We start from the raw sequence: 57,671 nt of genomic DNA on the forward strand, positions 1-57,671 counted from the left end.
GGTCGCTACGTGCCGACTGAACAGGAAATAGCGGTACTGAAACAGTTGCGCGCGGCTCTGTCACAAAGAAATGCCCAGTGACTTAAAAAGAAACGCGCAGTAACTATTAATCTGACATCAACCGGAAAGGGCTGGCAGCTTCCAATTCCAATGCCAGTTGCAAAAGACGCCTGTCCTGCCCATAGGGTGCCGCAAACTGCACGCCTATGGGCAAGCCATTGGCGGCCACTCCCAGCGGCAGGGATATGGCCGGTGCGCCGGACACATTCTGGCCGGGTGTAAAAGCCGCAAACTGACTGACTCTGGCAAAGCTTTCTTCAAACTCGACTTCTGGGCCAATGTGCCCCAACTGCGGGGCAACCGTTCCAGTTGTGGGGCTGAGCAGCAAATCGTACCCCTCAAACACCCGGGCGTAATCGTGCCGAAACTTGCGCAAGCGGCGAAACGCGAAGGGAGCGCGGTGAATATTTTTGCCAAAATGGCGCGCCAGACCCTTGGTCCACTCATCGGTTTTATGCCACTGGAAATCCCTGCTTAGTACCCGGCGACCAAAATGCCTGAACCCGAACGCCATCATCGACCACAGCAACAGAAAATCGTACATAAACTGCTCGGGAAAAGGGCTGCCAATTTCTTCCACCTGATGCCCTAACTGCTCGCACAGTCTGGCCGCGGCAAGCGTAGCGTCGCGGCATTCTGGGTCGCAAACGGTGCCGTCCACGCGATGGGTAAAAACACCAACCTTCAAACGCTTTTGGCCAGGTTCGGTGACATGCCCTAACTCTGGCAATCTGGGGTTGCGGTAAAACGTCTCAGCGGCCGCATAGAACGCGGCGGTATCACGCACACTTCGGCTCACCACGCCCTGTGCCACAATATTGACCGGCAACTTGGAAGATGCCGGTACCCCAACCAGACGGTCACGGGTTGGTTTTAAGCCCACCAGTCCGCTGCATGAAGCCGGAATTCGAATCGAGCCACCACCATCATTGGCGTGAGCAATCGGTACCACACCGGCGGCAACCATGGTGGCAGAGCCTCCCGAAGAACCGCCGCAAGAATAATCCGTGTGCCAGGCGTTGTGAGTCGTGCCGCCAGATAAGGGTTCCGTGGTGGCCGTCAGGCCGAATTCCGGCAAATTGGTTTTGGCAATTGCCACCAAACCCTGAGCATTGAACTGTTCGATAAAGTCCGACGTCTGCCGTGCTGGTAATCTGGAGGTGGCGTGTGAGCCCATCAAGGTGGGGAGCCCCTGAACATCATCGGTGTCTTTAATCAGGGTCGGTACCCCGGCAAAAGCGCCTTGCGATAATGCGTTGGATTGCTTTCGAGCCCGATCGTAACAAGGCGTGATAATGGCATTAAGTTGCGGGTTAGCGCGTTCTGCCCGCTGAATCGCAGCCTCTACCGCTTCACCGGCAGAGATTTCACCCATCTTGATTCGCTTCGCAATGGCTACGGCATCGTCAATCCCCAGTGCATCGTCTGCAAAGGTGCTGACACGCTTTTCTGATCCGGCCACCCGCTGTTCTGCTTCACTCATCGCGCTTCCTTTTTATTATCCAGCCACTGCTGATTATTGTGAGCAACATTGAAAAATTAACAACGCAGTAACCATGCCCGAAATTCCCTGTCATTAGCAATACAACGGCAAAAACAAAAAAGGGCAGACCTTTGGCCTGCCCTTCGGGGGTACATCAACGAGGGATTATTCAGGAAGATTGTGCGAGCTTTTCCTGCTTCATCATGTCCGCCACTTTCTCTGCAATCATAATGGTCGGCGCATTGGTATTGGCACCAATCAGCAACGGCATGATGGAGGCATCCACCACGCGGATACCTTCGAGACCATGAACCTTGAGGCTCTGGTCAACAACCGCCATATCGTCACTGCCCATTTTACAGGTGCCCACCGGGTGGTAGACGTGCGCCCCTTCACGGCGCAGAAAACCCTCAACATCTTCATCACTGGTGAAGGGCTTCGGCGGCTGAACCGAGTCGCCCCGGATATCATCCATGGCAGAGTGATTGGCAATTTCCATCACCCGCTTCACCGCATCACGCATCTGCTTCATATCGTCCGGATGCTGCAACAGGTTCAACTGAATATCCGGTTGCGCCATTGGGTCTTTGCTGGCCAGAGTCACCTCACCCCGGCTTTTCGGGCGTGACAGGTTGACCAGATAACTGAAGCCCCATGAAGCCATCAACTTCCAGTCTCTGGCGTGATCGCGGTATGCCAATGGCACAAAGTGGATCTGGAAGTTGGGCAGCGGCTGATCATCATCGGATTTGAGAAAACCACCCATTGAGGTAGGAGGGTTGGCGATCCAGCCCTTACCGGTAATCAGGTAGCGAATATAGGCGCCGACCGCTTTGATCATTCCCAGAGGGGTCATGGAAATCCCAGACTTGGTCTTGCTCTTGAAGACCAGCATTACATCGGGGTGTTCCTGCAGGTTTTTGCCCACACCGGGCAGATCATGAACGACGTCAATGCCCTTCTCTTGCAGCTCTTGTGCAGGGCCGACGCCGGACAACAGCAACAACTGGGGAGACCCAAAAGCGCCACTACTGAGGATAACCTCTTTGCGAGCGCGGACGATTTTGGTTTTGCCATTAACAATATATTCCACCCCTACAGCACGTTTGCCTTCAAACAGAATGCGTGAGGCCTGAGCGCCGGTTTCAATCAGCAGATTGGGACGGCTCATCGCCGGGGCAATATAACTGGCACGAACACCAGCGCGTTTACCGTCTTTAACGGTAAACTGAAAGACCCCAACACCTTCCTGATTCTCACCGTTAAAATCGGGATTGTAGCGGTAACCCAGCTCGAGACTGCTGCGCAGAAAGTTGTTATACATCTCGAAATCAACGCCACCGTCGGTCACATTCAGTGGACCGCCCACACCGTGAAATTCATTTTCACCGCGCTCGTTATTCTCGGCCTTTTTAAAATACGGCAACACGTCTTTATAGCCCCAGCCCGGATTACCCTCGGCCTCCCAGGCATCGTAGTCAGCGGCGTCACCACGGGTATATACCATGGCGTTGATGTTACTGGACCCACCCAGGCCCTTACCTCTTGGTTGATATTGGCTACGACCGTTCATGGAGGCGTCTGGCTTGGTATTAAAGCGCCAGTTGTAGATATTGCATTTCAGATCCTGCACCAAGGCCGAAAACATCGCCGGTGTCGAAATGAATGGAGAATTGGCTTTGGAACCCGCTTCCAGCAAAAACACGGTATCGGTTCCGGATTCACTCAGGCGATTGGCCATTACACCACCACCGGAACCACCACCCACAATAATATAATCGTACATAGAACGCCTCTCGTTAACGTGCCAGCCCAGAGGTATCCCCTGTTGCCGCGGTTTTTATTAGGGTGGCCATCTTAGTGAGGGCCCGAAAAGGGATCTATTCGATTTGTGCCAACTTCACGTCATTTATCCACATGTTCTTGAAAAATGACCTACATTCAGTCAAAAATCGAGATAATCAACCGGGTATCTTGCGTCCGATCAGCCCCATAAGCCCATAAACAGCTCCCAGAACCATCCACTGCTCAGAGCCCAAAACCAAAAAGCGGCAGCCAGGTAAACTTCCGGGCCACCGCTTATCATTGCGACATTGAGAGCGCCAAACCAGCTGACATCGGCGTTGTTTGGTAACGCCGCTGCAACGGCTCAGGTAGGAATGATGTAGTTCATAAAGGCGTCCATTCGAATCATTACCCGACGGATCACATGAGTCGCTTTACCCGCTTCCGTGTAGACCGCCACACTGCCGATGGCTCCGGCAGGCAAACTCTGAAGCAAAGATTCGTCATTGAGCTTTAAGACAACAGCGTAAGGTACGGCAGGAGTCTCACGGGGTGCAACCATATTGCCACTGGTACTGAGTTGTCCCGTCGCCGACGCCATAACCACATAGTCTACCGTCGCACTGTGGACCTTGCCGGGGAACATTTTGAAAGTCACTTCCACCTGTTGCCCGGCCTTAACGTGACGTAAATAGGCCTGAGGGATTTGCGCGGCGATCAGGCGATCATCCTCCACCAGAGTCATAAATCGTGATACCGCCAGCCGACCGACACGCGCGCCTTTGCGCAGCGCCAGATTGGTAATGTAGCCATCGGTCGGGGCTTTGACTTTGGTTTCTCTGAGATTGTACTCCGCCAGTTTCAGGCCCGCCTCCAATTGCTTGACCTGAGCTTCATACTGATCGAGTTCGTAACCACTGACGGCATCCTGCTCGACCAACTGTTGGGTTTGCTCCAAGCGTACTTTGGCCAGATTCAACTGCGCCTGAACCTGATCGCGCTGGGCGGTGAAGGTCTCGGGATCAATCTCAAACAGGATATCGCCTTCGCGTACCTGTTGATTCTGAGTGACATTAACTCTGGCAACCTGACCCGCCACATTGGGCGTGATTGGAGTGGAATACTGCACCACCAGCAACGGCCCGGATGGCGCAAAGAACTGCATCGGAATAAACAGAATAATCAGCAGTAACGCCATCCAGATTACCGGCGACAACTTCCACCAGAGGGTCAGCTGAATGGTTTTGGTTTTCACCAGAATCAGCAGAATGACACACCAGAGTACGGTTAAAAAAACGATCATGATGCCTGCTCCTCTTGATCCGATATCGCCGTACCAGCCGACTCGCCATTGCTGGCATCAGGATATTTGACGTAGGCCCAAATCAAAATCAGCGGCCAGAGCACACCACCGGCAATCAGGCCGACCCAACTGCCAATGGTAATGGCCTCGGCCTGCGGATGATTATTGGCATGAGCCACCTTACCCGGCCATTGCCCAAGAAAGACAAAAACACCTATGGCAACAGCGAAGATGGTAATCAGAACAATCAAGGCAAATATGTCGATACCGGACATCAGTTGGTCCCCCTGTTTTCATTAGAAGTTGGTCCTGAGGCAGGCTGCGAGTCAAAACTGCCCCCCAGAGCCAGATGCAGACTCACTCGTTGAGACAGGCGATCGTTGGTGATTGCAGCCAAATCAGATTTGGCTCCAATCAGGCTGGCCTGAGTTTGCAGCACAGTCAGTAAATCCAGACGCCCAACCTGATATTGGGCTTTGGTAATGCGAAAGGCCTCCTGACTTTTGTTGACCACTTCACGCTGATAGATCTGGCGCTCTGCGTAGAGCTGTTCATTTGCCAGAGCCGTTTCCACTTCACGAAATGCCTGAAGCGCAGCCTGGGCATAGAGCGCCATGGCTCCCCGTTTTTGGGCGTCCGCAATGTCGACGCCGGCTTCCAGAGCACCACCGGTATAGAGAGGCGCAAACAAACTGGCCCCCAGTTGCCCAATCGGATTACCAATATTGAGTAAATCGAGTAACCCGTTGTCTGCGGCCCCACCAATTGCAGTCAAACTGATTCGTGGCAAACGTGCCGCTTCCGCCTGTTGCACCCCATAGAAAGCCGCCGATACTCTCTGCTCAGCCGCTCTCAAGTCAGGCCTGCGCTCGAGTATTTGTGAAGGCAGCCCTGCGGGCACCGGTGGCGGAAAGGCAGCGAAATCCGAAACCGTCTTCAGCTCCGCGGAAGGGTAACGCCCCAGAAGAACCTCAATACTGCGCAGGATTTCCTGATAACTGCTATTCACCAACCTCAGATTGGCCTCTGCACCGGCCAATCGTGCCTTGGCCAGAGGTAGATCCTGCGGCTGGGCTTTGCCAACCTGTTCCTTCGCCGTAACCAGTTTTACCAGATCCGTGTAAATCTCTACCGCCTCTTCTGCCAGTTCTTTTTGCACGTGTATCTGGGTTGCCAAAAACCAGGCCTTGGCCGTGGTTGCAGCCAATGACTGGCGAGCGGATTGATAATCGGCCTCGCTAGCCTGCAGGGCCGACTCGGCAGCGGCAACTCCGGCTCTGACCCTTCCCCAGATATCCAGCTCCCAGGAAACGTTAAGAAACGCATTACTGGAATCGAGCGTACCGGCAATACCACTACCATCGGCACTGCTGGCACCGGCCCCCAGACCGATGGTGGGTTTCAATTGCGAGCCCGCCTGTCGCGCCAAACCTGCGGCCACCTCAACCTGGGCTGATGCCGCCTGCAGATTGGGGTTATTGGCAATGACTTCATCCACCATTGCCGTGAGATGAGGATCATTGAAGGTTTGCAGCCAGTTGTTGGTTACAGCACCGACATCGTCAGCAGCTTGCCATTGCCCGGCTATCTGGGTCTGTTCCGGCAGGGCCTGAGTCAGAGCATCCTGGGCCTCCGGCGGCTCGTTCAGAGCGCAACCGGTCAACCCCGATGCCACAAGCAAGGAAATCCAAAAGCCGTTATCGGGCCTTGTCGTCATAATGATTACCCATTGAAATATTTAAACTGAAAACAAAGAGCACAATCTGGTCAATTAAAATGCAAAACAAATAGAGTTTAAGAACGATGTGGCTTTTTTGCCAACCCATGATGGCAAATAAATAGGTCCAACGATGGATCGGACTGAGCAGCCCGCCAACATGTTGATATACTGAGATAAAGTTCGACAAACAGGACAACTGATGCCGGCAACACAATTCACTTTCTGGTTAATATTACTGAGCCTGTTGTCCGTGCTCTGCACAGCGCAACCGCAATTGCAGACATCCACGGATCCTGTTCGGGTAGCCACATCCATCATAAAACCCTGGGGTATGGTGATTGATGGAGAGCAGCAAGGTCTTCTGATCGAAACCGCAAAGGTTCTGCATACTGAAACGGGAATACCCTACCGCCATATATTTCGCCCTTACACCCGCGTATTTCACGAATTACTGTCGGGCTATTCCGATCTGGCGCTGGTATTTCAATCCCCGCGAGTGGACCAAGACGCCATTCTGGTGGGCACCATCACCCAGACCCGGGTGATTCTGGTAGGTCTGCCGGACAACCAGCCGATTGACTCTCTGGCCCAGCTAAACGGACAGTCTGTGGGCCACATGCGTGGCTCCAAGTATGGCGCTGCCTTTGACTTGGCAACCAACTTCAAGCGCCAACCCATCAATACCATTGAACAGGGCTTGGCCATGTTAAAAAGGCAGCGCATTGATTATATGGCGGCCGTGGACCATACGGTCTACTGGGGGATGAAACAACTGGGACTGTCGGCCACTGAAATTGCTGAAATGACCAGCCTGCAGGGCCCCATCCTGGCGCTTTATATGTCGAAAAAGTCGCCCCACCTGAATTTACTGCCGGTCTATCAGCAGGCCGTTGCCAGACTCAACCACAACGGCACCTTCAAAGCCATTTACGGCAACCCGCAGCGCTGGCTCGATGAAATTCAACAACAGCCAGTTTTTAGCGCAGCAGAATAAACACCTTCATCGGGTCTTGCGGGCTTTCCCGGTAATAATCAACAACCCAAAACAGACAATCATCAAGACTGCTCCCAGCTTTACCGAAGCTGGAAAGCTGGTCATCACATTCTGGCGAACAGTCAGTGCGGCCGATTCAATACTGGCCTTACGCTTTTTGATCTCGACCGTCCAGAGATAGGTGTCGGGCCTGCTCACCTCCCAGCTGTCGAGGACATGATTGATTCTTTTGATCATTCGCCTCTGATTCAGGCTCGGTGTTTCTTTGCGCGATTCAAAATGGGAATTCGCCTCTTCCAGCAATACCACGCCATTTTGATCGGTCACAGTAACCCGATAGTCGTAATGGGTCACGTGCATGCTGGTACTGTTGTTTATGAAACCGGTACTTACCAGCGCCCGCAGGGGGTTCATCTGCGGATCCAACAAGATGGTTCCACGATTAACGACACCGGGTTTGAGATCAATGCGGCTAACCTCCAGCCCGGAACTGCTGTACTGATAGAACCCCAGGATTGCCATAAACAATCCCACAAACATACCCCCTGTTAATCCCCACTTAACCACGCCCAACTCTCCCTGTTTGTATTTAACTGGCGATTTTGTACACCAGTCGGGCATGAGCTGCAAACAATTCCCCATTGCCAAACCCAGATGGTTTAAAATGGAAATCGTTTACCCTGCTGAATGACACAACCCCATGAACCCGAGCTGTACTTCACCCGACCGTCGCTTTAGCGTGGCCCCCATGATGGACTGGTCTGATCGCCATTGCCGTCATCTGTGGCGCATCATCTCACGTCACTCCGTGCTCTACTCGGAGATGGTTACCACTGGCGCCCTGATTCATGGCGACAGTGAACGGTTTCTCAAATATCACCCGGCTGAGCATCCTTTGGCACTGCAACTTGGCGGCAGCAATCCGAACGACCTTGCCACCTGCAGCAAAATGGCGGAAGACTGGGGCTACGACGAGGTCAATCTCAACTGTGGCTGCCCCAGTGATCGAGTTCAGAACGGTATGATCGGAGCCATTCTGATGGGTCACCCTCAACTGGTCGCCGATTGCATCAAGGCGATGCAGGATGCGGTGAGCATCGATGTCACCGTCAAGCACCGAATTGGCATTGACGATATGGAAGACTATGCCGGTCTCTGTGACTTTGTCGAAACCGTCGCCAAAACCGGTTGCAAAACCTTTATCGTTCATGCCCGTAAAGCCTGGTTGCAAGGCCTCAGCCCCAAGGAAAATCGTGAAATACCGCCATTGAAATACGCCATGGTTCACGATCTCAAGCGCGACTATCCAGAGCTGGAAATTATCATCAACGGTGGCCTGACCACACTGGATCAGTGTCAACTCCATTTGAGCCAATCGGAGCAATACCCCGTATCTCTCGATGGGGTTATGGTTGGCCGGGAGGCCTATACCAACCCTTACCTTCTGGCAGAAGTGGACAAGTGCCTTTATGGTGATGACCACGCCATTCCCAGTCGTACCGAAGTCGCGCTGGAGTTCATTGAATATTGCCGGGAGGAAATGGCACAGGGAACCCAGCTCAAACATATGTCCCGCCACATACTGGGCTTGTTTCAGGGGGTTAAAGGCGCCAAACAATTCCGCCGCCACATCAGCGAAAATGCCTATAAAGCCGATGCCAGTATCAGTGTGCTTGAAGATGCTCTGGCCAAGGTTGATGAGAACAAACGTTATGCTTAACCACTTTAAATCCCTGCTGGATAACTGCTTTCCGGAAGAGCCGGCAGGTGACAACGACAATCTGAGCCACAGAGCTGCAGCCGCATTGATGGTGGAGATCGCCACCATCGATGAGCACTTTGATGACAGGGAACTGAACACCCTTGCTGTCGAGCTGCAAAGGCAGTTTGAATTACCGCAGGAAGGTATTGAGCGACTGATCGAGCGGGCTCGTGAGCACAGTGAAAATTCGACTTCGCTGTATGACTTCACCCGCCATATTAACGACAGTTTTACGGTGCCAGAAAAATTCGAGCTGCTGGTGGGTATGTGGCGAATTGCTTACGCCGATGGCAGTCTGGATAAATACGAAGAATATATGATTCGCAAAGTTTCGGAATTGATTCACCTTGCCCATGGGGATTTCATTCGGGCCAAACAACAAGCCAGAGGCTAAGAACTTTCCAGAGCGTTCATTAGATCGCGAAACGTACTGGCATTTTTTTCATTGAGGCTCATTAGAATTTTGTGAGCCTCTATTACTTTCTGTCGAGCCTTGGCTTCATCCATTGCGCCTTCGGTGAGACAATCGTCTGGCTCAAAGTCGGCTTCAATGTGCTCAACAATTTCAAAAATTTGATCAAACCCCATGCACCCAAGCAACCGCTGAATGCCCGGTGATGTGGAAATAATGGTCGGCTTGGATTTACCGCGATCCTTGGCAATCAGTGATATTTTCGCCATCAAGCCCAAGGTGGTACTATCCACCGCTTCTGCTTCCGACAAATCAAAAACCACCGTGTGAAAATCATCTTTGGTAAACATGTCTTCGATATAGGCATCAAAAGACAAACAAAGGGTGAGTCGCACATCACCACTCATTTTGATGACGTTGACACCGTCGCGATCTGCGACACAAATACTGCCCGGTTTCATTATCAGAATCTCCGCCAGAACAACTGCTGACTACTGTTCAAACGTTTGCGTAAACTTGTCAATCAGGAATAAATTGCACAGTTAATCCAAGGCTCTTGAAATGCTCAACACAGCAATATCGTCTGGAGAATTTTCCAGACGATCGAGCATCAACGCCCCGCACACCGAACTCAAACTGCCATCGCAGTTAATCAGGTACTGTAACAATAAACCCTCTTTTTCCAGCAGATCCTTTGCGGGCATGATTTCCAAAATTCCATCAGAAAAGCCCACCAGCGAAGCTCCTCTTGGGAAATCAATCTCATAATACTCCCAGCTTTGCCCCGGGAAAATACCCAGAGGCCTGCCACTTCCCTGAAGATAACGAGGAAAGCCGTCAATCAACATGACCGGCAGTGGCAAATGCCCCGCTATCGAGTAATACATTTTGTTCTTCAGGGTATCAATTACCCCACAGAAACAGGTCATATGGTGATCCAGATCGGAATCGATCAATGCCTGATTCACCTGCTCAAGAAACTGATTATCGAGATCGCCCTCAGCACCAAGAAACGAAAGGTGCTCACCCTCCAGTTCCTGAGCTACGTACTTGAGCCAGACAGTCGCAAATGCCGATGAAGCACCATGCCCGGAAACATCCGTCAGGTAGAAAGCCAGATAGCGATCACCGATGGTACTGACATCAACAAAATCACCACTCAGAAACAGCGATGGGATAATCTGGTGTTCAATCACATACTGGTCTTTGATAAAGGGGGATTCGGGCAACAACTGTTGCTGAACCTGACGTCCCGCCTGCTGATCCTTTTGCAAGGTCAATAAATGCTCGCGCAACTGCAGATTGGTTTCTTCCAGCTCCACGCGATACAACTCATTCTCAGCCAGTAAATCTCTGCGTTCCAGACTCTTGTTGACAGCGTGCACCAGCACTTCCATATCAACCAGAGGCTTGATCATATAATCTGCCGCCCCAAGTCGTAGCGCTTCAACCACATCCCCCATAACACCCACACCGGAAATCACGATAACCGGCACTTCATTGGATTCACGGTGAATTTCCGCCAAAAGATCCAAACCGTTCATTTCCGGCATTTTCAGGTCTGTCAGTACCAAATCGGGAGAATGACTGTTGAACATTTCAAGGCCCTGACGGCCCTGCTCGGCTTCTAGAATGTCAAAGCCGGAATCTTCGAGATAGGCAACCACGCTCTGCCGCACAATGGTGTCGTCATCGACAACAAGTAGTGTCCGGTTTGCTGCTGACATTAAGCAATGGTCCCGAGCTAAAAAAAGGAATCACCCCACAATTGAGGGGGGCAGTATAATCAACATTACTCCTATATATATGAATGCACAAGCTGTTCAAAATACTTTTTTTAGGCTAAATTCTGAACAAAGTTCGTACAGTTTTTCGGGCTTGGAAAAGGCTGCCACTTAGGGATTCGGACATGCCCCGAATTTCAGGCAGACCCCAACAGATGTCGCTTTTGGCCATTAAAGCAGACCACACACTCTAACCCAGACCTCAAAACAAAACTTCTAAGTACCATCCTGACAAAAAATAACGAGCTGAATCATTATGGGGGACGACAACATGAATCTTGCAAGCAGAGACTACAGCGAAAAACGCAATTTCTTGCGCATGCAAATAGGCTCACCGGTAACCATCACCCTGCCCGACAGCGATGAAGAGATCACTGGCAAGTGTATCGATTTGAGCGGCGGCGGTATGTCGGTTGAAATAAGCCGGGTATTTCCAGTCGGCGCCAAATTAACCATTTGCATCATGCCGCCAGTGGGTTGCACACCTATGCTCAATGCTCACACTCAGGTAACCCGAGTTGAGAGCGGCCCGGATGATGGCTGCATTCTTGGATTGGAAATAACCGAAGTACTGCCAACCAGCTAAACCAACTCGCTGCTGGCAAACCGCACCGTGGTCGGTTCATAAAGCCGACCTGTGTGGCTCTCTTCTGCTAAAATCGTCCCTTCGTTGACGAGGGCACTCTCTCCCTCTCTCTAAAACACCTCAATCTAGAAAATCCTATGCGAATTTTGTTGCTCTCGGCCTACGACGCTGTTTCTCACCGTTACTGGCACAAGGGGCTGACTCAACAGTTTCCCGAGCACCACTGGCAGGTACTCACCTTACCCGACAGACATTTCAGCTGGCGCTTGAGGGGCAACAGCCTGACCTGGGGCTTTGGGGAATACCGCGGGATTCTGGAACAGCCCTGGGATCAGGTTATCGCCACTTCCATGGTTGATCTGTCATCACTGCGCGGCATGGTTCCCGCTCTGGGCCAATGCAAACAAACCACCGTGTATTTCCATGAAAACCAGTTTGCCTACCCCAGATCCGAGCAGCAGCGTTTCAGTCCTGTGGAGCCCCAACTACAGAGCATTTACTCGGCACTGTGCGCCCAGCAGCTGGTATTCAATACGGAATATAACCGGGAAACGTTCTTTAGTGGCGCAGCAAGGCTGCTTAAGAAATTGCCGGATCATGTGCCTGCCGGCGTGATGGATAACCTGCAAGCCATCAGCCGGGTTATCCCGGTGCCGCTCGCCAGTGATGTTCCCACACATTCCATTGCAACCCCAAGTGACAAGCCTGTTATCACCTGGGCCGCACGTTGGGAATACGATAAGGGCCCGCAAAGATTACTGGCCATATTGCAACGACTCGAGCAATATGGCTGTGACTATCAGCTGTGCTTACTGGGTCAGTCTTTCCGCAAACGCCCCACAGAGTTCGAGACCATCGAGAAAACCTACCAGCATCGACTGATTCAATTCGGACACGCCGATTCAAGAGATGAGTATCTGCAGTGGTTGCAAAAAAGTGATGTAATCCTATCTACATCACAACACGAATTTCAGGGCATTTCGGTGCTGGAGGCTGTGGCCTGTGGAGCCAGTCCGGTGTTACCCAATGACCAATCCTACCCCTACCTGTTTGACCAAAAATATCTCTACGACACGGAAGAACAGGCCGCGGCAATGATTGTCAAAGCCATCCATGCCAAACAAGCAGCCAAGCTAACACCCGTGGATGTCTCAGCTTACCGCTGGTGCACACTCAGAGATGAGTACGAGGCGCTGTTGTCGAACCATTAAAACTCGTCTTCGAAGCCAAACTCTTCATCATCCACGCCAAAATCGTCTTCAATCGCACCGTCGCTGATCAGGTAGTCTCGGCGTTGCAGATAGGCATCGCGCAAAAACAGATAAGCATCACCTTTGGACATGATCTCGGCCTTGAGGTAACTGGCGCGACTATCGATCAACTCGACACTCCACTGGGTATTACGAGTAGGCACATGGGTGACATAAGTCAGGGGATGAATCAAACCGTCCACCGGAAAACTGGCCGCTGAGGTTACCGTTCTGGGGCCGAGGAATGGCAGCATCACATAGGGACCTTGTGGAACGCCCCAGACAACCAGAGTCTGACCAAAATCCTCGCCATCGGACTTGGGCAATCCCATTTTTTCCGCCACATCGAACATGCCCACCAAGCCGATGGTGGAATTGATCAGAAAGCGACCGGTATCGTTGGCTGCCTGACCGGGTTTGGCCTGCAAAATATCGTTGAAGACATTTCGCACTTCCAGCAGATTGAAAAAGATATTTGAAATGCGATCCTGAATAAAATCTGGGGTTATGGTGTCGTAACCGGTTGCCACAGGACGCATCATGTAGCGGTCCATCACATCGTTAAAACTGTAGATCGCCCGGTTATAACCTTCCCATGGGTCGCGCTCAGAGAAATCCTTAGCGTGTAACGCCGCAGGCATGGCCAGCACAGATAGCAAACAAACGATTTTAAATAAAGATGAACCAATCCCTGAATACATGCCCGTTCTCCTGTTTTTTATGGCACGGATTTTATGCCACTCTTTTTGCAAAAGCCAATGGTATGCGTTGACCAAAGCCATAATCGCTACTGACTTAAAAGCCAGGCCTCCACCAACGCAATAGCGAAACAGATGGCACTGATCATTTTCCAGAACGCCACAGGGTTCCGCTCCAGCAAAGGCGCAGACTTGTGAGCGTTGATCATCTGCTGATTGGCCTTACTGAGGTCTGATTCAAATTCAGACAAGACATGGTAGCGCTTCAGTGGCGACACCTGACAAGCCTTTTCCAGGGTTAAATCGAGCCATTGGGGAATTTCCTTGCGCCGGGTTCTGGCCGAAATGTATCGCCATTTCTGATAGCGCTGGGGCGCCTGTTGCTGGGCAGCAGACACCTCATAGGGCAATCCCCCGGTCAGCATCTCATAGACAATCACGCCCAGAGAAAAAATATCGGAATAATGCTGGCCTTTTTCCCCATGGAGATACTCAGGAGCAATATAGTCAACCGACCCCACCGGAACGTCCTCATCCAGAGGCGAGGTAATTTCCCCCAGACTCTCAACCTGAACCGTGCCAAAGTCTATGACTACGACCTGCCCTCGGGAGTTGATCATAATATTTTCAGGTTTCAGATCTCTGTGGACCATGCCCATACGCTGAAACGCCCGGATCGAGCGAACAATGCCGGCGGTAATTTCCCGAACCCGCTCAAATTCAGGCTTGGGATTGTCGTGCATCCACTGGCGTAACGTAATGCCCTCAATGTATTCACACAGATGATACAGAAAGGGAGAGGAGGAAGGCCTCGGGTATATTTTCATCACCCCGGGATTATTCAGGCGTTGTCCGACCCACTGCTCACGGATAAAGCCCTCAAGATAAACCGGGTCTTCGGCAAAATTCTGTGAAGGTGCTTTCAATAAATAGCGCTGACCACAGGCCTTCTTCTCCACCAGATAGAGGTGACTGCGGGTGCCACTGTAAATGGTTTTCAATACTTCGAAATCATCGATTCTGTTGCCAACATCCAGCACCGGAGGAATCGTCAACTCGGTGAGCTGCCGACTGACTTCATCAAGATCTGCCGCTGGCAGAGATTCTACCCGAACCAACAGACAACTGACATTATCGTCGCTGCCATTGGCCAGCGCCTTGTTGACCAAAGTCTTCGCGACAGCTTCAAGGTTATCACCGGTAGAGCTCAATGTCGCAATCAGATCCATCTCCGACAACCAGTCATGCACCCCGTCGGTAGAGAAAAAGTACACATCCCCCTCTTCCAGATCATGCTGCAGATAGTCCACCTCCAAGTGGCTGTCCATACCCAAAGCTCTGGATAGAAAACTTTTTGATCCCAAATGCTTATGACAGTGATCGCGACTCAACTGCTCCAGATTGCCACGTCGTAAACAGTAAATACGGCTGTCACCGACATGGAATATATGTGCGGTAGTGGATTTGAACACAGCAGAACTGAAGGTAGTAACCCAGCCATCGTGATGCGCCGCATCGGCCTGATGGCTGTGGTGATACAACCAGCTATTGAGGGAAATCAGAACACGGGCAGCGGACTGTTTCACACTCCAGGAATCGGGCGTGCTGTAGTAGTCGTTAATAAACTGGGTGACGCTGGTTTGGCTGGCATTCTGAGCGTTCTTGCTGCAACTGACACCGTCAGCGAGGCAGGCTGCCACCCCTTTATAAGTTAACTCAGACACGCTCTGGGAATTGTGGACAGCAAAGGCATCCTGATTTTCCGGCTTGATCCCCTTACTGCTGAACCCACCAATCGACACTTCGAGCGACTTGTTTGACACGTTTTATTCTCAGTTAAATCTGTAATTATTAACACACAAAGAGTACCAAAACCCCTCATATAAAAAAGGCCCGCCAGATAGCATCCGGCAGGCCTGTTATCAGGTACAGCGTTTGTTATTACGCTTTGGCAACATCAATCATTACCACACTGCCGTCTTCGGCAACCTCGGCAATCTGGCCTTTAGGCTCTGAGTAAAACAGCAGAGTGATAAAGCCCAGCACCGCGGTACCGGCAATCACCATAAAGAAAGTGCTGTAATCCACCAGAGACAGAACGGTCAGATATACCACCGCACCAACGTTACCGTAAGCACCGGTCATACCAGCAATCTGGCCTGTCATACGACGCTTGATCAGTGGCACTGCAGCAAATACCGCACCTTCACCAGACTGAACAAAGAAAGAGCACGCCATGGCAGCTACTACCGCCAGCCATACAGGCCAGGTGCTGTCGACTTGCGCCATCAGGTAGTAACCCATGGCCAGACCGGCAGTCAGAATCAACAGGGTTGGCTTGCGACCGAACTTATCGGAAATCCAGCCACCGCCCGGGCGGGACATCAGGTTCATAAAGGCATAGGCCGAGGCCACCATACCGGCAACCACCGGAGTCAACTCAAAGGTTTCAGAGAAGAACAATGGCAGCATGGACACCACCGCCAGCTCGGAACCAAAGGTAGCGAAGTAGAGTACATTCAGCACAGCAACCTGCTTGAAGCTGTAGCGATGCAATTCAGGCACAGGTTCTTTGAAGACGGTTTTGTTTACCTTCCAAACTTGAGACACATCGTAAAAATACAGCAGGATCAAACCCATGTAGATCATATTGGCCGAGTTTTCACTCAACAGGCTGACGCCGGCAGGTGACAGTTTCCAGGCCAACAGCGCCAGTGCCGCATACATAGGAATCTTCATCAGTAACAGGAAGAAAAAATCACCTTTGGAGGTTACTTCCATCGCACCCAGAGTTTTAGGCTTGAAGTAAGTAGAACCCTTTGGTGTGTCGGTGACACTGTTGTAGTAGATAAAACCGAAAATCAGGCTAAACACACCGGTCAGGCCAATGGCATAGCGCCAGCCATCTTCACCACCGAACCAGATGGCAACAGTCGGCAGAGTAAACGCCGCTGCGGCAGAACCAAAGTTACCCCAGCCACCATAGATGCCTTCGGCGGTACCCAGCTCATTGTGCGGAAACCATTCGGACACCATGCGGATGCCGATTACAAAACCGGCACCGATCAGCCCCAGTGCAAAACGGGCAATGGCTGCCTGCACAAAATTGTCTGCCACAGCAAACATAAAGCAGGGAATGGAACAGATAATCAGCAGAGACGAATAAATCAGACGCGGGCCATATTTATCCGTCAGCATACCAATCAACACCCGCGCCGGAATGGCGATGGATACGTTCAGCAACAACAGGGTTTTGATTTCCTGAGTGGTCAGCCCCAGAGACTCTTTCACCATGCCCAGCAGCGGAGCAAAGTTAAACCACACCAGAAACGTGATAAAAAATGCCATCCAGCTCAAGTGCAGGATTTTCATCTTCCCGGTAAAGGAGAAAAGGTTAAATTTTTGTGTATCGGTACTCATCTTACATAACTCTAAAACTACAAATTTCTATGGTTCAAGCAGACAACTGCAATTGCACTTCGCCATCTACAGCGCGAACGCTGTAGGTTTTCAGACTCAGTGCTTCGTTATCCAGACATGCACCGGTTTCCAGGTTGTAACGCTCTTTGTACAGCGGCGAGGCGACATAAACCTGCTCACCGGAAGAACCAATCAGACCGCGGGACATGACATTGGCCTCACCCACGGGGTCAAAATTGGATACCGCATACAGCTGATCATTTTGCGCGCCCATAAAGATGGCCACCTGCTCCCCTTCATGGAGAGCACAAACACCGGTTCCGGGATTGAGGTCGGACAGCTTACAGATAGTGTTCCAGTTACTCATGATATAACTCCTAAATATAATCTTGAATCAATCAGCCAGCTCAACAGCCTGGATGCGCTCTTCTTTGGTCGCCGGACGAAGCTGATCACGCTCGGACACAAAGGCCAGATTGCTGTCTTTCTCGTCGGAATTAATAAAGTGAGAGAAGCGCTTGAGACGTTCTGGATTCTCAATGGTGGTTTTCCACTCACACTGGTAGTTGCCCACATTGGCATTCATGTCCGCTTCCAACTCATCACAGATGCCCAGCTTGTCTTCGATGATGACTTCTTTCAGGTAATCCAATCCACCTTCCAGATTTTCCATCCATACCGAAGTACGCTGCAGACGATCAGCGGTGCGCACATAGAACATCAGAATACGGTCGACGTACTTGATCAGGGTTTCGTCGTCCAGATCGGTGGCGAACAGATCACCGTGACGAGGACGCATACCACCGTTACCACAAACGTAGAGGTTCCAGCCATTTTCAGTGGCGATCACACCGATATCCTTACACTGGGCTTCGGCACATTCGCGAGTACAACCGGATACGGCGAATTTGATTTTGTGCGGCGCACGAAGACCTTTGTAGCGATTCTCCAGATCAATGGCAAAGCCAACACTGTCGTTAACACCGTAGCGACACCAGGTGCTGCCCACACAGGATTTAACGGTACGCAAAGCTTTACCGTAGGCGTGACCTGTTTCAAAACCGGCATCAACCAGCTTTTTCCAGATCAGCGGCAGGTCATTCATTTGGGCACCAAACAAGTCGACACGCTGACCACCGGTAATCTTGGTATAAAGACCGAACTCTTTGGCCACTTCGCCAAGAACAATCAGTTTGTCCGGAGTAATTTCACCGCCGGGAACACGGGGCACAACCGAATAGGTACCGTCTTTCTGCATGTTACCCAGGAAGATGTCGTTGGTATCCTGCAAACTGATGTGCTTGTCATCCAGCACGTAGTCATTCCAGAAGGACGCCAGAATGGAGCCAACCGCTGGTTTACATATCTCACAGCCATGACCCTTACCGTGACTCTCCAGCAGCTCCTCGAAAGTTTTGATTTTCTTAACGCGAACAATGTCTGCCAGCTCCGCACGGGAGTAGGCAAAGTGCTCACAGATATCGGTTTTGACTTCGTAACCGAGACTGGCCAGCTCGGCATCCAGTACCTGCTTGGTCAGTGCCGCACAACCGCCACAACCGGTGGAAGCCTGGGTTTCACCCTTGATACCCGCCATATCGGTGCAACCATTGGCAACAGCGGCTTTGATGTCCGCTTTGGTCACATCGTAACAGGAACAGATCTGCGCAGTATCCGGCAGAGCGTCAGCACCGATGGCCGCACCACCGCCTTCCACGTTAGGCAGAATCAGAGAGGCCGGATTCTCGGGCAGCTCCATATCATTCAGCATCATCTGCAACAGGCTGCCGTAAGCGTCTACATCGCCCACGAGCACAGCACCAATGACTTTCTTGCCATCGGCAGACACGATCAGGCGCTTGTAGACCTGCTCGATTTCGTCGTTGTAGGTATAGGATTGCGCGCCTTCGGTCTGGCCGTGGGCATCACCGATACTGGCTACATCCACACCCAGCAATTTCAGCTTGGTACTCATATCAGCACCCAGGAAGGCTTCGCTGTCATCGCCGGCAATGTGCTTGGCAACCACCTTGGCCATGGTATAACCCGGTGCCACCAGACCAAAGATGCGACCTTCCCACAGAGCACATTCACCAATGGCGTAGATATCTTCAGCCGAAGTGCGGCAGTAGTTATCAACCACGATACCACCGCGCTCACCGATATCGAGATCGAACTGACGCGCCAGCTCATCCTGAGGACGAATACCGGCCGAGAACAGAATCATGTCGGTTTCCAGGAAGGAACCGTCGGCAAAGTTCATGCGGTAGCGGCACTCTTCACCTTTAACAATTTCAGAAGTGGCTTTTTCGGTGTGAACATTAACGCCCAGATCTTCAATTTTGCGACGCAGCAGCTTACCGCCGCCCTCATCCAATTGAACCGCCATCAGGCGCGGTGCAAATTCAACCACGTGAGTTTCAAGACCCGCTGCTTTCAACGCATTGGCTGCTTCCAGACCCAACAGACCACCACCTACAACTACGCCCACTTTACTTTCGGCCGCTGAAGTATTGATCGCTTCCAGATCATCAATGGTGCGGTATACCAGGCAGTGCTCCTGATCGTTACCGGGGATAGGAGGCACAAACGGGAAAGAACCGGTCGCCAGAACCAACTTGTCATAGGCCAGTTTTTCACCGCTGGCAGTCACAACAAATTTTTCTGCTTTGTTGATCTCCACCACCTTGTCACTCAGACGATAGGCAACGTTTTTCTCTTGGTATTCAGCTTCGGTGGTCAACGCCAGATCCTCAGCCGTAGCACCTGAAAAATAGCTGCTCAATTGAACCCGGTCATAAGCCAGTCTGGACTCTTCGGAACAGGTGACGATTTCGTAGTCCTTGCCCTCACCAAGCTCTACCAGGTTGTCGATGAACTTATGGCCCACCATTCCGTTTCCGACGACAACAATGCGTTGCTTGCTCATAATTTATCCTCTCGATAGAAAGCGTTAAAAGTTGATAGTTGTAGTTATTTCATTGCAGCCTGCGGCATTACGCCGAAAGCTGTTGCAGTTCCGATTCACTCATAGAGGAGAACCACTGCAGTTGTTCAGATAATTTGACCGTCTCGCCGACCACAATCAGCGCCGGGGACTGGATATTCTCGGATTCCACCAGAGCTTCCATCTGCTCAACGGTGCCGATAATGTTGCGCTGCTGGGAACAGCAACCGTTTTCAATAAACGCCATCGGGGTATCAGCACTCAGGCCATTGGCCATCAGCTGTTCACTGATCATGCCGGCCTTGCTCAGCCCCATGTAAAACACCAGAGTGTGATTCAGGCCAGCCAGTGCAGACCAACTGATATTGAGGTCTTTCTCGGCGTGTGCCGTAACAAAGGTGCAACCCTGTGACAGACCGCGGTGGGTCAAAGGGATACCTGCGTAAGTAGTACAACCGGAAGCCGCGGTAATCCCTGGAACCAGTTCTACTTCGATACCGGCTGCTTTCAAGCGCAACATCTCTTCGCTGCCACGGCCAAAGATCAGAGAGTCGCCACCTTTCAAACGGCAGACGTTCAAACCCTGACGCGCCTTGCTGACCAACAACTCATTCAACTGATCCTGTGGAATGCTATGGCGATCCTTCACCTTGCCCACATAAATAGCCGGCGTAGAAGCCGGGAACAGCGCACGGATGTCTTCACTCACCAGGCGATCAAACAGAATAAGGTCCGCTTGCTGAATACTGCGAAGCGCCTTGACCGTCAGCAAATCCGCATCACCCGGACCGGCACCAACCAGACTGACCGTCCCTGGTCTACTGGCTATCGGAGAGGAACCGGTATTGAAGTGAAGCACTTCAGAAAAAGGCTTGTTGCTGGACTTGTCTGTAGACATAAGGCTCACCGCACTCAAAAATTCAATCTACAAGCCTTACAGCAAAGACAGTGCCAGCAACAAAAAAACCAACAAAATAAATTTATAAACCCTTATATTTCAAACAGTTAAAGAGAAAGCAAAACAATACATCAAGAATAAAAAAAGCCTGACCTGGACAAATGCACCAAATCAAAGCACCACAACGGTGCACAAAATCAAATTAATCACCAAAATAACACAATAGATTTAAATACCTATACGCACCAATCTGGTGCTATAAGTGGCATCAGAACCAAATAAAATTAATTTATTGTTAAAATTCAGTAAGTTATAGGCGTAAAACGAACACAAACCAGCCTCTTAACATTCATTGGCGCACTAATTGCTCTATCCAGCCCTAATCAGATACAAACGCACCGACCTCTACCTTCTCTATAAGAGAAACAACATCAGGTGCAAACAGATGGAGTTAGTAACGTGCCAACAGAAAGTTCTTCAGCCTGGACCAAAACCACCTGCGCCTACTGCGGGGTAGGCTGTGGTGTGGAAGCCAAGCCAAACAGTAAAGGCCAGCTGGATATCAGGGGCGACAAGGATCACCCTGCCAATTATGGTCGCCTCTGTTCCAAGGGCTTGGCTTTGGGAGAGACTGTGACCCACGAAGGGCGTCTGCTTTACCCACGCATTGGCGGCGTACGCACCGACTGGAACTCCGCACTGGACCATGTGGCCAAGAGCTTTGCCGACACCATCGCCGAGCATGGCCCCGACTCAGTCGCCTTTTATGTGTCTGGTCAAATCCTTACCGAGGACTACTACGTTGCCAATAAACTGATGAAAGGCTTTATCGGCAGCGGCAACATCGACACCAACTCGCGCCTGTGCATGTCGTCTACCGTAGCAGGGCATCAACGGGCCTTTGGTACCGATACCGTACCCGGCTGCTACACCGATCTGGAGCAGGCGGACATGGTGGTCATTACCGGTTCCAATATGGCCTGGTGTCACCCGGTTCTGTATCAGCGACTCAAAGCCGCCAAATTGCAGCGCCCCAATCTGTTCGTCGTCTCCATTGACCCTCGGGTAACCGATACCTGCGAAATTGCCGATCTGCATCTGCCCATCAATCCCGGCAGTGACGTGGTGCTGTTCAATGGTCTGCTGAACTATCTGGCCAGTAACGGCAACCTCAATCAGGCATTCATCGACAACCACACAGAACACTTTGACCAGACTCTGGCGCAGGCTCGTCAGGATCTGGAAAATGTGGGTGACCTGCACAAGGTTCTGGGGATTCAAGAGTCTGACCTGCATCGCTTTTATCAGCGCTTTGCCCAGACCGAGAAAGTGGTCACGCTGTTTTCCCAGGGGGTTAACCAATCAACCTGCGGCTCGGACAAGGTCAACAGCATCCTCAACTGCCATCTGGCTACCGGTCGCATTGGCAACCCAGGCTCTGGCCCATTTTCTTTGACCGGCCAACCCAATGCCATGGGCGGTCGCGAGGTGGGAGGACTGGCCAGTACTCTGGCGGTGCACATCCCCTTTGGCAACGACCGTGGTCATCAGCTGGTCAGCGAATTCTGGGAAACCGATCAACTGGCCGCCAAGCCGGGCCTCAAAGCCGTAGATCTGTTCGACGCCATTGACGAAGGCAAAGTAAAAGCCATCTGGATTATGGCCACCAACCCGGTGGTCAGCCTGCCCGATGCCGACAAAATCAAGCGCGCTTTGAAAAAGTGCCCCATGGTTGTGGTTTCCGACTGCATTGCCGACACCGACACCACCCGCTGTGCCGATGTTCTGCTACCGGCTCAGGGCTGGAGCGAAAAGTCCGGTACAGTAACCAATTCCGAGCGCAGGATTTCTCGCCAGCGACGTTTACTGCCATCCCCCGGAGAAGCCAGGCCCGACTGGTGGATCATCAGTGAAGTGGGCAAACGCATGGGTTTTGCAAAAGCCTTTGACTACCTTCACGAAGGTGAAGTATTCCGTGAATACGCACTGATGACCCAATTGGGCAACCTCGATGGCTCTAGCCGTGATCTGGATCTCAGTGGTTTAACCACCATCAGCGACAGCGAATACGCCAACCTGCAGCCTCAGCAATGGCCACTGCGCCAACCCGATGAAAAAATTGAGCATAAGCGTCTGTTCAGCGACGGCCGCTTCTTTACGCCTTCGGGCAAAGCGCAGTTTATCGGCGTCAGCTATCAGGCACCGGCGACCCAAACCTCAACCGATCTGCCTCTGAGTCTTAACAGCGGCCGAATTCGCGACCAGTGGCACACCATGACCCGAACAGGTCTGTCTGCCAGACTTGGCGCTCACCTGCCCGAGCCCTACGTCTCAGTTCACCCGGACGATGCCGAGAAGTATCAACTTCAGGATGGCCGGATTGCCCGCATGTATAACCAGTGGGGCAGCGCCCAGATCCGGGTTAACATCACCCCGCGTATGACACCGGGGCAATTATTTATGCCCATCCACTGGACCGGTGTTGTCTCCAGCGCCGGCCGCGTCTGTACTTTGGTCAGCCCGGATACCGACAAGGTATCGGGGCAACCGGAATTCAAGTTCACCCCCGCTGCAATTGAAGCCTGGCAATACAGCAGCGAAGCCCTGTTTATCTCGCCAACACCGATCGACACCAGCAATCTGGACTATTGGGTACGCCAGAAGATCACCGGCGGCTACCTCTACCGCATCGCCAGCCAACTGACGCCGGCCAAACTGTCGCACAGTCTGGGCCAGATAGTGGCGGCACAAAATATGACCGGTCAGGAGATACAGTTCAGCAGTCCCGAACAGGGCCAGTACCGCTACGCCCTAATGCAAAAGGATCACATTGAGGTCTCCTACATCGTGGCCAGCGATCTGCAAAACAGCGACTTTGACTGGGTCCAAAGCCTGTTGGATGGCGCCGTAGACACCACCGTACAGAGCTCGATTCTCAGCGGTATTGCCGAAGGCCGCCTGGCTTCAGGCCGGACTGTTTGCGCCTGCAAACAGGTGGGCAAGAACACCATTTGCCAGAGCATTCGCGACCATGACCTGAGCACCGTAGAAGGCATCAGCGAACATACCAGTGCCGGCACAGGCTGCGGCAGCTGTGTTCCCGAATTACAGAGTATTCTGGACGAAGAGTTGATTAACCTGGGCACCGCGCTATAACCTTACGCGCTGAATCAATCCGCTGTAAGGAATTACCATGAGCACCGACACCCAAACCGAACTGGAAGCCGCTGCGTTTCGCCGCCTCGTGGCCCATCTGGACAAACGCAAAGACGTGCAGAACATCGACCTGATGATTCTCGCGGGCTTTTGCCGCAACTGCCTGTCCAAGTGGTATCTGGCCGAAGCCGAAGAGCGTGGTGTCGACATGGATTATGACCGTGCCCGCGAAGTGGTCTATGGCATGCCCTACGATGAGTGGAAAGATAAGTACCAGCTGCCTGCCACGCCAGAGCAAATGGCGGCCTTTGAAGCCACCCAGAAGAAGTAGATGATTTGATCAACCTGAGACAGCTTTGGGTTTACCCGGTCAAATCCCTGCGCGGCATTGAGTTAGACCAGAGCCTGATTGGCTCCCAGGGTTTGGCTTATGATCGCCAGTGGATGCTGGTCATGCCCAATGGCCGCTTTGTCACGCAACGCCAGTTGCCACAGATGGCCCTGATCAATACCGCGTTGGACGATCACAACCTGACCCTGAGTTGTGACGGCCATGGATCGGTTGATATCCCACTGCATCACCCAGCCGGTTGCGACATTACCGCCACAGTCTGGCGCGATACGGTCGCGGTACAGGAGGCCAGTGAAGAGGCCTCGCGCTGGCTAACCCGAACACTGAATGCCCCACAACCACTGCGGCTGGTGCGCATGGCACCGGCTCACCAGCGCCAGCACATCAACCCCGAGCGTTTTGGGCCAGATCACCACACCCTGTTCGCCGATGCCGCCCCCTTCCTGATTGCCAATCTGGCGTCACTGCAGGAACTCAATCGACACTTGCAAGCCAAAGGTCAGGCGGCAGTTGATATCCGCCGCTTCCGTCCCAACCTTGTGATTGACGGCTTGCCGGCTTTTGCCGAGCACAGCATGAAACAATTAACTCTGGGTGAGTTTCAATTCACAATGGTGGATCACTGCGAGCGCTGCATTATCACCACCATCGACCCGGATACCGCAACAAAAGATCCTGCAATGGCAACCTACAAACACCTCGCCGAGATCAACCCCATGCCGGATAATCCCAAGGCACCGGCTTTTGGCGTCAATGCCACTCTGGGTTCATCAGCCAAAACCCTGATCCAAACCGTTAACGGTTAGCGATGGCCTCGGCGATGGCCAGCGTTCTCTCGGCCTCGTCTACGTGCAGGTTCTCCACCAGCTTACCGTCCAGTACAGCAACCCCTTTGCCCTCGGCCAAAGCTTCCTGCCACACTTGAAGAATACGACGGGATTTGTCGACATCGGCTGCACTCGGGCCAAATACCCGATTGGCATCGACCAGTTGCGCCGGATGAATCAGTGACTTGCCATCAAACCCCAGATCCCGCCCCTGCTGACAAATGCGGGCAAAGCCATCACTGTCTTTGATATCCAGATAAACGCCATCAATGATATCCACATGGTGGCAGCGGGCAGCCAGCACACACTGACTCAGCGCACCAATAAAACCAATGCGATCAGGAGTGTGGGGAATACGCATCTCCTTCGACAGATCCGATGTTCCCATCACGATGGCCGTCAAATTCGGGTGCGCTGCCGCAATGGCCTGAGCATTGGCCACGCCCAGTGGCGTTTCAATCATGGGCCACAGCGCCAGGGCCTGATTGCCCTGCTGGGCGATCAGTTCGGCCACGGCCAGAACCTGCTCGGCGGTCTCAACCTTGGGCAGACACACACCATCAAACGCCACACCGGCCTGTAACAACGCCAGCAAATCGTCTTTACCCCAGGGGGTTTGCAAACTGTTGATGCGAACGATCAATTCGCGGTTGCCGTAGCCGCCCTGCTTCAGGGTCGCAATGACCTGTTCACGGGCAGCGGCTTTCATATCCGGGGCAACGGCGTCTTCCAGATCAAAGATCACCGCGTCCGCATCAAGCCCCCGCGCCTTATCCATGGCCCGGGCGTTGGCCCCCGGCATGTACAACACAGAGCGACGTGGGCGAAGGGTGGAATTACTGGCGGGGGTTGAAGTCATTTTGTCGCTCCGTAAATTTTACGGGCGACAAAATACCACAACAAATTCAAAGAGAATAATGTCATATCGAGCGCGAAGCGGAGAGATCCCCCGCTCCGCGTCGGGATGACAGGATTAACCGTAGAGCGGCTTGCTTAATTCAGCCCAATCGATATCACCATCATCGGGCATGTCCTCGTACTCCAGAATTCCCAGGGCTTCAAACTTCGGGCGAATGCGCTCGGTCAGCAAACCAATCCTGCGCAAGTTGGGAATCACTCGTTGAAACAGCAGTTTGCGAAAATGCTCCAGCGCACCGCCATCGAGAAACACCTGCCGCGCCTCCTCAATATCCCAGCCAAAGTTTCTGAATACGTCGGTGGGCACCAGACGCTCACGACTGACCAGACAGGCCTGATAGGCGAATTCTGCGCGGGCTTCCTTTTCCTCATCAGAGAGCATTTTCACGTACTCCGATAGGTAGTGGATACCAAACGCCACATGGCGAGCTTCATCACGAATAATCAGCTCCAGCATATCCTTTTTAAAACCACCTTCCTGAGCGTATTCCTTACTGGTGGTAAAGGCCGCCAACGCCAGCCCCTCAATCACCACCTGCATACCGATAAACTTCAGATCCCAGCGCTCGTCACTGAGAATCTTATCGATGATGTCTTTCAACGCACCGTCAATCGGATAAATAATCCCCGCCTTCTTCTGCAGGTAGCGATTGAAAGTTTCTACATGACGCGCCTCATCGAATGTCTGCGATGCCGCATAGAGTTTGGCATTGTAGGTTGGCGCACAGGAAACCAATTGCGAAGCCACCAGCAGCGCCCCCTGCTCACCGTGCAAAAACTGTGAATCGGTCCAGGCATCCATGTGCGCCAGAAAACGGTCCTGCTCTTCGGTGCTCATTGAAAGGAAGGGCTGATACTCGGAAAAGCCACTGATAAATATACGAACGTCCCGATCTGCCAGACCGATGGGTTTATCCCAGTCCAGATCCGTATCCGCATTCCAGTTCAACTCTTTACCCAGTTTATACAGCTGCAGGATTCGATCTTCCTGCAATTGATAATCCCAGTTGAAGCTGCCTGTTAAGGGGGGTGTGAAAGATCTCAGCCACCTCATTGACCGCCGTTTCCGTCAGATCAATATCCATGTGGTCTACCACAATGTTCTCGGCTTCCTGAAAAAAACGAACGTCCCTTGGGGATTGGGCCACGAATTGCGCAGTCATAAAACTCTCCTTATTGATTTAGTTATGAAAGAGTCAGGTTTCACGACTACAAGTTTTGCTTGCCAACATCCTCTTCACAAGGTTATCTTTATCCAAATAAAAGTCATATATGGCCAGCTTGCTCAGGCACATAACGAAATACAATAAATATTAAAAGAGACATGACTCATCGCGATTTTCCTATCAGCCATGCCGCCATTCTGATCGATGTCGCCACCGAAAACGGCGCCAACCGAGAACAGCTTATGCGTCTGGCCAAACTCGATAACGGCCTGCTGGAGAACCCGCATGCCCGGGTCACTTCCACACCGTTTCGGGTATTGCACAGCGCAGCCAAAGAAATGACCGGCCTGCCTGAATTTCCCCTGCACTTTGGATCGCGCCTGCCCCTGACCTCACATGGTCCTCTGGGCTACGCCATCATCAGCTGCCGCAGCGTGCGTCAGGCACTGGAAATACTGACCAAGTACTACCGTCTGATTAATGACAAAGCCCTCAATATTTACGAGGAAAACCAGCAACTCCACATTGAATACGCCCACGGCGAAGACTATCTGGTGGACCCGATTACCGACACCGAAGCCTTCTTTTCTGCGCTGATTTCCGCCACTCGCCACCTGTTGCATCAGGAGTCCCTTGAAGCAGAGTTGCACATCAACTACCCGGCCCCCGAACACGCCGAGCACTATGAAAAAATACTCAAGTGCAAAGTGAAATTTGATATGCCCACCAGCCAGATCATTTTCCCGGTATCACTGCTTGAAGCCCAACCGGAGTATGCCAACCCGGTGATGTTGAAACTGTTCGAACAACAGTGCACGGAAATGCTCGAGCGCATGGACAGCGGTGAAGGCTTCCGCCACAAAGTCAGAAAATACCTGCTGACCACCAAACCCAATTTCCCGTCACTGGATCAATGCGCCGACCACTTTCACATGAGTCCGCGCACCTTCAGAAGACGGCTATCAGACGAAGACATTACCTACCAGCAAGTGCTTGACGAAATCCGCCGGGAACTGGCCGAAAGCTATTTGCGCAACCCGGCCATCAACATCAATCACTGTGCGGATCTGGTGGGTTTTAAAGATATTTCAAATTTCAGACGGGCTTTTATTCGCTGGACCGGAATGTCACCGGCGGCTTACAAGAAAAAGCATCAATAAGTTTTACCAAGAATTAACCACTGACTTTAAGAGCAGTATCTGGATTCGCCATTCAGGACCGTCACAGACAGGGATGTCTGTGACGAGCCTACAGGGATCGTATTCACGGCGTGTCCTGAATGGCGGAGCCAGATACGCCACACATCTCAATTTAAAAACTGCTACTTACTCAAAAGAACCATGCCGCCCCGCTCCGGAAGCAAAACGCGCCGCCCCGGGAATGGCTTCCTTCTCCAGCACCTCTAACGCACTTCGACCTTCATTAACCAATGCCTCAGGTAAATCCAGATCCCACTGCTGATAAGCACTCATGCGGTCCGCCTTCATACAGGCCTGAGGGAATTGACTGATTTCCAGTGCCAGGGCCTCAGCCGCCGCGCGCGCCTGTCCCACCGCAACCACTCGATTCACCAGCCCCATCGCCAGTGCCTCATCGGACTTTACTGGTCGTCCGGTTAAAATCAGATCCATCGCATGCCCCTGACCAATCAAACGCGGCAAACGCACCGTACCCCCATCAATCAAAGGCACTCCCCAGCGACGGCAAAACACCCCCAGAACCGCACCCTCTGTCACGACTCGCATATCACACCACAGGGCCAACTCCAGGCCACCAGCAACAGCAAAGCCTTCAATCGCAGCGATGACTGGCTTGCTCAGCAACATGCGCGACGGTCCCATGGGTCCCGGTCCTTCCGGCTCGACCCGATTGCGTTCTTCAGGGTTAGCCAGTGCTTTTAAATCCGCCCCGGCACAAAAAATACCCGAGTCACCATAAAACACGGCGACACTGGCTTCAGCATCATCCTCAAACGCCTGAAACGCGCGCTCCAGCTCCAGAGCCGTCGGCCCATTGACCGCATTTTTCACCGCGGGACGGTTCAGAATAATGGTGGTTACCGGTCCATTTTTTTCCACCGTCACAGCGCTTGGCTCAATAGGCATAATGGCATCTCTCCAGAATTATTGGTTTATTTTCACAGAGGATAACCGAGAAACACGCCCCTGCCATCGAGCCCACATCACATATCAAACAACTTGAGTGCAAAAGCCTTTCTGCAGGGACATTAAGTCCGCGCTGACGTATGATAGAGACCTATTTTTTGCAGCTTTAAAACCCTATGCAGCGCGATATTCTTACCGTCACCCAGCTAAACCGCAAAGCCCGGCAACTGCTTGAAACCCACATGGCACTGTTGTGGATTGAAGGTGAACTGTCCAGTTTTGCCAGGCCCTCTTCCGGTCACTGGTACTTTACCCTCAAAGATGCTGGCGCTCAGGTTCGCTGCGCCATGTTTCGCAATCGCAACCAACTGGTGAAGCAGCCGCCCCAGCAAGGGCAGCAAGTGCTGGTGCGCGCCAGAGTCAGTCTGTATGAGGGGCGTGGCGACTATCAACTGATTGTCGAACACATGGAAGATGCCGGTCAGGGCGCCATGCATCGTGCCTTCGACCAAATGAAAATGAAGCTGCTGCACGAAGGCCTGTTTAACGAAGAGCGCAAGCAGTCGCTGCCAAAACTTCCCAACCACATTGGCGTTATTACCTCGCCCACAGGTGCCGCAATCCGCGATATTTTGCACGTACTGGAACGCCGCTTTGCCAGTATCCCGGTTTCCATTTTTCCGGTAGCCGTGCAGGGTAACGACGCGGCACCACAAATTGTCAAAGCACTGGATACTGCCAATCGCCTCAGCGATTGTGATGTTTTGATCGTCGGCCGTGGCGGTGGCTCGCTCGAAGACTTGTGGCCCTTTAACGAGGAAACCGTGGCCCGGGCTATTGCAGCCAGCCGCATTCCCATTGTCAGCGCTGTGGGCCACGAAACCGACTTTACCATCGCCGACTTTGTCGCTGATTACCGCGCCCCCACCCCATCGGCAGCGGCCGAAATCCTCAGCCCTGATGGCGAAGCGCTGTTGCAGCAGTTTTACAATATGGAAGCATTACTTGAAGAGGTGATGCAGAGAAAGCTGCAATACCAGCAGGAAAAATTGATTCACCTTCAGGCCCGGCTGCAGCACCCAGGGCAGAAGTTACAGGCGCAATCGCAGACATTGGATTTTCTTGAAAATCGCCTGCATCAGGCCATGGCGCAAAAGCTGCAAAGCAGCGCGATCCAACTGCAGCAGACCCAGAGCCGTCTCCACGCGACGGATCCCGCCCCCTATATCCTGCACCTCAAGGAAAAAGTGGAACAGCTCAACGACAAGCTCAACACCAGCATGCAACATCTGCTGCACAACCGGCAGCAACAGTTTGCCCAACAGGTGGCACTGCTCAACAGCTTGAACCCGCTCAATACCCTGCAGCGTGGTTACTCTGTTACCCGCGACACTCAGGGCAAGGTCATTCACTCAGCCAAGCAACTGCAAACCGGCGACACCCTTGAAACCACCCTGGCCGATGGCCGCGTGGTCTCTGAGGTAACCGACCTTAATAATTAGTGTTAACAGGCCCTAGGCCATACCACACTTCTGGTTGGCCGGTACCGCCACATCCATCTGCGCCGGGTTAGGCAAATTCAGGTTCGCCATCAAAGTTTGATACTCTTCTGACGATTGAACCTGCAGTCTGGGATTGAAGGCCCTTTCTTCGTCAATGGTTGACTGGGTCCAGCCTTTGTAATCATGTCCCGGGTAGACCCGTGTATCCCCCGGCAATTTCAACAACTTTTCAAACAGACTGTGGTATTGCTGCACGGCATCGCCATTTTGAAAATCGGTCCTGCCAGTGCCGCGGATCAGCAGGGTATCCCCGGTAAAAACGGCGTTTAAATCCGGGACATAGAAGCAATAGGAATCATCGGTATGTCCCGGTGTGTAAAGCATCCGCAAGGTCATATTGCCGATGCGCAGCAATTGCTCATCGGAAAATTTTTCCGACACACAATGGGCCACACTCTGCTCCCCCATCATGGTGATGCAACCGGTCAACTCACGCAGTTCTCCCAGCGCCGTTATATGATCCGCATGTACGTGGGTATCCAGTGCATAGCGCAGGGTAAGACCCAGATTATCCAACAGCGTCATATACTGCGGCAGGTTGTCGATCACCGGATCGATTAACACCGCCTCCCGACTGGCAGCATCGGCCAACAGGTAAGTGTATGTAGAACTTTTTAAATCAAACAATTGACGAAATATCATACAACCTCTCCAACATGGGTTACCCATAACACCAGCAACATCACCACCAAGGTAATGGCAAAGCTTCTCTGCAAAACCGGGCCGGTGATGCGATCGCCCAGACGTACCCCCAGCGCCATCCCGAGAATACCGCCCAGCGCCACCTGCAACAGCAGCTCTGTATCCACCGGCGCCACCAGCCAGTAATGACTGGCAAAACCGACGGCACTGATACCGGTAATAATAAACAGCGATGTAGCCACAGCCTGAGACATGCTCAGCCCCGCCACCAGAGTCAACAGTGGCACCACCACAAAGCCGCCGCCAACCCCCAGCAGGCCAGACAAAAAACCCGCTGTGGCACCACCCAGTGTTGCCACAAGCAGACAACGGGAGCTCAGAGTCCAGCGTCCCTGTTGTTGCCGGCAATAGGGTTCAACAATTTCCTCTGATTGCTGCCAGCGTTTGGCTCTGACAATTCTGGTGTCATCGGGTGCAAGCCGTGCCTGCCGCCACATTTTCACTGCCACCCAGACCATTAGAATTGAAAACAGTCCCAGCAACAGCGAGTCATCAATATGGCCAGCTAACCAACGCCCAAGGGGGGCAAAAAAGGCGCCCGTGATCAGAATGATCAATGCCGGCAGCCAGGCAATTTCACTGCGATCGCGTTGCAGCACACCAAATAGGGCGCTGATGGCCACAGCCCCAAGCGCTATGCCGGTTGAATCCACCAGTGGCAGTAACAGCACCATGGATAACAGCGGTACGGCAAACAGTGAACCTCCAGCGCCCGTCAACCCCAGCACCAGACCTATCAACAGGCCTACAACGATCGCCATGATTTTTCAGTTACGCCATATCACTCAAGACCGAGCCTGATTCCAGGGCATTCTGGCTACCAGAGACGCCATCAGGCAGTTGTCAGTTACCCCTGCGAAAATCAGCCCCGCCCCGGCAAACGCCGATAGCGCATAACCCATTGGGTCAACCAAAGCCCCAATGACTGTTCCCAGCAAAACCACAGAACCAATCGCAATACGCACCTGTCGATCCAGCGGCAGGACGCCGGACTCACCCTGAATCATGACATCGTGCGGTAATGCACTGACACCACCTTCAACCACGACCACCGGATGCTTGAGCTGCCCGGCCAGTTTCTGGGCGGCCACGGTTGCGCGCTTGCCTCCCAGGCACATCAGATAAACGGGCATTTCCTCTGCCACATCCTTGTCGGAAATAAAGTCATTAACACTCTCCAGAGTGAAACCATGCAAGGGCAGATTCAGGCTGCCATCGCAAAAGCTGCCGTTAAACTCACCCTCGGTTCTAACATCAATGCACAAGCTGACTTTGTCCTGACGGTGCAGTCCGGCAAATTCTTGCGCGGATATGGTGGTGTAACTCATGGATAATTCCTCCAGATTTCAATGCTGTCCCTGAGACCGATAAGCATAGAATATTAGATAATACTAAATTAGGCAATACTAATATTAAAATAGAACCATCATTCACCCCTGCGGTGGATGTGCTGGACTGAATTAATGGGTAAAATTCTGCCCCGATTTACTCTTTGACTTTCGATATGCTCACCGACGATCTCAAACAAACCATTCAGGGTGCCTACAGCGAATTTTTAAACTCCAAAGAGCTTAAAGCCCGCTACGGCCAGAAACTGATGATTGCCGAGATCGCCAAGACGCTGGGCAACATTCACCTCGACGAAGAAAATGTGCGCGACAGCGAGGGCCATGTCTGTGTGGTAGAAGCCGGCACGGGCACCGGTAAAACCGTAGCCTATCTGCTCGCCGCCCTGCCCATCGCCAAGGCGCTGGGCAAGAAACTGGTGGTCTCCACCGCCACAGTGGCGCTACAGGAACAGGTGATTTACAAGGACATCCCCGAGGTTTTGCGCCACAGCGGACTGCACTTCACGGTATCACTGGCCAAGGGACGTGGCCGTTACCTGTGCCTTTCCAAACTCGACAAGCTGTTGACCGAGGTTGAAGACAGTCGCGATCCCAACCAGGCACTTTATGAAGATGAACTGCCTCAGGTGGGCGAAGAGACCGTCAAAATCTACGACTCCATGGTTCAGGCGCTGGCATCTAACCAATGGGACGGTGACAGGGACGCCTGGGAAGACACCATTGATGATGAGGACTGGCAGCGCATCACCACCGACCATCGCCAGTGCACCGGGCGCCGCTGTGCCAATGTTTCGGCCTGCAGTTTTCTCAAGGCCCGGGATAACCTCAGCAACACCGACTGCATTGTCACCAACCACGATTTGGTACTGGCGGATCTGGCTTTGGGCGGCGGCGCCATTCTGCCCGCTCCCGAAGACAGTATTTATGTTTTTGACGAAGGCCATCACCTGCCTGACAAGGCACTCAATCATTTTGCGCACCACAGCCGTTTGATCAGTACCATCAAATGGCTGGAACAGAGCCACAAGCAGTTGAGCAATCTGATGGGCATCATCAGCGGCGCCGGCAATATCGATCGCTTTGCCGAGCAATTGCCCGCAGCAACACTCGATGCCAAGCAGGAGCTGGACAAGGTGATCGCGCCATTTCAGGCACTCGCCGATGGCATTGACCCAACCGACCACACGCCCCGTCACCGTTTCGAACACGGTATAGTCTCGCCGGAAATTCAGGAAGCCAGCCTCCACATTAAACGCGCCTTTGATCGCCTGGCCGAATTGCTTGGCAAAATTGTCAGCGAAATCAATGAGGCGATGGAAGATGCCCACTGCCCGGTCCCCAAGGTGGATCTGGAAAACGCCTACCCGGTATTCGGAACCTGGCAAGCCAGAGCCGAGGGCAACCGCGACCTGTGGTCCAGCTATGCCCTGCCCGACGCCGAAGGTCACATCCCCAAGGCCCGCTGGTTCACCTTGGTGGAACAGGGAGGCAACCTCGATTTTGAAATCTGCTCCAGTCCGATCATGGCCTCGCACACCCTGAAGTACAGCCTCTGGGATCAATGCTGTGGCGCGGTCGTTACCTCCGCCACGCTCACTGCTCTGGGCAACTTTGGCCGCTTTCAAATGCGCTCAGGCACGCCCTCGGACAGCCACTATCAGGTGGTGCCCAGCCCCTTTGATTTTGCCCAGGCCGGAACCATTCAGGTGCCAGCTCAGGCTACCGATGCCGGCAATGCCAGCGAGCACACCTATATGGTTACTGACACACTGCCAGAACTGCTGGATGAGGCCGCCGGCAGCCTGGTGCTGTTTTCTTCCAAGCGACAAATGTGGGATGTCTATGACGCCCTGCCCGGTGACTGGCAAGAACTGGTGTTAATGCAGGGGGATAAATCCAAGCAGGCTTTGCTCGACGCCCATAAGCAGCGCATCGACAAAGGTCAGGGCAGTGTTATTTTTGGTTTGGCCAGCTTCGCCGAGGGGGTGGACCTGCCCGGAGACTACTGCACCCATGTGGTGATCGCCAAGATTCCCTTTGCCGTACCGGATGACCCGGTCGAAGCCTCGCTCTCGGAGTGGATCGAAACCCGGGGCGGCAACCCGTTTATGGAAATCACCGTACCCGATGCCGCCATTCGTCTGGTACAAGCCTGTGGCCGCTTGCTGCGCACGGAATCCGATACCGGTACCATCAGTCTGCTGGATCGACGCATCGTTACCCGTCGCTATGGCAAGGCCATCCTCAATTCACTGCCACCGTTTACCCAGAAGATCAGCTGATGACAATCCATTCAGACATTTCAGTGGCACTGGCAAAACTGGAGCAGGAACTTCGACAGCTGCAACTGTGGCAGCAACAGCGCCCCAGCGACACCGCACTGGCCAGCACCCAGCCCTTCTGCGTAGACACACTGACCCTGCCTCAGTGGCTGCAATTTATTTTCCTCGAACGCATGCAAATGCTGGTAAAAAATCAGCAGCCTCTGCCCAACCAATGTGGCATTGCCCCTATCGCCGAAGAGTACTTAAAAGGTGCCGGAATAAATGGTGCAGCTTTAATTAAAACTCTGGAGGATATTGATCAAATTCTTTCTCGACAGAGTCATTAAAGGCTGGCTAGAATCCTTGTTCTACCTATAAGAAAGCACGTTATTTTATGCCCTCTTTTCTCGGCAACTCTCTGGTTGAAAATGGACTGATATCCGCCGATCAACTGGATAAAGCCCTTTCCCTGCAGCAACAAACCAACCCATTGCTTGGCGAGCTCGCCATTGAAAAAGGCTGGCTGGACGCCCAACAGGTGGAAGATATCAATATCGTCCAGCGTATCGTCAACCAGCGCTTTGGCGATATTGCTCAGGAGGAAATGCTGCTCACCGCCGATCAGGTTGAACAACTGGTGCAGATTCAACAGCAACGCCGCCAACGTCTCGGTGACATTCTTATCCGCGAGGGATTTATCGAGCGCAAGGCTCTGGCCTCCTCGCTGAAAAAACTGGCCCGACAAGCCGAACAAAATCAAACCTGGCAGCAGCTCAGCAGTCTGCAGACCTGTGCCTTGCGCAGTATTGAGTCACTGTTTAACCGGGTATTCAAATCCCAGTGTAAACACACGGTCATGGTCGATCCCGATCAGTGCCTGCAACAGTATGAGCGGGTGATGACTCTGTCGATTGTAAAAGATGAAGAGCCCGAAGAATTGTTTATGCAACTCTCCATTGCCAGCGACCTGTCTACGGCCATGGAACTAACAGCCAGCTTTCTTGGCATGCCGGTGAAAGAATGCAGCGAGGAACTCGCCAGAGATTCGATCGGAGAACTATTGAATATGGCAGCCGGCTATATCATCAGCGATCCCGATAACTCACAACTGAATCTCAAGCCGGTTCCCGCCCGGAAAGTACACAACAAGCAAGAAGTGTTACCTAAACAGGCTAACAGGCTGACCGCCGTGACATTTGAGTCCAACTGGGGAACCAGTGCCACCCTGATTGCGCTGCCCTAAACAGCAAGATATCAGGCAATGATCAGGGTCAGACGACCGGATTCATAACCAATCACACCCACCTCGACATCAATGCGATGAGCACCCTGCTTATTCAATAACTTTTTGATCACCGGCTTGGTTTCAGTAATGGTGTGCACGCGACTGCAAGAAAGTCGCTCACCAGAAACCGTATCGTGTAGAGCGACACTGATTACCGACAACAAGCGCTCACAGCCCTGCATAATCTTGCGGCTGATGGCCCGCTCGGCAATCGCCACATGGACATCGTCTTCGTTGAGGTTATTAACCGCCCCCCCCAAAAGACAGGCACCTTTAACATCCAGTATGGCCACAGCCCGAACCACGTTATCCGGTACCGACTCAAACAGCGCGACCACACAGGGATAGCTGGATTCAGTCAGCTCCATGGGTGGTAATTCTTCGATCAACACTTCTTTGGCGGCAAACTTGTTGATTACCAAACTCAGCACATCCAGTCCCGGCAACGACACCCGATCCGGCTCGAAAGTTTCCGGCTGATACTGGGACAAGGCTTCTTCACCTTCATCCTGGCCCTGAATGATGGGGAGCACGGCTTTATGCAACGTAGCAAAGTCGAAGGGTTTGTTAACAATAAATTTGGCCCCGGCATCGTAGGCCTCCTGGATCATCTGTTCGCGCTCTTCGGTCGTGACAAAGCCCATCTTGATGCCCAGCATCTCGCGATTCAAAGCGTGCAATAAATCCAGGCCACTCATTCCCCCCGGCATATGCCAGTCACACAGCACCAGTTGTGGCTCCCAGGTACGGCACACATCCAGTGCTTCGTTGCCATCTGAGGCCAGTTTGGTTTCTATCTCACTGTAACCCATCGCCTGAATACCGCGGTTAACGATGGTCTGCATGGCCTTACTGTCGTCAACAATTAATATTTTGGTGATCGCCAAGCTCATTGTTTTCACTCAAGTTTCGTTATTATTTTAATTAGAGGTTTTTTTCTATGGTGCCCAAATACAATCGGCCGCTTTGGGTACCGACCAGAATTTCTGCCGATGTTTTCATATAAAACATCAACTGATCCAGCTCCTCGCGCTGAATATGTTTGGGAGCGGAAAGCTTGCGACTGTCCCCCAGATTATTCGCCACAAAACCCGCAACAATGTTGGTCATTTCACCGACACTGTCCACCACCTCGTCTTCCTGAAGATTGGCTTCCTCTTTATCGAATAATACCGCAGTCACCCGCTCTGACAAATCACGGTCGAGTCCCAGAATAATACCCAGATCTTCATCACCGATCCAAACGTAGGTCCACAGGGAGAGCCTGGAGGGTTTGTTGGGTACGGCGGTTGAAATAATGGCAACCTCTTCATTGGCATCAATGAATTTTTCCCAGAACTCGGAAATAGAAGAAAATAACGGACTGTCGTAAGCGTCGGTATTTTTCAGTTTATTCGGGGATTTCTCGATCACCTCGATGTTCTGTTGCTTGGGTGAGCCAACACGCTGCCCGACAAACTCCACATTATCTTGCTTGATAGCCTGTTCCAGCGCCTCAAAGTCCAGCTCTCCCGAGTCACCCACCGCCTTATCCGCTCCAGCAGTTGATGACGCTGAGGTTTCACGCTGTTCCTGATCCATCAGAAAGTGCATTTCCAGTGTTTCATGCTCTTTCTTGAGTCGCTGCAATTCTTCCTCACGTTGATCGAGCTTGCTGGCCGCCTTGTCCATGCTGATCATGTGAGTTTCCACCATGGTTTTTTCTTTCAGCGTTCGCTCAAGCTCGTTGCGCACTTCATCGAGTTCGGCTTCGAGCTCTTCGACCCGAGCCTGCAATTCGCTGTCGGTTACCGGCTCATTCTGCTCTTGCGGGGTGTAGGCGCTCTCCAGCTGCTGCTCGAGCATTTCTATCTGCTTGCGCTGATAACTCTCTTTATTCGACAGTTCGTTGTACATGGCCGACAGGCTGTCACGCTCCGCTGTCAGATGAACCGCCTTGCTGGATAATTCATCAACCCTGTCACCCAGCCTCTGATTATCTTCCTGCAATCGCTCGGATCGTTTCGATAAATGCAAAACTTCAGACAGGCGGCTGCGTGCCTCATCCAGTTTTTGCCGCAGAGTATTGGCAATGGAGCGATGACGTCCCTCTTCTTTGCTGAGCTGGGATACCCTGGAACGCAAAATACTGGTGTCAGCCACGTCTCGTTCGAGAGATTCTACATGGGCCCGACTGCTGTCGAGTTCCTGCCTGAGATCGTCAACGATGGCGCCGAGTAATTGTTTATCGTCATCGCCGGGGGCTCGGCTACTGTATTCTTCCAACAGTTTGATTTTTTGATCACGCATCTGCAATTGCTGACGCAGGGAGTTGAGGGCGTGGTTCATCCCCGCCTCCCGACTGACATCGTGTTTTTGCTCGGGTTCAGATGCAGTAGAAGCAGAATTGGTCAGGCGACCTTCCAGCTCACGATTTCTCTGCAGGGCTTCGTCGAGCCGATCTTTGAGGTCGTGCACCAGTTTTTTCAGACGATTGCGATATTTCAGTTCCTGACGATAGGTGCCAATACCAATAATAATCGCAGCCACCAGAAAAATGCCGAGATTGATCGCAATGATCGCTTCAGTGTTCATAGGCGGGTTATCTCAGAAAAAAGTTCTGAAACTCTTGATTTTATTAATTATTATTGTTCCAAGAGTAACCCAACTGGCGCGTTTTTCTATTTTTTGAGCTATTTGCCTGACTTTTGCAAAGCATTCTCTACCGCCGCCATCCCCAGGGGCACGTTCAGTTTCAAGCCGAGATCATTGAAGGTGGAACCAAAGGCATGCAGGGTTCGGAACAGATTGTGGGCGCGACACTGTTCGCCCATCTGGCCAATGCGCACAATGGGCGGCCCAAACGAGCCGGCAATTTCTACCCGATAATGCTTTGAGATATGGCCACAGACAGTTTTGGCATCCAGCCCCTCCGGCAGTTTGATACCCACCACAGAATTCAGGCGGTTTTCCGTCGGCACATACAACTCCAATCCCAGAGTTTCCACCCCGGCCTGTAACGCCTTTGAACAAACCTGATGCCTTGCAAAACGGCTTTCCAGAGTTTCCCGGCACACCAGGCGCATGGCTTCATGCAATGCCAACAGCCCCGATACCGGCGCCGTATAGTGGTATGACGCCTTGTGCCAGAAGTTGGTGGCCAGTTTGGCATCCAGAGTCCACTGGGGTAGCTGACTGGGGCGATTATCGATGCGCTGCCAGGCTTTTTCCGAGAAGGCCACCAGCGACACGCCGGGAATGGAGCTCAGACCTTTCTGCCCGCCGGTGATGACGGCATCTATGTGCCACTCGTCCATATTCAAAGGCATGGTACTGAGGGTGCAAACCGCATCCACCACCAGATAACACCCAAATTCTTTTGCCAGAGCACCGATTTGTGGCAACTGATGATTATGAGTGGTATTGGAAGTTTCCCCCTGCACAATGGTGATGACTTCCGGACAATCACGCTCTAATTCTGCACGAATTTTTTCAATGCAAGCACTGTCGCCATCGGCCACCATCAATCGATTCACCTGGCCTCCGGCGCGCTCTGCCATCTCGGACAGGCGCCCGGAGAAGAAACCGTTGCAGACGCTCAACACCTTGGTGTCTTTCCACACCAAATTGGCTACGGCCATCTCCATCGCAGCCGACCCCGGACCGGCAACGCCAACAATCCATGGGGTTTGGGTCTGGAAAATATACCCTGCCATGGCCTTAACCTGACCAATAATTTGCGCCATGGTATCGCCCAGATGATTGATCACAATGCCATTGGCCCTGGCCACCGCCTCGGGAATCGGCACCGGTCCGGCACCCATCATCAGCAGAGGTTCTTCTGGCAGGATTCTATCGAGGGTTTTAATATCGGGGGCGTCAATGGTCATGAAATCGGTGCTTCCGCAAACTGTCGTTGGATGTAAAGTTGCCAAACGCAACATCATAGCACGATCAATAATTCATACAGAGTCTTGCTCCCGCCATCGGCTAAACAACAAAAAGCGCAATAAAATGGCGTAAATACCCGGCGGACATCAGAGCAATCACTATACTGGCAGTATGAACCGGACTGTCTCCAGTAAAGTGTTTCAACCACCGTTGCGACTACGAGTTGCTCTGGTGCTGGTTTGCCTGTTTATCTCACCGTTGCTGCCTGCAACTCAGTCCATCCACCTGTGCACCGAGAGCACCTCCTTTCCGCCCTACACCTACAGCGAAATCGAGTTCCTCGACAAACCCGGTGTATTGCCCGAACTGATCAATCTTGCCGCTGACAAACTGGGCATGGACATTGAGTATTCATTTGCCCCCTGGAAACGCTGCATCAACAGACTCAAAAGTGGCGAAGTGGATGGCATATTCCCGATCATAAGAACAAAGGAGAGAATCAAATGGGGGAAATTTCCAGAACAGCCCGAGCAACGCCTGTGGCCGGCGCGATACACCGTTTTTGTTGCCCGTGACTCACCACTGCAATGGGACGGCGAGTCATTTAGAAATATCAGACACGGTGTTTCTGCGCCTCTGGGCTATCTCACTTCCAAGAAATTGACCGCGATGCGGGTCTCACCCAATATGACCATCAACTTGGATATGGGGATGCGAATGGTGTCACGGCATCGACTCGACGGCTTTGTCTTTGAAGAGCGCGCTGGCTGGTATCACGCGGGCAAAATTGGTCTTGAATCCCAACTGCGAACCCTGCCTCAAGCGTTTATGAGCGAGAACCTTAACGTCGTATTCAACCAGAAATATTATCAGGAGCATAAAAACAGCCTTGACGCATTCTGGTATGAACTGGACCGTTTCAGCCGCAACCTGCCGCCAGACCTTATCGACCGATACAATCTAAAACCTTGAGCCAGTTACCAGCCTCCTACCCGGTTGTACCGCTTACGCATCCCCCTATAATAGAGCCCAGTGTTTTAAGTTAACCCTGTCGGTCAGAACGTTTCTGGGCCCACCAAGACAGGCCTTAATAGGAATCCATTTACTGTGATTATCCGAGTCATTCTTCTTGCAGCAGCCATTTTTCTACTGCTGCACTTTCTGGGCTATCTGAAAAAGCTGCCTCCACAGCATCGCCGTCAGGCTCTGATCAAATACGGTGGTTATGGAATTTTACTGGTGGTTATCTTACTGGCCGCCACAGGACGCCTCCACTGGATTGGCGCGGTTATCGCTGCCATTATTCCCTTTGCCAAACAGATCGGTCATTTTGCGGTACGCGCACTGCCCTTCTTACGCTGGCTGCAGCAGCAGAAGCTCAAGCCTTCCATACTTGCCACTCCCTTTCTGAAAGTCGTTATCGACAGTAAAACCGGGCAATGGCAAGGCCAGATCATTCAGGGCAACCACAGCGGTAAAAATCTCAATGAGCTGACCCAGGAACAACTGATTGAACTGAGCCATCAATATCTGCAGCAGGACCCGGCTTCAGCCCGTCTGCTCAATGCCTATATGCGTTATCGATTCCAGCAGGGCTCCGATCAGGGCTCATCCCAGAATCAGACTGCCGACAACGGCAATATGAATCGTAAAGAAGCATTGGAAGTACTGGGGCTTGATGAAGAGGCCTCTGAGAAAGACATTGTTGCAGCCCATCGCAGCCTGATGCAGAAAGTACACCCTGATCGCGGTGGCAGTGATTATCTGGCAGCCAAGATCAATCAGGCCAAAGACACCCTGTTAAAAGCCTAGGCCTGTTTCCCTTTCTGAGCCTGCTGCCAGGCTCGCGGGGACAACCCCGTCCACTGTTTAAAGTGGCGACTGAACACCGCCACTTCGGCATAACCAAGATTCAAAGCCAAATCGGTGATACTGATATTGGTTTGCCGTAAATAGTGCTCCGCAAGATTTTGCCGACTCTGTTGCAACAGCTGACGAAAGCTGGAATCACTTTTCGCCAATTGCCGCTGCAACCCTCGTGGGTGAAAATTCAAAGCCGCACTCACCCGCTCCAGAGTACATTCGCCACTGGTGAGTAAATCACTGATGACATGGCGCACCTGTGCCTGGAGATTATCCGGGTACAAATTTTCCAGAACCTGCATACGCCGCTGAATATAACCCAGCATTTCGGATTCGTTATAGGCAGTCTGGCGCTCCAGCCAGACAGTGGGAAACTGCACCCCATCAAAATGACTGTTGAAAACAATTTGACCGTGGTAGTGATCCGGTACCGCGGTATGTGTAGGCGGTTGCTGCAGATGCAGCGTCAAACCCGGTTGATAGCCCCCCAGTGCGGCGCAGAGAATATTCCACATATGACCCGCACTGAGCTGGATTAACTGGCGCAGCCGATAGGCATTGGTGAATTCAAAACCGAGCACAAACGCCGTCAGATTTTCCTCACTGACCGTATCCACGTTAACGCCCATAGCGTGCAAATGTACGTACCTCTGACTGGCCTCCAGTACCGATCGAATGGATGTCTGCTGGGTCGTAAACAACGCCAGATCACCAAAAATCATGGTGGACTGGGAAGCCGATAGCGCCAAACCGAATGCGTCATCGCACCCCACACTGGTGATATCCAGCAAATCGGCGACCCGGGCATAGGACAGCAGTGCATCGGGTTCTCGAAGCTGGGCGGCGGATAACCCGACTTCCGCCAGCAGCGCACTGGGGTTTTGCTGATACTGACCAACCAATGAGGCAAAGCCCTCAATGGCCCCACTTCGAACCAGATACATAACTCAAACACCCCGAACAACCAGCCGCCAATTGTCGTAAATAATCAACTTAATGTCGTAAATAATCAAGAGCTCCCCATCGATATTTTCTACACTGATTTCGTACTTCAAAGAAAGCCTGCTGGTCTGGCCCGATGACCAGCAACATCAATCCAGAGTAAGGAGCCCAAAATGACTGACACCAACACCCCCGCCATGCAGATGCTGATGTCCCTGATGGATGGCCCTGTCGTATCCAAAGAACACACCAAAGAAGCCATTTTGCTGCAGGACGAAGATCTGCCTCACGTAGAATTGCCCGACGGATCCACCCTGCAATTGCTGCACGTTGATCTCAATCAGAACCTCTGGGTTGTTCGCAACCGTTTCAAGCCGGGCTTCGGTATCGATACCCACTACCATACAGGTCCGGTATTTGCGGTGACCCAGTCTGGTGAATGGTTCTACAAAGAATACCCGGACAAGGTGAACAAAGCCGGTGCCTATTTGTTTGAGCCGGCCCACTCCCACCACACCCTGACGGTGGCCGACGACGCTCAGGAAGACGCCGTGGTTTGGTTTGCCATCTTTGGCAGTAACGTCAATGTCGACGCAGAGGGCAATGTCACCAGTATCATTGATGCCCAAACGATTCTCAAAATATATCGCGCTCTGTGTGAAGCTCAGGGGCTTGATTGCAGTAAAGTCATTGTTGTGGGTGAATAATCCGCAGGCTTAATCCGACACTATGAGATGAATGTTTCTATCCCCACTTCTTTTATAACAATAAAGGGAACCCCAAAATGTCTGAATCCAATACCGTCCTGGTTACCGGTGCTGGCGGCTTTATTGGCCGGCATCTCGTTCGAGAGCTCCTCTTACAAGAAGCTTCCGTCATTGCCCTCATGCTACCTGCGGAAGCAGTGCCCGAGGAGTGGGGAGAACAGGTCAAAATCGTCACAGGTGATATTCGTGAGCTCAGCACCCTAGCTGAGGCCATAGGTCCGATCGATACGATCTTTCATCTGGCGGCCATTGTCAGCGACTGGGGAGCCATGCAGGAGCATGTGGACATAACCGTCTCTGGTACCGAGCAGGCCATAGCAGTGGCATTGAAAAACGACGCCACCTTTATCGTCACCACCAGCGTCTGCGCCTATGCTTCGGCCCTTGCCCAAGGGGTCATCAGCGAAACAACACCTGTAGGCAAAGCTCATTCGCCTTATGAATTCTGCAAGCAGGAGCAAGAGCGCGTCACACTGGAAGCTGTCCGAGAAAGCGGCCTGAAAGCCACCATCGTTCGCCCCGGTAATGTCTATGGTGTGGGCAGCGGCCCCTGGGTTCAGATGATGGCCGACATGATGCGCCAGAACAAACCCTGCCTGCTCGGCAGCGGTGAATGGGACGCCGGACTGTGCCACGTCAACAATCTGGTGGCCCTGATGCTGGCAGCAGCTCAAACGCCCAATCAGACCGGTGAAATCTACAATGCCGCAGACGGTTTTGGCGTCACCTGGAAAACCTACCTGCAACGACTGGCACAGGTGGCGGCCACCCCTGCCCCGAAATCGATACCCAACAGCCTTGCCAAAGCCATGGCGCCGATTCTGGAATCCGTGGCCCGGTGGCGTCAGCAACAAGAGCGCCCCGCCATTACCCGGCAATCTTATCGATTGATGGGCGGTCCCAATCAATTTTCGATTGAAAAAGCCACCACAGAACTGGGCTATCAACCCGTCACTTCCTTTGAACAGGCGATGCAAGAACTGGCCGCTCACTATAAAACACCTTCGAGCACCATCGAGCAGGACTGGGTATGGATAACCGGTAGTGCCAGTGGTCTGGGTCGCTACCTGACCGGTCAATTGCTGCAAAAAGGCCAACGGGTACTGGCCTGTGATTTATCACCAGAGGCACTGCAAGACGCCGCCCGAATCGATGGCTGGGACCTGCAGAAGGTCAGTCTGGAGGCATTCAACATCACCGATCTGGGAGAATGGCAGCGCGTCTATAAAACCTACAGCGATCAGGGAACCCGGTTTTCCCATCTGCTTAATGTCGCCGGTATTATTCGCCCCGGCTACAGCTATGAAAACCCGGCCAAAGAAGTGGGGTTGCAACTGGATGTCAACGTCATGGGCAGCATCAATGGCTGCGACACCCTGCTGCCTCACTTTCAAGAACGGAATCAGGGGCACATCATCAATATCGCCTCCTACGCCGGCTTTGGACCGGTACCCGGAGTGGTCGGTTACACCACATCCAAAGCAGCGATTCGCAGTTTTTCCAACGGCCTGGCCATGGATTTACGCAGCTCGGGACAGGCCATCAAGGTGACCTGTGTATGCCCCGATTTGATTGCCACGCCGATGATGGATCATCAGGTAGGTTTTGGCGATCACTCAAGAATGGTATTCAGCGGCAATCGCCCACTAACCACGGAAGAAGTGGCCAGCGTGATACTGGGTGAGGTGTGGGATAAGCAGCCAATGGAAGTGGCGATACCCAAACTAAAAGGGGCGCTGGTACGCCTGCTGGGGTTAAATCCCGAGCTGGGCTTCAAGGCATTCGGGCTTATGGCCAGGCGCGGGGTTAAAAACCTGGAAAAAATTCGCAGCACCCGCCAGCAAGACTGACAATAGTACGAGAGCCATCAGCGTAACAGCTGAGTATTGAAAGCCATCAGCGCAACGACTGAGTATTATAAGCCGTTCGCCCACAACTCTATTGAAGCAAAAACGAAAGAGTTCAATACGGTGAGGCACACTTAGGTTCAGGGTGTCTCACCGGCAATTACTTACCGATCGAACTATTAGGACAATGATCTGAAAAAAACAGATCAGGTCATAACCCCAAACAGGTTGCGATTATCGTTTGGCTGACGGTTGCCGTAGTTGTTGCCGCGGTTACCGCCCTGACCACGATTTTTCGGCATCAACTTAACTTTTTTGGCAACCAAACCCTTGTCATCAGCATGGCATTCAAATTCCACTGTGACACCGGGCTTGAGGTATTGGCAATTCTCCAAATTGGCCTTGCGAACCATAATATCCGGACCATTGCCATTCGATAGAAAACCGTAGTTTTTATCTTTGAACCATTTTTTAACCGTAGTTTGCAAATCAATTCCTCACTGCAGAAGAAACATACACATTCAAACAAACCGCATGAATGCACTAACTATCAACACTGTTCCAAACAAAAAAATTCCAAAAGAACCTGTAAATAGATATTGAAATAACCGAATGAAAGACCGCATAAAACGGGCTTAATCAAGGGTGGTAAAACAAAAACACAGTATTAATTAAAAAATATACGATTACTCAAAAAATACCAGTGAATAAGATCCATCTTTTTTCATGTCATGTCAGAAGCCGATAAATTTATTCTTGGGCTCAATCGGATAAACCACTCTGAGCATAAAAATGCTTGATTCATAAGCAAGTCGGCAACCAAAGGGGTTTGCCAGTAAAGCATCCGGACACATTTAAAGCAGAAGATAGTAAAATGCTAACAGGCTTTTTATAAAACTCCAAGGTAAAAACCAGTCATAAAGTGCCGCTTCTTTAATCAAAACACTTCCATTACGACATCGAAAACCACATCAATACCTAATGGTATTGATACGCAATACAGCGTATAACGGTTTTATTCCATTGCAGCCAATCAAGTGCTGCCCGGACAACTTTTTACAGCAACATTACTGCAACCACCACCAGCTAAATACAATCATTATGGACTTTTGTAACACCGGCACCATGATGCCCTTCGAGGAGGCCAGAGCCCATCTGGCCAACGCCATCACTCCGATTAAAGACACTGTCGAGGTACCCATTGGCAGCGCTCTGGATCGCATTCTGGCACAAGACATTCTCAGCCCGATACAGGTGCCCGGCTACGATAACTCGGCCATGGACGGTTACGCCGTTCGTGCGAAAGATCTGCAAAACCACGATACCCTGACACTGATCGGTAAATCCTTTGCAGGCACCCCCTACGAAGGTCGCATAAATCCAGGCCAGTGCGTTCGCATCATGACCGGAGCCAAATTGCCGGACGATGCCGACACGGTCATCATGCAGGAGAACACCAACGCTCAGGGTGATACCGAAATTGGCGACCAGATTATTTTCAGCGGCGATATCCGTCCCGGCAGTAACATCCGTCGCGCCGGCGAAGACATCGACACCGGCCATCGAATTCTTGCCAAAGGTAAGCGTTTGTCACCGGCCGATATTGGCCTGTTGGCTTCCGTAGGCATAGCCCAAGTCACCGTATTTCGCGCTGTCAAAGTCGGCATTTTTTCTACCGGAGATGAATTGCGTAGACCAGGCCAGCCACTCGATCCGGGCTGCATCTATGAAAGCAATCGGTTTGTTGTCATGGCCATACTGCAAAGATTGGGTGCTGACATTGTCGACTTCGGCATTATTGAAGACAATCCCCAAGCGCTTGAAAAAGCCTTTATCGATGCCGCCCAACAGTGCGACGCGGTAGTGTCTTCCGGTGGGGTATCCGTCGGTGAGGCCGATTACACCAAAGACATTCTCGACAAGCTGGGCTCGGTAGGTTTCTGGAAAGTTGCCATCAAACCGGGCAAACCCTTTGCTTTCGGCACCATCGGCAATATTGCCACCGATGGCAGTTACTTTTTTGGTCTGCCGGGCAACCCGGTCTCTGCCACTGTCACCTTTCACCAATTGGCGCTGCCTGTCTTGCAAAAGCTTGCCGGCGAAAGGGTTAGCGAGCCTCTGAGTATTCAGGCAATCGCCAGCGCCGACATTCGCAAATCACCCGGCAGGCTGGATTTCCAACGCGGCAATCTGACGCCCAACGAAGAAGGACAGCTGCACGTGGCAACAACAGGCCAGCAAGGTTCCGGGATCCTGTCTTCGATCAGTAAAGCCGATTGCTATCTGATACTGGAAAGGGAACAAGGCAATCACCGCCAGGGCGACACGATTAACGTTCAACCCTTTGACCGCTGGCTGGTGTAACCCCGCACCAGCCAATCCCAAAAGTCGTTATTTTAAAACTTTAAACTGCGCCACCAGCTCGGTCAGTGACTCCACCTCATCATTAATGCTGGATGTAGCCGCAACCACCTTGGCAGCATCATCCCGGGTTTCACTGGAGACACTGGATATATTGACCACTCGCTGATCGATATCCACAGCCACCTGGCTTTGCTCCTCTGCAGCGGTGGCAATCAGTATGTTCATTTGCGAGATGGTATCCACCGCTGACAGAATGTTGGCCAATGCAGTCTTGGCCTCTCCGGCCAACGCCACGCTTTGTTCGGCCTCCTGCGAAGTGTTTTCCATTGCCGTAACCGCTTCCAGAGCCTGGGACTGCAGGCGCTCAATGATATTGGAAATTTCCTGAGTTGAATCCTGGGTACGCTGGGCCAGGGTTCTTACCTCATCGGCAACCACCGCAAAACCGCGACCATGCTCGCCGGCTCTGGCAGCCTCAATAGCGGCATTGAGTGCCAGCAGATTGGTTTGCTCGGCAACACCGGTAATGACTTCCAACACACTGCCGACCTGACTGGTTTCCTGCTGCAAACTGGTCAATACATCGGAGGTTCGATGCAAATTGCCCGACATGGCGTTAATTTGCGACACCGCCCGACTCACCGTTTCATCGCTGGCCTTGGCCAGCGTATCTGCCGCTTTAGCTGCTTCCGCCGCCTCCGCCGAATTCGACGCCACTTCATTTACGGTGGCCGCCATCTCGGTCATGGCAGAAGCAACCTGATCAATCTCGGTATACTGGCGATTCACCCCGGCATCGGTTTCCTCAGTGGCCTCCACCACCGATCTGACATGTTGCTTGGTGCTGTTGACTGAAGACAGCACACTGCCAGCCAACTGGCTGATGTGATCCGACATATCATTGAATGACGAATACATCTTACCGACCTCATTATCGGTATGAGTGATGTTGAATCGATGGGTAAAATCGCCATCACCCACTTCAGCCAAGCGGCGCTGCAACCGGCCAATATTTTCCATCAGCATGGCCATACCAAAAGCCCTGCCCATCAGCACCAGAAACAGAATGCCAAGAATACAGATAAACGCCCCGGTCAATAATTTGCTGGTGGTTTCACTGGATGCCCGTGTCAGCATGCCTACGGCTTTGTTCATTTCCTTGAGAATAACCGGGGAGGTACGCTTAAGCTCCTGGGTATTGGCTGCGCTCTGATCCTTCAGGTAACTCTCCAACAGGCGCTTGTAATCTACCCACAGGCGCCCAACAACATCCATCTGCTTCAGAATGGCCTGATCTGTTATCGGATTCATACCCTGCTGCGGATCACCCAAAATGATTTTGTCGTGAGAGGTTTCAAACAGTGCCATGGTCTTGCGCAACACCGCTTCCTGCTCAACACCGGCACCCACCAGCATCACTTCTTTGGCCATTTTCTGGCTTAGCATCCGCTGCCGCCCTGCCACATTGATGGTCTGAGGGTCGATGGCCATACTCATATAAAGCATCACCGCCGAAGCCGCCGCCAACACAAAAATCAAAGCATAGGAAAGTAGAAACTGACTGTTGAGGGTTTTACAACCAACGGCTCTTAAGACCGTATCCGCCAGTTTGGCAAAAAACATTTGCATTGAGTGGACCTCCTGAAACTAAACATTCTCCCTGCCGTAGATGTCGGCCATTGGCTTTACTTCTTGAAGCCGACGGAAGAAAAACAACGACTGAGCAATATCAAACCTGCTAGAGCAATAAACACCCCTCACAGGCTGAGCAGCTGTATAAAATCTGATCCACATCAACAATTAATTTTACCCAATCCGGAACAATAGACCTCGTTTCCATATGGGTATAATTATGACTACAGAAAAGGACGAGAAACCTCTTGTCTATGCCTGTTCCGGCTGTTCCAACGTGGCACAGACTGCCAACGATATGGCGCTGAGCATGAATACTTCCGGTGCCGCGGAGATGTCCTGTGTTGCCGGGGTTGGCGGTAACGTTAAACACATGATAGACAAGGCCAGATCAGGGCGCGACATTATTGCCATCGACGGCTGTTCCCACCACTGCATCAAACGCTGCTTAGAAGACAAAGGGATTGAGCCCAGTTTTCACTTCGAATTGACCGCCATGGGGATTACCGATGATGACAGCAAACCCGTCAGTCTGATCGAGAGCTCCAAAGCACTGAAAACCATCCACATGGCTTGCGGTCTGGCTTCGGCTTATCACTAGAAGATTGTTCAGGCGCCACACACCTGACATTCCGGCCGCTTGCGCACGCCTATCTGCTTAAAATCCATTCTCAGAATATCCACCAGACATAATTTGTTGTGGCAGGGTTCACCAATACCTGCAAGCAACTTCAGGGCTTCTGCCGCCTGCAATGCTCCCACCACGCCGACGACTGGGCTGAACACACCTGCTTGTGAGCAGCTGAGTTGATCGCCACCGATCATATGACTGAAGCACTGGTAACAGGCACTGCCGTCTTGCATATCCAGCGTTATCAACTGTCCCTCAAAACGAATGGCCGCACCGGACACCAGCGGCGTAGAGCTTTGATAACAGAGACGATTTAACAGATTGCGGGTATCCAGATTGTCGCTGCAATCGAGCACCACATCGGCACGCTTAATCAACTCAACATGGGATTCACTGAAAAACTCCGGCACCAAATCGAGATTCAGCTCCGGGTTCAAAGGCTTCAAACGCTGCGCTGCCGAAGCCACCTTTTCCTGCCCCAGACTGGTATCGGTGTGCAGCACCTGACGATGCAAGTTACTCAACTCGACCTGATCACCATCCACCAGAGTGATCTGGCCCACCCCGGCAGCCGCCAGATAAGGGGCTGCCCCGCATCCCAGACCGCCGGCCCCCACAACCAGTACCGAGGCGTGATGGATGCGAAGTTGCGCTGCTTCATCCATGTTCGGCAGCAACAGATGACGACTGAAACGCTGTAATTGATCGTCCGTTAAATGAGTCATAGAAGTTACCCGGTGCAAATTTACCAACTCATTATTACGAATCAGCCAAAATTATCTGTACGAATTAATCCAATAATATTAACGATAAAGCGATAGCGGGAAAACCGGGCTTGGTACATAATAAAAAGCACTATTAACGCCGAAGCCTTTAAATCTAAGTTCCTGCCAACAGGGAATAGGATTTACTGGCCGTGATTGATGCTCAGGCAGCTAAAGCTCTCAGAGCAAACAGATCGCCAGGGTTGATCCGGGAAACCGGGCGGCCTCCCGCATTTGGAAAGGCAAATACAATGTTGATCGAAAGCTATACGCTGGAGGACCGCCCAGAGCAGTCTGACAGTCATAATGGCCTTGAGCTGTTTGATACTACTGAGTCCACCACTCTGACGGACAGTTACAAACGACGTTTTACCTATTTACGTCTATCCATCACCGATGTCTGCAACTTCCGCTGTAACTACTGTCTGCCCGATGGCTATTGCCATGAGGGCGACAAGGCGCACCTGAGTCTGGATGAAATCCGTACCGTCGCAGCCGCCTTTGCCAAGGCCGGTACCCGCAAGATTCGTATTACCGGGGGCGAGCCCACCCTGCGCAAGGATCTGCCCGAGATCATTCGCATCTGTAAACAGACGCCGGGTATTGAAAAGGTGGCGTTGACCACCAACGGTTACAAACTCACCAAACAAATTGACGAACTGCTCGACTGTGGCCTCGATGCCCTCAACATCAGCATGGACAGCCTGCGCCCGGAAACCTTCCAGCTGATCACCGGTCACGACAAACTCGATGAAATCAAACAGGCCATGGCCATGGCGTTTGAACGCGGGTTTACCAACATCAAGATCAATGCGGTTCTGATGAAAGAGTACAACCTGGGCGAACTTCAGGCGTTTCTGGATTTCGTCAGAGACACCCCCATCAGCCTGCGCTTTATTGAAGTCATGCAGACCGGCGACAACCAGCAATTTTTCAATGCCCAGCACGTCAGTGGCGAAGTGATTCAGGAGCAACTCATTGCACAGGGGTGGCAGCCCGTGATGCGAGACGCCGACGCCGGCCCCGCCAAAGAATTTACTCACCCGGATCATCAGGGGCGCATTGGTCTGATCATGCCCTACAGCAAAAACTTCTGTGCCAGCTGTAATCGCTTAAGAGTCGCCTCCAACGGCAAACTGCACCTGTGCCTGTTTGGCGACAGCAATATTGATCTGCGGCCATTACTGGGCCAACGGGACAGCGACCAGCTGGCGGCGTACCTGCACCAAGCGGTGGCTGGAAAAAAGGAAAGCCACCTGCTGCACGATCAGGAAACCGGTTTGACGCGCAATCTGGCGATGCTTGGGGGCTGAACTTGAGCCAGCTGAATACCCTTGGCGTCGTTCTTGCGGGCGGCCAGTCATCGCGCATGGGCACAGACAAAGCCCTGCTGTGCGTCAATGGCAGGAACCAGATGGATCGCAGCCGGGAATGGCTGCTGCAAGCCGGTTGTGATGCCGTGGTGATCAGCCGCAACACCCCGGATATCTCACACACCATCGCCGACCAGTACACCAATCAGGGCCCTCTTGGCGGGATTCACGCCGTCGTCAAAGCACACCCCCAAGCCAAGGCCTTTCTGATTCTGCCGGTGGACATGCCCCAGCTGGGTGTTCCCCTGTTACAGCAATTAATGCAGCAGCCCCATTCCTGCTTTTATCAAGACAGTCTGTTTCCCTGCCTGATCCACAACTCAGCAGAACTGGTCACGCAATTGGAACAGCGGCTCGACAGCGATCAACTGCGAGTCAAACCCTTCCTGAAGGCTATTGGCGCCAACGCCATAACCAGCAGTCAGATGGAACAGTTGCAAAACACCAACACCCCGGCCGAATGGCAGGCCGCGGTCAATCCTTCTCACACCCCTTCAACGACTGAATAAACAACGAGGTTTTCCATGGGCGGCCACGTAGCCAAACAATTGATTCCCCTACAGGTTGCGGTACTGACCGTTTCCGACACCCGCGATGAATCCACCGACACCTCAGGGCAAACTCTGGTCAGACTGCTGACCGATGCCGGCCACACCATCAACGACAAGGTGATCATCAAAGACGACATCTATCAGATCCGTGCTCACATCTCCCGCTGGATTGCCAGCGACACCACGCAGGTAGTGTTGGTTACCGGCGGCACAGGATTCACCGGGCGCGACAGTACCCCGGAAGCCGTCACCCCGCTGCTGGATAAAATCGTCGAAGGCTTTGGTGAAGTGTTCCGTGCAGAATCCATGAAAAAAATTGGCACCTCCACCATTCAGTCGCGGGCGCTGGCGGGTCTCAGCAACGGCACTTTGATCTTTTGTATGCCCGGCAGCACCGGCGCCTGTAAAGACGCCTGGGAAATCATCGAGAGCCAGATTGATGCTCGACACGCGCCGTGCAACTTTGTCCCACAACTCAAAAACATCGACGTCGAACTGTGCTTCGGACGCGACTGAACAAGAGAGCCCTGCCATGTCACTGACTCATATTGATCAACACGGTGCCGCCAGCATGGTGGATGTTTCTGATAAAGACGAAACCGCTCGCGAAGCACGTGCCTTTGCCCGCATTCGTATGCAGCCATCCACACTGGAGCTGGTGAAAAATAACGGCCTGAAAAAAGGCGACGTACTGGCTACGGCTCGCATCGCCGGAATTCAGGCCGCCAAACAATGCTCCAATCTGATTCCCCTGTGCCATCCACTGATGCTGAGCAAGGTCGCTGTTGATTTTGAGCTGAACGAAAGTTTGAGCAGTATCGACATTACGTCTTACTGTAAGCTCAAAGGGCAAACCGGTGTTGAAATGGAAGCGCTGACCGCAGCGTCCGTTGCTGCGCTGACCATCTACGACATGTGCAAGGCCGCCGAACTGACCATGGAAATCGGTGAAGTCCATCTGCTGGAGAAATCCGGCGGCAGGCGCGGACACTATCAACGCGACGAGGAACAAGCATGACCCAAATACTGTTTTTCGCCCAACTCCGCGAAGATCTTGGCTGCGACAGCATCGAACTGGATCTGCAACGCCCCTGCTCGGTCACGGAACTGCGCGACCGCATCGTCGCCGAAAATCCTCAATGGCAGGCCATTTTCAAGCACAGCCTGCTACTGTGTTCGGTCAACCAGACACTGGCCGATTTTAAGGATCTGGTAACGCCCGGAGATGAAGTGGCCTTCTTTCCACCTGTGACCGGAGGTTAGATTGTTGCTCCCACTGGTCGCTATTTCCATGGACGGAATGTATGCAGGTTTTGCAGGAGCAAAAACCTGTCAGAATGACAAACTCTAACAATGTCATCCTGACACGCAGTGAAGGATCTCGAAGTAAAATCATGAATAACACACACATAGCCGTACAAACCGAAGACTTTGATCTCGGAACCGAGTACCAAGCATTAGTGGAAGACAACACTCAGGACGGCGGCGTTGCCCTGTTCGTCGGTCGCGTGCGCGAGTTCAATCAGGAGCAGCAGGTCACCACTCTGGAACTGGAACACTACCCGGCCATGACCGAGAAGGCCCTCAGGGACATTGCCGATCAGGCCCGGCAGCGCTGGCAAATCAACAATCTTTGTATTATTCACCGCGTCGGCAAGCTGGAGCTGAGTGATCAGATCGTTCTGGTGGGCGTCACCAGCCCGCACCGCGAAGCCGCTTTTGAATCGGCCCAATTTTTAATGGATTATCTGAAAACCCGGGCTCCTTTCTGGAAAAAAGAAACCACAACCGCAGGAACGCAACGATGGGTCGAAGCCCAGGAAAAAGATCAGCAAGCCGCCAAGCGCTGGTAATTCTTGCCGCATTGTGGGGCCTGTTACTGAGCGTCACTGGCCATTCGGCTCAGGAGGATCACAACTCAAAGATGCCCCCCATCTATATTGCCTGTGCGGCCAATTTTTTTGTGCCCCTCAAGCAATTGGTTGCTGACTATAAGGCGCGTCACGCCCCCGAGGCCAACATTTTGATTTCCTCCGGCTCCTCCGGCAGCCTTTACCGTCAGATCAAATTTGGCTCGCCTCATCAACTGTTTCTCTCAGCCGACCGCTTTTTTCCACAACAACTGGAACGCGAACAGTTGGTCCTGACCGACTCGCGGCAAACCTACGCCATCGGCCAGCTGGTATTCTGGCAACCGGGCCTGAAGCTTGAGTCTCTCGACGAACTGACCAGCCTGCAATCGCCACTGGCCATAGCCAATCCTAAAACGGCACCTTATGGCCAGGCCGCTCGAGAGGTACTTAACCGGCTGGCACCGAACAAATCCTGGCAATTGATCACCGGCACCAGCATTGCTCAAACCCATCAATTTATCAGCAGTGGCAATGTGCCGGCCGGCTTTACCAGCCGCAGTCTGATTCCGGCCAGCACAAGCGCCGTGTTAGAAGTGCCCTCCGAGTGGCATCAACCCCTAATCCAGCAGATGGTGTTGACCCGCAAAGCCAAAGACCAGCCACAGGCAACCCAGTTGTTTGCTTATCTCAGCAGCCCGGATGCCCGAACCATCATCAAAGCTCACGGTTATCTGTTGCCCGAAAAGCCCGCGCTCAAGGAGGCTCAACAGCCATTATGAGTGAAACCGACCTGCTCGCTCTGGGCCTGACCCTGAAACTGGCCACCGGTGTTACCCTGGTGCTGATTGCACTCAGCCTGCCGCTCAGCTTTTTTCTGGCTCACTGGCAATCGCGCTGGAAGCTGTTAGCCGAGGCACTCACCACCTTACCACTGGTATTGCCTCCGACGGTGCTTGGCTATTATCTGTTGGTGGCGTTTGCCCCGGATCAGTTTCTGGGCCAGAGTTTTCACTTTCTGTTCGACCAGCAACTGGCCTTCAGTTTTGCCGGCATCTTTATCGCGTCTTTAATTTACAGCTTGCCGTTTGCCCTGCGGCCATTGCAGGCGGCCTTTGAACAACAGGGCCGCGGTTTGATGGAAACCTCGGCCTTATTGGGCATGAACCCGACACAAACGTTCTTCCGGGTACTGCTACCCAACATCAGCCCCGCACTGCTCAGCGCGGCCTCCCTGACCTTTGCTCATACCATGGGCGAATTCGGCGTCATCCTGATGATTGGCGGCAATATTCCCGGAGAAACCCAGGTGCTGTCGGTGGCCCTGTTCGAACATGTGGAAACCCTGCAGTATCAGCAAGCCAATCAGTTGGCGTTGACCATGCTCGGCCTATCCCTGCTGGTCGTGATATTTTCCCAATGGTTGGGCAAGCGCCATGCTTGAAATTGATATCGACATCAGCACACCCTGCCGGCTCAGGGCCAGAGCCCAGACCGACTGCCTGATCACTGGTTTGCTGGGCCCTTCCGGCAGTGGCAAAACCACTCTGCTGAGAAGCCTGTGTGGATTGAATCATCACACTGGCACCATTGAGCTCAACGGCATAGAGCAGCACAACACGGCCACCCATAAACGACCCGTGACGCTGGTGCAGCAGCACACCCAACTGATTCCCCACTGGACGGTTCAGCAGCACATCAGCAATACCCACCATCGCGCCTGTCCTATTGATCAAACAACATTAATTGACGCCATGGGTGTCACCGATCTGCTCAGGCACAAGCCTCATCAGCTCAGCGGTGGCCAGAAACAACGAGTCGCCCTGTTGCTGGGGCTGTTGCGCTCGCCCCAGCTGCTGCTGTTGGACGAGCCCTTTACCGCGCTGGATAATCGCAGCAAGCGACAACTGTTTCCTGTTATAGCCAGTGCCTTACAGCAGATGTCCGCGCAGGCCCTGTTGGTGTCACATCAGGTTCGCGACATTGCCAGCCTGTCCGACCGAATCTGGGAATTGAAGTCCGACGGCTCTCTTGGCCAGCATTCGGTTCAGCAAGGTCTGCGACAATATCAGGGCAATCGCTGCCACGACGTGCTGCTTAGCGCGGAATTTCTCGGCTATGAACCACAGTATCAACTCAGTCGATTCCGGATGGGTACGCAGCAGCTGCTGGTCTCCGGTCAGCACAACTATGCCATCGGCAGCCTTGTGCGCCTGGCCATATCCGCCGATGACGTGGGGCTGAGCCTGGATGCTCAACAGGGCAGCAGTTTTGCCAACGACCTGTCGGCCACCATCTGCCACATCGACAAAGACGATTATGGCGCCCGGGTTCACTGCCAGATTGACGATCAGATCATCGAAGCACACATCACCGATTTTTCCCTGCAGCGCCTGTCTCTGGAATCAGGCAAACCGGTTCGCCTGATT

General features: G+C 52.5%; 57 protein-coding genes and 1 riboswitch (2 of these 58 only partly in view). Of the genes, 29 read left to right on the forward strand and 28 right to left on the reverse strand.

Annotation, left to right across the window (positions count from 1 at the left end):
* Positions 1–81: the final stretch of a hypothetical protein gene (locus tag ACPXV9_RS05755; protein ID WP_423895391.1), read on the forward strand. Its footprint begins 519 nt before the window's first position; the window shows 81 of its 600 coding nt (coding positions 520–600); the start codon falls outside the window, past its left edge; the stop codon is at positions 79–81.
* Between the two features lie 25 nt (positions 82–106).
* On the opposite strand, the gene ACPXV9_RS05760 is transcribed toward ACPXV9_RS05755, so the two are convergent.
* The 5 genes from ACPXV9_RS05760 to ACPXV9_RS05780 all read right to left on the reverse strand — a co-directional run bounded on the left by ACPXV9_RS05760 (position 107) and on the right by ACPXV9_RS05780 (position 6,348).
* On the reverse strand, positions 107–1,543 hold the full coding sequence (locus ACPXV9_RS05760; protein WP_423895393.1) for an amidase: 1,437 nt from the start codon (positions 1,541–1,543) through the stop codon (positions 107–109).
* 169 nt (positions 1,544–1,712) lie between these two features.
* Entirely contained in the window at positions 1,713–3,329 is a 1,617-nt protein-coding gene (locus ACPXV9_RS05765) for a GMC family oxidoreductase (protein ID WP_423895395.1), read from the reverse strand.
* A gap of 363 nt (positions 3,330–3,692) precedes the next feature.
* The gene (locus ACPXV9_RS05770) at positions 3,693–4,631 is read right to left on the reverse strand and encodes an HlyD family secretion protein (RefSeq protein WP_423895397.1); all 939 of its coding nucleotides are present in this window, start codon (positions 4,629–4,631) and stop codon (positions 3,693–3,695) included.
* Positions 4,628–4,906 carry a DUF3302 domain-containing protein gene (locus ACPXV9_RS05775; RefSeq protein ID WP_423895398.1) on the reverse strand — a complete coding sequence of 93 codons (279 nt, stop codon included), beginning with the start codon at positions 4,904–4,906 and terminating at the stop codon, positions 4,628–4,630. Before ACPXV9_RS05775 ends, ACPXV9_RS05770 begins: the two co-directional genes overlap by 4 nt.
* Positions 4,906–6,348, reverse strand: a complete 1,443-nt coding sequence (locus ACPXV9_RS05780; protein ID WP_423895399.1) for an efflux transporter outer membrane subunit — start codon at positions 6,346–6,348, stop codon at positions 4,906–4,908. Before ACPXV9_RS05780 ends, ACPXV9_RS05775 begins: the two co-directional genes overlap by 1 nt.
* A 202-nt stretch (positions 6,349–6,550) precedes the next feature.
* Here ACPXV9_RS05780 and ACPXV9_RS05785 point away from each other — a divergent pair, with 202 nt between their 5' ends.
* Positions 6,551–7,345 carry a substrate-binding periplasmic protein gene (locus tag ACPXV9_RS05785; protein ID WP_423895401.1) on the forward strand — a complete coding sequence of 265 codons (795 nt, stop codon included), beginning with the start codon at positions 6,551–6,553 and terminating at the stop codon, positions 7,343–7,345.
* Positions 7,346–7,351: 6 nt separating this feature from the next.
* Here the strand turns inward: ACPXV9_RS05785 and ACPXV9_RS05790 are convergent, their stop codons facing one another.
* A complete protein-coding gene (locus ACPXV9_RS05790) occupies positions 7,352–7,867 on the reverse strand; it encodes a hypothetical protein (RefSeq protein ID WP_423895403.1) in 516 nt (171 codons plus the stop codon).
* Positions 7,868–8,045: 178 nt separating this feature from the next.
* Between ACPXV9_RS05790 and dusA the strand changes: the two genes are divergently transcribed.
* Together dusA and ACPXV9_RS05800 are read left to right on the forward strand one after the other, a co-directional pair.
* Positions 8,046–9,065, forward strand: coding sequence for a tRNA dihydrouridine(20/20a) synthase DusA (gene dusA / locus ACPXV9_RS05795; RefSeq protein WP_423895404.1), 1,020 nt, complete (start codon positions 8,046–8,048; stop codon positions 9,063–9,065).
* Positions 9,058–9,501 (forward strand): TerB family tellurite resistance protein, encoded by a 444-nt coding sequence (locus tag ACPXV9_RS05800; protein ID WP_423895406.1) that lies wholly within the window; start codon positions 9,058–9,060, stop codon positions 9,499–9,501. The genes dusA and ACPXV9_RS05800 overlap by 8 nt, the downstream gene beginning before the upstream one ends.
* Here the strand turns inward: ACPXV9_RS05800 and ACPXV9_RS05805 are convergent.
* Both ACPXV9_RS05805 and ACPXV9_RS05810 read right to left on the reverse strand, forming a co-directional pair.
* Positions 9,498–9,980 carry an STAS domain-containing protein gene (locus ACPXV9_RS05805; RefSeq protein ID WP_423895407.1) on the reverse strand — a complete coding sequence of 161 codons (483 nt, stop codon included), beginning with the start codon at positions 9,978–9,980 and terminating at the stop codon, positions 9,498–9,500. The two genes, ACPXV9_RS05800 and ACPXV9_RS05805, sit on opposite strands and share 4 nt — an antisense overlap.
* An 81-nt stretch (positions 9,981–10,061) precedes the next feature.
* Complete coding sequence (locus ACPXV9_RS05810; protein WP_423895408.1) at positions 10,062–11,246, reverse strand: response regulator; 1,185 nt, start codon at positions 11,244–11,246, stop codon at positions 10,062–10,064.
* Between the two features lie 328 nt (positions 11,247–11,574).
* Between ACPXV9_RS05810 and ACPXV9_RS05815 the strand changes: the two genes are divergently transcribed.
* Positions 11,575–11,889 carry a PilZ domain-containing protein gene (locus tag ACPXV9_RS05815; protein WP_423895409.1) on the forward strand — a complete coding sequence of 105 codons (315 nt, stop codon included), beginning with the start codon at positions 11,575–11,577 and terminating at the stop codon, positions 11,887–11,889.
* Positions 11,890–12,026: 137 nt separating this feature from the next.
* Positions 12,027–13,100, forward strand: a complete 1,074-nt coding sequence (locus ACPXV9_RS05820; RefSeq protein WP_423895410.1) for a tRNA-queuosine alpha-mannosyltransferase domain-containing protein — start codon at positions 12,027–12,029, stop codon at positions 13,098–13,100.
* Here ACPXV9_RS05820 and ACPXV9_RS05825 read toward each other — a convergent pair.
* The 6 genes from ACPXV9_RS05825 to cobA form a co-directional block, all read right to left on the reverse strand.
* Positions 13,097–13,840, reverse strand: a complete 744-nt coding sequence (locus ACPXV9_RS05825) for an MlaA family lipoprotein (protein WP_423895411.1) — start codon at positions 13,838–13,840, stop codon at positions 13,097–13,099. The two genes, ACPXV9_RS05820 and ACPXV9_RS05825, sit on opposite strands and share 4 nt — an antisense overlap.
* Before the next feature lie 86 nt (positions 13,841–13,926).
* Positions 13,927–15,660: a protein kinase domain-containing protein gene (locus tag ACPXV9_RS05830; RefSeq protein WP_423895413.1), complete on the reverse strand. Its 1,734-nt coding sequence runs from the start codon at positions 15,658–15,660 to the stop codon at positions 13,927–13,929.
* Positions 15,661–15,778: 118 nt separating this feature from the next.
* Positions 15,779–17,257, reverse strand: coding sequence for a NarK family nitrate/nitrite MFS transporter (locus tag ACPXV9_RS05835; protein ID WP_423895414.1), 1,479 nt, complete (start codon positions 17,255–17,257; stop codon positions 15,779–15,781).
* Between the two features lie 34 nt (positions 17,258–17,291).
* Positions 17,292–17,624 (reverse strand): nitrite reductase small subunit NirD, encoded by a 333-nt coding sequence (nirD, locus tag ACPXV9_RS05840; protein WP_423895415.1) that lies wholly within the window; start codon positions 17,622–17,624, stop codon positions 17,292–17,294.
* A gap of 27 nt (positions 17,625–17,651) precedes the next feature.
* The gene (nirB, locus tag ACPXV9_RS05845; protein ID WP_423895416.1) at positions 17,652–20,186 is read right to left on the reverse strand and encodes a nitrite reductase large subunit NirB; all 2,535 of its coding nucleotides are present in this window, start codon (positions 20,184–20,186) and stop codon (positions 17,652–17,654) included.
* Between the two features lie 67 nt (positions 20,187–20,253).
* Positions 20,254–21,102, reverse strand: coding sequence for a uroporphyrinogen-III C-methyltransferase (gene cobA / locus ACPXV9_RS05850; RefSeq protein ID WP_423895418.1), 849 nt, complete (start codon positions 21,100–21,102; stop codon positions 20,254–20,256).
* Between the two features lie 459 nt (positions 21,103–21,561).
* Between cobA and ACPXV9_RS05855 the strand changes: the two genes are divergently transcribed.
* Genes ACPXV9_RS05855 through ACPXV9_RS05865 form a run of 3 tightly spaced genes read left to right on the forward strand, consistent with a single transcriptional unit; the run spans position 21,562 to position 25,416 of the window.
* Positions 21,562–24,258 carry a molybdopterin-dependent oxidoreductase gene (locus tag ACPXV9_RS05855; RefSeq protein WP_423895419.1) on the forward strand — a complete coding sequence of 899 codons (2,697 nt, stop codon included), beginning with the start codon at positions 21,562–21,564 and terminating at the stop codon, positions 24,256–24,258.
* Between the two features lie 37 nt (positions 24,259–24,295).
* Positions 24,296–24,589 carry a DUF1244 domain-containing protein gene (locus ACPXV9_RS05860; RefSeq protein ID WP_423895420.1) on the forward strand — a complete coding sequence of 98 codons (294 nt, stop codon included), beginning with the start codon at positions 24,296–24,298 and terminating at the stop codon, positions 24,587–24,589.
* A 5-nt stretch (positions 24,590–24,594) separates the two neighbouring features.
* Complete coding sequence (locus ACPXV9_RS05865) at positions 24,595–25,416, forward strand: MOSC domain-containing protein (RefSeq protein ID WP_423895422.1); 822 nt, start codon at positions 24,595–24,597, stop codon at positions 25,414–25,416.
* Here the strand turns inward: ACPXV9_RS05865 and ACPXV9_RS05870 are convergent.
* From ACPXV9_RS05870 to ACPXV9_RS05880, 3 genes are all read right to left on the reverse strand, one after another.
* Positions 25,406–26,296, reverse strand: coding sequence for an HpcH/HpaI aldolase/citrate lyase family protein (locus ACPXV9_RS05870; protein ID WP_423895424.1), 891 nt, complete (start codon positions 26,294–26,296; stop codon positions 25,406–25,408). The genes ACPXV9_RS05865 and ACPXV9_RS05870 overlap by 11 nt on opposite strands.
* 114 nt (positions 26,297–26,410) lie before the next feature.
* Positions 26,411–27,349 (reverse strand): ferritin-like domain-containing protein, encoded by a 939-nt coding sequence (locus ACPXV9_RS05875; RefSeq protein WP_423895425.1) that lies wholly within the window; start codon positions 27,347–27,349, stop codon positions 26,411–26,413.
* Positions 27,318–27,518, reverse strand: coding sequence for a hypothetical protein (locus ACPXV9_RS05880; protein WP_423895427.1), 201 nt, complete (start codon positions 27,516–27,518; stop codon positions 27,318–27,320). Before ACPXV9_RS05880 ends, ACPXV9_RS05875 begins: the two co-directional genes overlap by 32 nt.
* 161 nt (positions 27,519–27,679) lie before the next feature.
* Here ACPXV9_RS05880 and ACPXV9_RS05885 point away from each other — a divergent pair, with 161 nt between their 5' ends.
* Complete coding sequence (locus ACPXV9_RS05885) at positions 27,680–28,681, forward strand: AraC family transcriptional regulator (protein ID WP_423895429.1); 1,002 nt, start codon at positions 27,680–27,682, stop codon at positions 28,679–28,681.
* 165 nt (positions 28,682–28,846) lie between these two features.
* Here ACPXV9_RS05885 and ACPXV9_RS05890 read toward each other — a convergent pair whose 3' ends face one another.
* Entirely contained in the window at positions 28,847–29,626 is a 780-nt protein-coding gene (locus ACPXV9_RS05890) for a crotonase/enoyl-CoA hydratase family protein (protein WP_423895431.1), read from the reverse strand.
* A gap of 176 nt (positions 29,627–29,802) precedes the next feature.
* Between ACPXV9_RS05890 and xseA the strand changes: the two genes are divergently transcribed.
* On the forward strand, positions 29,803–31,128 hold the full coding sequence (xseA, locus tag ACPXV9_RS05895) for an exodeoxyribonuclease VII large subunit (protein ID WP_423895432.1): 1,326 nt from the start codon (positions 29,803–29,805) through the stop codon (positions 31,126–31,128).
* 12 nt (positions 31,129–31,140) lie between these two features.
* Here xseA and ACPXV9_RS05900 read toward each other — a convergent pair whose 3' ends face one another.
* From ACPXV9_RS05900 to ACPXV9_RS05910, 3 genes are read right to left on the reverse strand one after another with little or no spacing between them, the layout of a single operon-like run.
* On the reverse strand, positions 31,141–31,830 hold the full coding sequence (locus tag ACPXV9_RS05900; RefSeq protein WP_423895434.1) for an MBL fold metallo-hydrolase: 690 nt from the start codon (positions 31,828–31,830) through the stop codon (positions 31,141–31,143).
* Positions 31,827–32,651: a sulfite exporter TauE/SafE family protein gene (locus ACPXV9_RS05905; RefSeq protein ID WP_423895436.1), complete on the reverse strand. Its 825-nt coding sequence runs from the start codon at positions 32,649–32,651 to the stop codon at positions 31,827–31,829. The genes ACPXV9_RS05900 and ACPXV9_RS05905 overlap by 4 nt, the downstream gene beginning before the upstream one ends.
* 24 nt (positions 32,652–32,675) lie before the next feature.
* Positions 32,676–33,218, reverse strand: a complete 543-nt coding sequence (locus tag ACPXV9_RS05910) for a rhodanese-like domain-containing protein (RefSeq protein WP_423895438.1) — start codon at positions 33,216–33,218, stop codon at positions 32,676–32,678.
* 176 nt (positions 33,219–33,394) lie between these two features.
* Here ACPXV9_RS05910 and dinG point away from each other — a divergent pair, with 176 nt between their 5' ends.
* The 3 genes from dinG to ACPXV9_RS05925 are packed head-to-tail and all read left to right on the forward strand — an operon-like array spanning position 33,395 to position 36,746.
* Positions 33,395–35,521: an ATP-dependent DNA helicase DinG gene (gene dinG, locus ACPXV9_RS05915; RefSeq protein WP_423895439.1), complete on the forward strand. Its 2,127-nt coding sequence runs from the start codon at positions 33,395–33,397 to the stop codon at positions 35,519–35,521.
* Positions 35,521–35,850, forward strand: coding sequence for a YqcC family protein (locus ACPXV9_RS05920; RefSeq protein WP_423895441.1), 330 nt, complete (start codon positions 35,521–35,523; stop codon positions 35,848–35,850). Before dinG ends, ACPXV9_RS05920 begins: the two co-directional genes overlap by 1 nt.
* Positions 35,851–35,897: 47 nt before the next feature.
* Complete coding sequence (locus ACPXV9_RS05925) at positions 35,898–36,746, forward strand: hypothetical protein (protein ID WP_423895443.1); 849 nt, start codon at positions 35,898–35,900, stop codon at positions 36,744–36,746.
* Between the two features lie 11 nt (positions 36,747–36,757).
* Here the strand turns inward: ACPXV9_RS05925 and ACPXV9_RS05930 are convergent, their stop codons facing one another.
* From ACPXV9_RS05930 to ACPXV9_RS05940, 3 genes are all read right to left on the reverse strand, one after another.
* A complete protein-coding gene (locus ACPXV9_RS05930) occupies positions 36,758–37,681 on the reverse strand; it encodes a response regulator (RefSeq protein WP_423895444.1) in 924 nt (307 codons plus the stop codon).
* A 31-nt stretch (positions 37,682–37,712) separates the two neighbouring features.
* A complete protein-coding gene (locus ACPXV9_RS05935) occupies positions 37,713–39,362 on the reverse strand; it encodes a chemotaxis protein CheX (RefSeq protein WP_423895446.1) in 1,650 nt (549 codons plus the stop codon).
* 98 nt (positions 39,363–39,460) lie between these two features.
* Complete coding sequence (locus tag ACPXV9_RS05940; protein ID WP_423895448.1) at positions 39,461–40,657, reverse strand: pyridoxal-phosphate-dependent aminotransferase family protein; 1,197 nt, start codon at positions 40,655–40,657, stop codon at positions 39,461–39,463.
* A 172-nt stretch (positions 40,658–40,829) separates the two neighbouring features.
* Between ACPXV9_RS05940 and ACPXV9_RS05945 the strand changes: the two genes are divergently transcribed.
* Entirely contained in the window at positions 40,830–41,630 is an 801-nt protein-coding gene (locus ACPXV9_RS05945; protein WP_423895450.1) for a substrate-binding periplasmic protein, read from the forward strand.
* 135 nt (positions 41,631–41,765) lie between these two features.
* On the forward strand, positions 41,766–42,470 hold the full coding sequence (locus ACPXV9_RS05950) for a molecular chaperone DnaJ (RefSeq protein ID WP_423895451.1): 705 nt from the start codon (positions 41,766–41,768) through the stop codon (positions 42,468–42,470).
* On the opposite strand, the gene ACPXV9_RS05955 is transcribed toward ACPXV9_RS05950, so the two are convergent.
* The gene (locus tag ACPXV9_RS05955) at positions 42,467–43,465 is read right to left on the reverse strand and encodes a helix-turn-helix domain-containing protein (protein WP_423895453.1); all 999 of its coding nucleotides are present in this window, start codon (positions 43,463–43,465) and stop codon (positions 42,467–42,469) included. The genes ACPXV9_RS05950 and ACPXV9_RS05955 overlap by 4 nt on opposite strands.
* A gap of 171 nt (positions 43,466–43,636) precedes the next feature.
* Between ACPXV9_RS05955 and ACPXV9_RS05960 the strand changes: the two genes are divergently transcribed.
* A complete protein-coding gene (locus ACPXV9_RS05960; protein ID WP_423895455.1) occupies positions 43,637–44,170 on the forward strand; it encodes a 2,4'-dihydroxyacetophenone dioxygenase family protein in 534 nt (177 codons plus the stop codon).
* Positions 44,171–44,247: 77 nt separating this feature from the next.
* Positions 44,248–46,080 carry an SDR family NAD(P)-dependent oxidoreductase gene (locus tag ACPXV9_RS05965; protein WP_423895457.1) on the forward strand — a complete coding sequence of 611 codons (1,833 nt, stop codon included), beginning with the start codon at positions 44,248–44,250 and terminating at the stop codon, positions 46,078–46,080.
* 203 nt (positions 46,081–46,283) lie between these two features.
* Here the strand turns inward: ACPXV9_RS05965 and ACPXV9_RS05970 are convergent, their stop codons facing one another.
* Positions 46,284–46,565: a cold-shock protein gene (locus tag ACPXV9_RS05970; protein ID WP_423895459.1), complete on the reverse strand. Its 282-nt coding sequence runs from the start codon at positions 46,563–46,565 to the stop codon at positions 46,284–46,286.
* A 613-nt stretch (positions 46,566–47,178) separates the two neighbouring features.
* Here ACPXV9_RS05970 and moeA point away from each other — a divergent pair.
* On the forward strand, positions 47,179–48,441 hold the full coding sequence (gene moeA, locus ACPXV9_RS05975) for a molybdopterin molybdotransferase MoeA (RefSeq protein ID WP_423895460.1): 1,263 nt from the start codon (positions 47,179–47,181) through the stop codon (positions 48,439–48,441).
* A gap of 27 nt (positions 48,442–48,468) precedes the next feature.
* Here moeA and ACPXV9_RS05980 read toward each other — a convergent pair whose 3' ends face one another.
* Positions 48,469–50,070, reverse strand: coding sequence for a methyl-accepting chemotaxis protein (locus tag ACPXV9_RS05980; protein WP_423895461.1), 1,602 nt, complete (start codon positions 50,068–50,070; stop codon positions 48,469–48,471).
* Positions 50,071–50,293: 223 nt separating this feature from the next.
* Between ACPXV9_RS05980 and ACPXV9_RS05985 the strand changes: the two genes are divergently transcribed.
* Positions 50,294–50,674: a putative zinc-binding protein gene (locus ACPXV9_RS05985; protein ID WP_423895463.1), complete on the forward strand. Its 381-nt coding sequence runs from the start codon at positions 50,294–50,296 to the stop codon at positions 50,672–50,674.
* Between the two features lie 8 nt (positions 50,675–50,682).
* On the opposite strand, the gene ACPXV9_RS05990 is transcribed toward ACPXV9_RS05985, so the two are convergent.
* On the reverse strand, positions 50,683–51,429 hold the full coding sequence (locus tag ACPXV9_RS05990) for a HesA/MoeB/ThiF family protein (protein ID WP_423895464.1): 747 nt from the start codon (positions 51,427–51,429) through the stop codon (positions 50,683–50,685).
* A 126-nt stretch (positions 51,430–51,555) separates the two neighbouring features.
* A riboswitch (molybdenum cofactor riboswitch) is annotated at positions 51,556–51,728 on the forward strand.
* Between ACPXV9_RS05990 and moaA the strand changes: the two genes are divergently transcribed.
* The 9 genes from moaA to ACPXV9_RS06035 form a co-directional block, all read left to right on the forward strand.
* The gene (gene moaA, locus ACPXV9_RS05995) at positions 51,720–52,781 is read left to right on the forward strand and encodes a GTP 3',8-cyclase MoaA (protein WP_423895465.1); all 1,062 of its coding nucleotides are present in this window, start codon (positions 51,720–51,722) and stop codon (positions 52,779–52,781) included. (Overlaps the previous riboswitch by 9 nt.)
* 2 nt (positions 52,782–52,783) lie before the next feature.
* Entirely contained in the window at positions 52,784–53,350 is a 567-nt protein-coding gene (gene mobA, locus ACPXV9_RS06000; RefSeq protein ID WP_423895467.1) for a molybdenum cofactor guanylyltransferase, read from the forward strand.
* Positions 53,351–53,365: 15 nt separating this feature from the next.
* A complete protein-coding gene (gene moaB / locus ACPXV9_RS06005; RefSeq protein WP_423895469.1) occupies positions 53,366–53,908 on the forward strand; it encodes a molybdenum cofactor biosynthesis protein B in 543 nt (180 codons plus the stop codon).
* Between the two features lie 16 nt (positions 53,909–53,924).
* The gene (gene moaC / locus ACPXV9_RS06010; protein ID WP_423895471.1) at positions 53,925–54,410 is read left to right on the forward strand and encodes a cyclic pyranopterin monophosphate synthase MoaC; all 486 of its coding nucleotides are present in this window, start codon (positions 53,925–53,927) and stop codon (positions 54,408–54,410) included.
* Entirely contained in the window at positions 54,407–54,655 is a 249-nt protein-coding gene (locus ACPXV9_RS06015) for a MoaD/ThiS family protein (RefSeq protein ID WP_423895472.1), read from the forward strand. The genes moaC and ACPXV9_RS06015 overlap by 4 nt, the downstream gene beginning before the upstream one ends.
* A 131-nt stretch (positions 54,656–54,786) precedes the next feature.
* Positions 54,787–55,245 (forward strand): molybdopterin synthase catalytic subunit MoaE, encoded by a 459-nt coding sequence (gene moaE / locus ACPXV9_RS06020; RefSeq protein ID WP_423895474.1) that lies wholly within the window; start codon positions 54,787–54,789, stop codon positions 55,243–55,245.
* Positions 55,246–55,316: 71 nt separating this feature from the next.
* On the forward strand, positions 55,317–56,024 hold the full coding sequence (gene modA, locus ACPXV9_RS06025) for a molybdate ABC transporter substrate-binding protein (protein ID WP_423895476.1): 708 nt from the start codon (positions 55,317–55,319) through the stop codon (positions 56,022–56,024).
* Entirely contained in the window at positions 56,021–56,686 is a 666-nt protein-coding gene (gene modB, locus ACPXV9_RS06030) for a molybdate ABC transporter permease subunit (RefSeq protein WP_423895478.1), read from the forward strand. Before modA ends, modB begins: the two co-directional genes overlap by 4 nt.
* Positions 56,679–57,671: the 5' portion of an ATP-binding cassette domain-containing protein gene (locus tag ACPXV9_RS06035; RefSeq protein WP_423895479.1), read on the forward strand. It continues 51 nt past the right edge of the window; only the first 993 of its 1,044 coding nucleotides appear in the window; its start codon is at positions 56,679–56,681; its stop codon lies off the right edge, out of view. Before modB ends, ACPXV9_RS06035 begins: the two co-directional genes overlap by 8 nt.

Source organism: Candidatus Pelagadaptatus aseana, assembly GCF_040362265.1.
Lineage (GTDB): Bacteria > Pseudomonadota > Gammaproteobacteria > Pseudomonadales > Cellvibrionaceae > Pelagadaptatus > Pelagadaptatus aseana.

Coding starts and splice junctions, on each gene's coding strand:
- moaE (WP_423895474.1), top strand. CDS start 54,787: ATGAATAACACACACATAGCCGTACAAACCGAAGACTTTGATCTCGGA.
- ACPXV9_RS05880 (WP_423895427.1), bottom strand. CDS start 27,518: ATGACTGCGCAATTCGTGGCCCAATCCCCAAGGGACGTTCGTTTTTTT.
- ACPXV9_RS05780 (WP_423895399.1), bottom strand. CDS start 6,348: ATGACGACAAGGCCCGATAACGGCTTTTGGATTTCCTTGCTTGTGGCA.
- modA (WP_423895476.1), top strand. CDS start 55,317: ATGCCCCCCATCTATATTGCCTGTGCGGCCAATTTTTTTGTGCCCCTC.
- ACPXV9_RS05965 (WP_423895457.1), top strand. CDS start 44,248: ATGTCTGAATCCAATACCGTCCTGGTTACCGGTGCTGGCGGCTTTATT.
- ACPXV9_RS05900 (WP_423895434.1), bottom strand. CDS start 31,830: ATGATATTTCGTCAATTGTTTGATTTAAAAAGTTCTACATACACTTAC.
- ACPXV9_RS05890 (WP_423895431.1), bottom strand. CDS start 29,626: ATGCCTATTGAGCCAAGCGCTGTGACGGTGGAAAAAAATGGACCGGTA.
- ACPXV9_RS05765 (WP_423895395.1), bottom strand. CDS start 3,329: ATGTACGATTATATTATTGTGGGTGGTGGTTCCGGTGGTGGTGTAATG.
- nirB (WP_423895416.1), bottom strand. CDS start 20,186: ATGAGCAAGCAACGCATTGTTGTCGTCGGAAACGGAATGGTGGGCCAT.
- ACPXV9_RS05790 (WP_423895403.1), bottom strand. CDS start 7,867: ATGGCAATCCTGGGGTTCTATCAGTACAGCAGTTCCGGGCTGGAGGTT.
- ACPXV9_RS05930 (WP_423895444.1), bottom strand. CDS start 37,681: ATGAGCTTGGCGATCACCAAAATATTAATTGTTGACGACAGTAAGGCC.
- ACPXV9_RS05810 (WP_423895408.1), bottom strand. CDS start 11,246: ATGTCAGCAGCAAACCGGACACTACTTGTTGTCGATGACGACACCATT.
- ACPXV9_RS05815 (WP_423895409.1), top strand. CDS start 11,575: ATGAATCTTGCAAGCAGAGACTACAGCGAAAAACGCAATTTCTTGCGC.
- ACPXV9_RS05945 (WP_423895450.1), top strand. CDS start 40,830: ATGAACCGGACTGTCTCCAGTAAAGTGTTTCAACCACCGTTGCGACTA.
- ACPXV9_RS05785 (WP_423895401.1), top strand. CDS start 6,551: ATGCCGGCAACACAATTCACTTTCTGGTTAATATTACTGAGCCTGTTG.
- ACPXV9_RS05800 (WP_423895406.1), top strand. CDS start 9,058: ATGCTTAACCACTTTAAATCCCTGCTGGATAACTGCTTTCCGGAAGAG.
- cobA (WP_423895418.1), bottom strand. CDS start 21,102: ATGTCTACAGACAAGTCCAGCAACAAGCCTTTTTCTGAAGTGCTTCAC.
- ACPXV9_RS05760 (WP_423895393.1), bottom strand. CDS start 1,543: ATGAGTGAAGCAGAACAGCGGGTGGCCGGATCAGAAAAGCGTGTCAGC.
- ACPXV9_RS05925 (WP_423895443.1), top strand. CDS start 35,898: ATGCCCTCTTTTCTCGGCAACTCTCTGGTTGAAAATGGACTGATATCC.
- xseA (WP_423895432.1), top strand. CDS start 29,803: ATGCAGCGCGATATTCTTACCGTCACCCAGCTAAACCGCAAAGCCCGG.
- ACPXV9_RS05920 (WP_423895441.1), top strand. CDS start 35,521: ATGACAATCCATTCAGACATTTCAGTGGCACTGGCAAAACTGGAGCAG.
- ACPXV9_RS05820 (WP_423895410.1), top strand. CDS start 12,027: ATGCGAATTTTGTTGCTCTCGGCCTACGACGCTGTTTCTCACCGTTAC.
- ACPXV9_RS05905 (WP_423895436.1), bottom strand. CDS start 32,651: ATGGCGATCGTTGTAGGCCTGTTGATAGGTCTGGTGCTGGGGTTGACG.
- modB (WP_423895478.1), top strand. CDS start 56,021: ATGAGTGAAACCGACCTGCTCGCTCTGGGCCTGACCCTGAAACTGGCC.
- ACPXV9_RS05955 (WP_423895453.1), bottom strand. CDS start 43,465: ATGTATCTGGTTCGAAGTGGGGCCATTGAGGGCTTTGCCTCATTGGTT.
- ACPXV9_RS05835 (WP_423895414.1), bottom strand. CDS start 17,257: ATGAGTACCGATACACAAAAATTTAACCTTTTCTCCTTTACCGGGAAG.
- nirD (WP_423895415.1), bottom strand. CDS start 17,624: ATGAGTAACTGGAACACTATCTGTAAGCTGTCCGACCTCAATCCCGGA.
- ACPXV9_RS05935 (WP_423895446.1), bottom strand. CDS start 39,362: ATGAACACTGAAGCGATCATTGCGATCAATCTCGGCATTTTTCTGGTG.
- dinG (WP_423895439.1), top strand. CDS start 33,395: ATGCTCACCGACGATCTCAAACAAACCATTCAGGGTGCCTACAGCGAA.
- moaA (WP_423895465.1), top strand. CDS start 51,720: ATGTTGATCGAAAGCTATACGCTGGAGGACCGCCCAGAGCAGTCTGAC.
- ACPXV9_RS05985 (WP_423895463.1), top strand. CDS start 50,294: ATGACTACAGAAAAGGACGAGAAACCTCTTGTCTATGCCTGTTCCGGC.
- ACPXV9_RS05960 (WP_423895455.1), top strand. CDS start 43,637: ATGACTGACACCAACACCCCCGCCATGCAGATGCTGATGTCCCTGATG.
- ACPXV9_RS05980 (WP_423895461.1), bottom strand. CDS start 50,070: ATGCAAATGTTTTTTGCCAAACTGGCGGATACGGTCTTAAGAGCCGTT.
- ACPXV9_RS05870 (WP_423895424.1), bottom strand. CDS start 26,296: ATGACTTCAACCCCCGCCAGTAATTCCACCCTTCGCCCACGTCGCTCT.
- ACPXV9_RS05775 (WP_423895398.1), bottom strand. CDS start 4,906: ATGTCCGGTATCGACATATTTGCCTTGATTGTTCTGATTACCATCTTC.
- ACPXV9_RS05860 (WP_423895420.1), top strand. CDS start 24,296: ATGAGCACCGACACCCAAACCGAACTGGAAGCCGCTGCGTTTCGCCGC.
- ACPXV9_RS05910 (WP_423895438.1), bottom strand. CDS start 33,218: ATGAGTTACACCACCATATCCGCGCAAGAATTTGCCGGACTGCACCGT.
- ACPXV9_RS05940 (WP_423895448.1), bottom strand. CDS start 40,657: ATGACCATTGACGCCCCCGATATTAAAACCCTCGATAGAATCCTGCCA.
- ACPXV9_RS05990 (WP_423895464.1), bottom strand. CDS start 51,429: ATGACTCATTTAACGGACGATCAATTACAGCGTTTCAGTCGTCATCTG.
- ACPXV9_RS06015 (WP_423895472.1), top strand. CDS start 54,407: ATGACCCAAATACTGTTTTTCGCCCAACTCCGCGAAGATCTTGGCTGC.
- ACPXV9_RS05770 (WP_423895397.1), bottom strand. CDS start 4,631: ATGATCGTTTTTTTAACCGTACTCTGGTGTGTCATTCTGCTGATTCTG.
- moeA (WP_423895460.1), top strand. CDS start 47,179: ATGGACTTTTGTAACACCGGCACCATGATGCCCTTCGAGGAGGCCAGA.
- moaB (WP_423895469.1), top strand. CDS start 53,366: ATGGGCGGCCACGTAGCCAAACAATTGATTCCCCTACAGGTTGCGGTA.
- ACPXV9_RS05805 (WP_423895407.1), bottom strand. CDS start 9,980: ATGAAACCGGGCAGTATTTGTGTCGCAGATCGCGACGGTGTCAACGTC.
- dusA (WP_423895404.1), top strand. CDS start 8,046: ATGAACCCGAGCTGTACTTCACCCGACCGTCGCTTTAGCGTGGCCCCC.
- ACPXV9_RS05825 (WP_423895411.1), bottom strand. CDS start 13,840: ATGTATTCAGGGATTGGTTCATCTTTATTTAAAATCGTTTGTTTGCTA.
- ACPXV9_RS05885 (WP_423895429.1), top strand. CDS start 27,680: ATGACTCATCGCGATTTTCCTATCAGCCATGCCGCCATTCTGATCGAT.
- moaC (WP_423895471.1), top strand. CDS start 53,925: ATGTCACTGACTCATATTGATCAACACGGTGCCGCCAGCATGGTGGAT.